At 64.7% G+C, this 55988-nt stretch carries 50 protein-coding genes, 1 tRNA gene and 1 pseudogene (1 of these 52 running past the window's edge); 25 read left to right on the plus strand and 27 right to left on the minus strand.

The genetic code is table 11. The features are described 5' to 3' along the window. A partial coding sequence (locus AC2FL1_RS01050) for a helix-turn-helix domain-containing protein (RefSeq protein WP_496875822.1) occupies nt 1-146 on the plus strand: 146 nt, incomplete at its 5' end. An 82-nt stretch (nt 147-228) separates the two neighbouring features. Here AC2FL1_RS01050 and AC2FL1_RS01055 read toward each other — a convergent pair. Further along, complete coding sequence (locus AC2FL1_RS01055; protein ID WP_496875712.1) at nt 229-1275, minus strand: aldo/keto reductase; 1047 nt, start codon at nt 1273-1275, stop codon at nt 229-231. A gap of 114 nt (nt 1276-1389) precedes the next feature. Here AC2FL1_RS01055 and AC2FL1_RS01060 point away from each other — a divergent pair, with 114 nt between their 5' ends. Then, the gene (locus AC2FL1_RS01060; protein WP_496875713.1) at nt 1390-1788 is read left to right on the plus strand and encodes a rhodanese-like domain-containing protein; all 399 of its coding nucleotides are present in this window, start codon (nt 1390-1392) and stop codon (nt 1786-1788) included. A 206-nt stretch (nt 1789-1994) separates the two neighbouring features. Next, on the plus strand, nt 1995-3287 hold the full coding sequence (locus tag AC2FL1_RS01065) for an O-acetylhomoserine aminocarboxypropyltransferase/cysteine synthase family protein (RefSeq protein WP_496830409.1): 1293 nt from the start codon (nt 1995-1997) through the stop codon (nt 3285-3287). A gap of 34 nt (nt 3288-3321) precedes the next feature. Here the strand turns inward: AC2FL1_RS01065 and AC2FL1_RS01070 are convergent, their stop codons facing one another. After that, on the minus strand, nt 3322-4539 hold the full coding sequence (locus AC2FL1_RS01070) for an MFS transporter (RefSeq protein WP_496875714.1): 1218 nt from the start codon (nt 4537-4539) through the stop codon (nt 3322-3324). 95 nt (nt 4540-4634) lie between these two features. After that, nucleotides 4635-5333: an SIMPL domain-containing protein gene (locus AC2FL1_RS01075; RefSeq protein ID WP_496875715.1), complete on the minus strand. Its 699-nt coding sequence runs from the start codon at nt 5331-5333 to the stop codon at nt 4635-4637. A gap of 167 nt (nt 5334-5500) precedes the next feature. On the opposite strand from AC2FL1_RS01075, the gene AC2FL1_RS01080 reads away from it, so the two are divergent. Next, complete coding sequence (locus AC2FL1_RS01080; RefSeq protein WP_496875716.1) at nt 5501-7786, plus strand: hypothetical protein; 2286 nt, start codon at nt 5501-5503, stop codon at nt 7784-7786. Nucleotides 7787-7905: 119 nt separating this feature from the next. Here the strand turns inward: AC2FL1_RS01080 and hppD are convergent, their stop codons facing one another. Continuing rightward, complete coding sequence (gene hppD, locus AC2FL1_RS01085; RefSeq protein ID WP_496875717.1) at nt 7906-9006, minus strand: 4-hydroxyphenylpyruvate dioxygenase; 1101 nt, start codon at nt 9004-9006, stop codon at nt 7906-7908. Nucleotides 9007-9150: 144 nt separating this feature from the next. On the opposite strand from hppD, the gene AC2FL1_RS01090 reads away from it, so the two are divergent. Next, entirely contained in the window at nt 9151-9606 is a 456-nt protein-coding gene (locus AC2FL1_RS01090; protein ID WP_164129369.1) for an Lrp/AsnC family transcriptional regulator, read from the plus strand. 19 nt (nt 9607-9625) lie between these two features. Further along, a complete protein-coding gene (locus AC2FL1_RS01095; RefSeq protein ID WP_496875718.1) occupies nt 9626-11506 on the plus strand; it encodes a monovalent cation:proton antiporter-2 (CPA2) family protein in 1881 nt (626 codons plus the stop codon). 40 nt (nt 11507-11546) lie between these two features. On the opposite strand, the gene cobT is transcribed toward AC2FL1_RS01095, so the two are convergent. Then, entirely contained in the window at nt 11547-12557 is a 1011-nt protein-coding gene (gene cobT, locus AC2FL1_RS01100; RefSeq protein ID WP_496875719.1) for a nicotinate-nucleotide--dimethylbenzimidazole phosphoribosyltransferase, read from the minus strand. Nucleotides 12558-12635: 78 nt separating this feature from the next. Here cobT and cobS point away from each other — a divergent pair, with 78 nt between their 5' ends. Further along, nucleotides 12636-13400 carry an adenosylcobinamide-GDP ribazoletransferase gene (gene cobS, locus AC2FL1_RS01105; RefSeq protein ID WP_496875720.1) on the plus strand — a complete coding sequence of 255 codons (765 nt, stop codon included), beginning with the start codon at nt 12636-12638 and terminating at the stop codon, nt 13398-13400. A 36-nt stretch (nt 13401-13436) separates the two neighbouring features. Here cobS and AC2FL1_RS01110 read toward each other — a convergent pair whose 3' ends face one another. The 6 genes and pseudogenes from AC2FL1_RS01110 to AC2FL1_RS01135 form a co-directional block, all read right to left on the minus strand. Then, nucleotides 13437-14210, minus strand: a complete 774-nt coding sequence (locus tag AC2FL1_RS01110) for an ion channel (RefSeq protein WP_496875721.1) — start codon at nt 14208-14210, stop codon at nt 13437-13439. A gap of 116 nt (nt 14211-14326) precedes the next feature. Continuing rightward, nucleotides 14327-14836, minus strand: a complete 510-nt coding sequence (locus AC2FL1_RS01115) for a CarD family transcriptional regulator (protein WP_496875722.1) — start codon at nt 14834-14836, stop codon at nt 14327-14329. A 292-nt stretch (nt 14837-15128) separates the two neighbouring features. After that, entirely contained in the window at nt 15129-15467 is a 339-nt protein-coding gene (fdxA, locus tag AC2FL1_RS01120) for a ferredoxin FdxA (RefSeq protein ID WP_496830391.1), read from the minus strand. 171 nt (nt 15468-15638) lie between these two features. Continuing rightward, nucleotides 15639-15905 (minus strand): annotated as a pseudogene (locus tag AC2FL1_RS01125) (RNA-binding S4 domain-containing protein); the annotation flags it as partial. Between the two features lie 6 nt (nt 15906-15911). Then, complete coding sequence (locus tag AC2FL1_RS01130; protein ID WP_496875723.1) at nt 15912-18773, minus strand: helicase-related protein; 2862 nt, start codon at nt 18771-18773, stop codon at nt 15912-15914. Nucleotides 18774-18806: 33 nt separating this feature from the next. After that, nucleotides 18807-19376: a tetratricopeptide repeat protein gene (locus AC2FL1_RS01135; RefSeq protein ID WP_496875724.1), complete on the minus strand. Its 570-nt coding sequence runs from the start codon at nt 19374-19376 to the stop codon at nt 18807-18809. Nucleotides 19377-19455: 79 nt separating this feature from the next. On the opposite strand from AC2FL1_RS01135, the gene AC2FL1_RS01140 reads away from it, so the two are divergent. From AC2FL1_RS01140 to AC2FL1_RS01150, 3 genes are all read left to right on the plus strand, one after another. Beyond that, nucleotides 19456-19746, plus strand: coding sequence for an SCP2 sterol-binding domain-containing protein (locus AC2FL1_RS01140; protein ID WP_496875725.1), 291 nt, complete (start codon nt 19456-19458; stop codon nt 19744-19746). Beyond that, on the plus strand, nt 19746-20708 hold the full coding sequence (locus AC2FL1_RS01145; protein WP_496875726.1) for an alpha/beta hydrolase: 963 nt from the start codon (nt 19746-19748) through the stop codon (nt 20706-20708). The genes AC2FL1_RS01140 and AC2FL1_RS01145 overlap by 1 nt, the downstream gene beginning before the upstream one ends. A 135-nt stretch (nt 20709-20843) precedes the next feature. Continuing rightward, the gene (locus AC2FL1_RS01150) at nt 20844-22667 is read left to right on the plus strand and encodes a M3 family oligoendopeptidase (RefSeq protein ID WP_496875727.1); all 1824 of its coding nucleotides are present in this window, start codon (nt 20844-20846) and stop codon (nt 22665-22667) included. 36 nt (nt 22668-22703) lie between these two features. On the opposite strand, the gene AC2FL1_RS01155 is transcribed toward AC2FL1_RS01150, so the two are convergent. Beyond that, nucleotides 22704-23621 (minus strand): LytTR family DNA-binding domain-containing protein, encoded by a 918-nt coding sequence (locus AC2FL1_RS01155; RefSeq protein ID WP_496828101.1) that lies wholly within the window; start codon nt 23619-23621, stop codon nt 22704-22706. Nucleotides 23622-24057: 436 nt separating this feature from the next. Here AC2FL1_RS01155 and AC2FL1_RS01160 point away from each other — a divergent pair, with 436 nt between their 5' ends. From AC2FL1_RS01160 to AC2FL1_RS01170, 3 genes are read left to right on the plus strand one after another with little or no spacing between them, the layout of a single operon-like run. Beyond that, nucleotides 24058-26886, plus strand: a complete 2829-nt coding sequence (locus tag AC2FL1_RS01160) for a Hint domain-containing protein (RefSeq protein ID WP_496875728.1) — start codon at nt 24058-24060, stop codon at nt 26884-26886. Continuing rightward, a complete protein-coding gene (locus AC2FL1_RS01165) occupies nt 26880-27446 on the plus strand; it encodes a hypothetical protein (protein WP_496875729.1) in 567 nt (188 codons plus the stop codon). Before AC2FL1_RS01160 ends, AC2FL1_RS01165 begins: the two co-directional genes overlap by 7 nt. Continuing rightward, nucleotides 27440-27823 carry a hypothetical protein gene (locus tag AC2FL1_RS01170; RefSeq protein WP_496828095.1) on the plus strand — a complete coding sequence of 128 codons (384 nt, stop codon included), beginning with the start codon at nt 27440-27442 and terminating at the stop codon, nt 27821-27823. The genes AC2FL1_RS01165 and AC2FL1_RS01170 overlap by 7 nt, the downstream gene beginning before the upstream one ends. Nucleotides 27824-27864: 41 nt before the next feature. Here AC2FL1_RS01170 and AC2FL1_RS01175 read toward each other — a convergent pair whose 3' ends face one another. Further along, a complete protein-coding gene (locus AC2FL1_RS01175; protein WP_234144896.1) occupies nt 27865-28254 on the minus strand; it encodes a VOC family protein in 390 nt (129 codons plus the stop codon). A gap of 189 nt (nt 28255-28443) precedes the next feature. Further along, nucleotides 28444-28713, minus strand: coding sequence for a DksA/TraR family C4-type zinc finger protein (locus AC2FL1_RS01180; RefSeq protein WP_496828093.1), 270 nt, complete (start codon nt 28711-28713; stop codon nt 28444-28446). A 139-nt stretch (nt 28714-28852) separates the two neighbouring features. Between AC2FL1_RS01180 and AC2FL1_RS01185 the strand changes: the two genes are divergently transcribed. After that, entirely contained in the window at nt 28853-30031 is a 1179-nt protein-coding gene (locus tag AC2FL1_RS01185) for a dipeptidase (RefSeq protein ID WP_496875730.1), read from the plus strand. 132 nt (nt 30032-30163) lie between these two features. On the opposite strand, the gene rpoH is transcribed toward AC2FL1_RS01185, so the two are convergent. Both rpoH and AC2FL1_RS01195 read right to left on the minus strand, forming a co-directional pair. Beyond that, nucleotides 30164-31060 carry an RNA polymerase sigma factor RpoH gene (rpoH, locus tag AC2FL1_RS01190; RefSeq protein WP_234137885.1) on the minus strand — a complete coding sequence of 299 codons (897 nt, stop codon included), beginning with the start codon at nt 31058-31060 and terminating at the stop codon, nt 30164-30166. 150 nt (nt 31061-31210) lie between these two features. After that, nucleotides 31211-32239, minus strand: coding sequence for an RluA family pseudouridine synthase (locus AC2FL1_RS01195; RefSeq protein ID WP_496875731.1), 1029 nt, complete (start codon nt 32237-32239; stop codon nt 31211-31213). Here AC2FL1_RS01195 and AC2FL1_RS01200 point away from each other — a divergent pair. Next, entirely contained in the window at nt 32238-32540 is a 303-nt protein-coding gene (locus AC2FL1_RS01200; protein ID WP_234137883.1) for a DUF6476 family protein, read from the plus strand. The genes AC2FL1_RS01195 and AC2FL1_RS01200 overlap by 2 nt on opposite strands. Nucleotides 32541-32712: 172 nt before the next feature. Here the strand turns inward: AC2FL1_RS01200 and AC2FL1_RS01205 are convergent, their stop codons facing one another. Next, complete coding sequence (locus AC2FL1_RS01205; RefSeq protein WP_496875732.1) at nt 32713-33474, minus strand: copper chaperone; 762 nt, start codon at nt 33472-33474, stop codon at nt 32713-32715. A gap of 5 nt (nt 33475-33479) precedes the next feature. Further along, nucleotides 33480-34943: a tyrosinase family protein gene (locus AC2FL1_RS01210; protein WP_496828083.1), complete on the minus strand. Its 1464-nt coding sequence runs from the start codon at nt 34941-34943 to the stop codon at nt 33480-33482. Between the two features lie 196 nt (nt 34944-35139). Here AC2FL1_RS01210 and AC2FL1_RS01215 point away from each other — a divergent pair, with 196 nt between their 5' ends. The 3 genes from AC2FL1_RS01215 (at nt 35140) to metG (ending at nt 39476) form a co-directional block, all read left to right on the plus strand. Beyond that, complete coding sequence (locus AC2FL1_RS01215) at nt 35140-36354, plus strand: MFS transporter (RefSeq protein WP_496875733.1); 1215 nt, start codon at nt 35140-35142, stop codon at nt 36352-36354. Between the two features lie 95 nt (nt 36355-36449). Then, nucleotides 36450-37682 carry an MFS transporter gene (locus AC2FL1_RS01220; RefSeq protein ID WP_496875734.1) on the plus strand — a complete coding sequence of 411 codons (1233 nt, stop codon included), beginning with the start codon at nt 36450-36452 and terminating at the stop codon, nt 37680-37682. Nucleotides 37683-37757: 75 nt separating this feature from the next. Next, nucleotides 37758-39476 (plus strand): methionine--tRNA ligase, encoded by a 1719-nt coding sequence (gene metG, locus AC2FL1_RS01225; RefSeq protein ID WP_496875735.1) that lies wholly within the window; start codon nt 37758-37760, stop codon nt 39474-39476. Between the two features lie 111 nt (nt 39477-39587). Here the strand turns inward: metG and AC2FL1_RS01230 are convergent, their stop codons facing one another. The 4 genes from AC2FL1_RS01230 to AC2FL1_RS01245 form a co-directional block, all read right to left on the minus strand. After that, the gene (locus AC2FL1_RS01230) at nt 39588-39821 is read right to left on the minus strand and encodes a hypothetical protein (RefSeq protein ID WP_496875736.1); all 234 of its coding nucleotides are present in this window, start codon (nt 39819-39821) and stop codon (nt 39588-39590) included. 134 nt (nt 39822-39955) lie between these two features. Beyond that, the gene (locus tag AC2FL1_RS01235; protein WP_496828074.1) at nt 39956-41278 is read right to left on the minus strand and encodes an aspartate aminotransferase family protein; all 1323 of its coding nucleotides are present in this window, start codon (nt 41276-41278) and stop codon (nt 39956-39958) included. Continuing rightward, complete coding sequence (locus AC2FL1_RS01240; protein ID WP_496875737.1) at nt 41275-42033, minus strand: beta-keto acid cleavage family enzyme; 759 nt, start codon at nt 42031-42033, stop codon at nt 41275-41277. The genes AC2FL1_RS01235 and AC2FL1_RS01240 overlap by 4 nt, the downstream gene beginning before the upstream one ends. A gap of 79 nt (nt 42034-42112) precedes the next feature. Continuing rightward, nucleotides 42113-43075, minus strand: coding sequence for a GlxA family transcriptional regulator (locus AC2FL1_RS01245; protein ID WP_496875738.1), 963 nt, complete (start codon nt 43073-43075; stop codon nt 42113-42115). Nucleotides 43076-43277: 202 nt separating this feature from the next. Here AC2FL1_RS01245 and AC2FL1_RS01250 point away from each other — a divergent pair, with 202 nt between their 5' ends. From AC2FL1_RS01250 to AC2FL1_RS01260, 3 genes are read left to right on the plus strand one after another with little or no spacing between them, the layout of a single operon-like run. Continuing rightward, a complete protein-coding gene (locus AC2FL1_RS01250) occupies nt 43278-44429 on the plus strand; it encodes an efflux RND transporter periplasmic adaptor subunit (protein WP_496875739.1) in 1152 nt (383 codons plus the stop codon). A 3-nt stretch (nt 44430-44432) separates the two neighbouring features. Next, nucleotides 44433-47561, plus strand: a complete 3129-nt coding sequence (locus AC2FL1_RS01255) for an efflux RND transporter permease subunit (RefSeq protein ID WP_496875740.1) — start codon at nt 44433-44435, stop codon at nt 47559-47561. A 30-nt stretch (nt 47562-47591) separates the two neighbouring features. Further along, entirely contained in the window at nt 47592-48806 is a 1215-nt protein-coding gene (locus AC2FL1_RS01260) for an MFS transporter (protein ID WP_496875741.1), read from the plus strand. 70 nt (nt 48807-48876) lie between these two features. On the opposite strand, the gene AC2FL1_RS01265 is transcribed toward AC2FL1_RS01260, so the two are convergent. Then, on the minus strand, nt 48877-49371 hold the full coding sequence (locus tag AC2FL1_RS01265; RefSeq protein WP_496828062.1) for an RrF2 family transcriptional regulator: 495 nt from the start codon (nt 49369-49371) through the stop codon (nt 48877-48879). Between the two features lie 104 nt (nt 49372-49475). On the opposite strand from AC2FL1_RS01265, the gene AC2FL1_RS01270 reads away from it, so the two are divergent. Then, nucleotides 49476-49904 (plus strand): carboxymuconolactone decarboxylase family protein, encoded by a 429-nt coding sequence (locus tag AC2FL1_RS01270; protein WP_496875742.1) that lies wholly within the window; start codon nt 49476-49478, stop codon nt 49902-49904. A gap of 69 nt (nt 49905-49973) precedes the next feature. On the opposite strand, the gene AC2FL1_RS01275 is transcribed toward AC2FL1_RS01270, so the two are convergent. Further along, a tRNA-Leu gene (locus tag AC2FL1_RS01275) sits at nt 49974-50060 on the minus strand. Between the two features lie 141 nt (nt 50061-50201). Here AC2FL1_RS01275 and AC2FL1_RS01280 point away from each other — a divergent pair. Both AC2FL1_RS01280 and lipB read left to right on the plus strand, forming a co-directional pair. Further along, nucleotides 50202-50861 carry a DsbA family oxidoreductase gene (locus AC2FL1_RS01280; protein ID WP_496875743.1) on the plus strand — a complete coding sequence of 220 codons (660 nt, stop codon included), beginning with the start codon at nt 50202-50204 and terminating at the stop codon, nt 50859-50861. Between the two features lie 57 nt (nt 50862-50918). Then, the gene (lipB, locus tag AC2FL1_RS01285) at nt 50919-51569 is read left to right on the plus strand and encodes a lipoyl(octanoyl) transferase LipB (RefSeq protein WP_496875744.1); all 651 of its coding nucleotides are present in this window, start codon (nt 50919-50921) and stop codon (nt 51567-51569) included. A gap of 6 nt (nt 51570-51575) precedes the next feature. Here lipB and AC2FL1_RS01290 read toward each other — a convergent pair whose 3' ends face one another. The 3 genes from AC2FL1_RS01290 to AC2FL1_RS01300 all read right to left on the minus strand — a co-directional run bounded on the left by AC2FL1_RS01290 (nt 51576) and on the right by AC2FL1_RS01300 (nt 55044). Then, nucleotides 51576-53204, minus strand: coding sequence for a bifunctional helix-turn-helix transcriptional regulator/alpha/beta hydrolase (locus AC2FL1_RS01290; RefSeq protein WP_496875745.1), 1629 nt, complete (start codon nt 53202-53204; stop codon nt 51576-51578). Between the two features lie 387 nt (nt 53205-53591). After that, nucleotides 53592-54542 (minus strand): cation diffusion facilitator family transporter, encoded by a 951-nt coding sequence (locus AC2FL1_RS01295; RefSeq protein ID WP_496875746.1) that lies wholly within the window; start codon nt 54540-54542, stop codon nt 53592-53594. A 79-nt stretch (nt 54543-54621) separates the two neighbouring features. After that, nucleotides 54622-55044 carry an HIT family protein gene (locus AC2FL1_RS01300; protein WP_496828050.1) on the minus strand — a complete coding sequence of 141 codons (423 nt, stop codon included), beginning with the start codon at nt 55042-55044 and terminating at the stop codon, nt 54622-54624. Between the two features lie 210 nt (nt 55045-55254). Here AC2FL1_RS01300 and AC2FL1_RS01305 point away from each other — a divergent pair, with 210 nt between their 5' ends. Then, nucleotides 55255-55988, plus strand: partial view of an Acg family FMN-binding oxidoreductase gene (locus AC2FL1_RS01305; protein WP_496875747.1) — the 5' portion only. It continues 415 nt past the right edge of the window; the window shows 734 of its 1149 coding nt (coding positions 1-734); it begins with the start codon at nt 55255-55257; its stop codon lies off the right edge, out of view.

Below are 55988 nucleotides of genomic sequence, written 5' to 3' on the forward strand. Positions count from 1 at the left end.
TGACCGACACCGAGATGCCGCTGATGGAAGTGGCACAGGCCACCGGCTTTACCTCGCAATCGAGCTTTGCACGTGCCTTTCGCACCCAGAACGGCCAATCGGCCCGCGACCTGCGGCAGGCCCGAACCCAACCCGCCGAACCCTGATCTTCATTTCGCCACAAATACTCCGGGGGAGCCTACAAAATTCGTCGAATTTTGTAGGCCGGGGGCAGAGCCCCCGCCCCGCTCAATACGGCATCGGATGCGCCTTGTGGGCGCGCGCGATCTCGTCCAGAACCTCGTCCGACAGGGTCAGATCGGCGCCGGCCAGCACATGATCGAGCTGCGCCAGAGTGGTGGCCCCAAAGATCGCAGACATCATGAAGGGTCGGGTCTGGCACCAGGCCAGCGCCATATGCACCGGGTCCAACCCGTGCCGGCGGGCAATGTCCAGATAGGCGTCGACCGCATCGAACACCCGCTCGGATTTGCGCCCGCCCATCTCGGGCACCAGCGACATGCGCGATCCCTCGGGCACCGCGCCGCTCTGATACTTGCCGGTCAGGAACCCCGCAGCCAGTGGCGAGAAGGCCATCAGCCCCACATCCTCGTTCACGCTCAGCTCGGCCATATCCGTGTCGTAAAGGCGGCAAAGCAGCGAGTATTCGTTCTGCACCGACGCCACCCGCGGCCCTTGCCCCGCTTCGGCCAGCCGCAGCCATTGCGCGGTCCCCCAGGCGCTTTCGTTCGACAGACCAAAGGCGCGGATGGTGCCGCGATCGACCTCGCGCTGCAGCGCCTCAAGGCAATCGGCCATGTTTTCCAGAACCGCGCCCGCATCCTGTCCCGATGGGTCATAGCGCCAGTTCTGTCGAAACATGTAGCTGCCGCGATTGGGCCAATGGAACTGGTAGAGGTCGATATGATCGGTCGCCAGCCGTTTCAAAGAGCCCTCGACCGCCCTCGCGATGGTCTGACCCGAGATCGGGGCGCCATCGCGAAAATGCGCCATCCCGGCGCCGGAATGTTTGGTCGCCAGCACGTAGTCTCCGCGCCGGGCCGGGTTCGCCCGGTTCCAGCTGCCGATGATCTCTTCGCTGCGGCCCACGGTCTCCTTGCGGACCGGGTTCACCGGATACATCTCGGCGGTGTCGACAAAGGTGATGCCAGCGGCCAGGGCGCGGTCGATCTGGGCATGGCTGTCGGCCTCGCTTGTCTGGCTGCCAATGGTCATGGTGCCCAGGCAAAGCGCACTCACCTCGATGCCGGTGCGGCCCAGCGGTCTCGTTTTCATGTCTCGGCTCCCTCTTGTCCGGGCCAGACCCTAGCGGAGGGACACGTGGCGGCAACCCCTCTTGAGCTTTGCCGCCAATTGCGTCAGCCTGAACGGCAACCGGAGGGGCAGACAATGGCGCAGAAGATCACAAAGGGAATCAAGACCTTGCTGGCAGAGGCAAATGCGCAGGTCGCAACCCTGCCGGTGGCCGAGGCCAAGGCGCTCTATGACGATCCCGATCATGTGTTTGTCGATCTGCGAGATATCCGCGAGTTGCAGCGCAGCGGCATGATCCCGGGCGCTTTCTCCTGCCCGCGTGGCATGCTGGAATTCTGGATCGACCCCGAAAGCCCCTACCACAAACCTGTTTTCAACCAGGACAAGACTTACGTGTTCTACTGCGCGAGCGCCTGGCGTTCGGCGCTGGCGGCCCAGGCCGCCCAGGAGATGGGCCTTGCGCCGGTCATGCATCTCGAAGGTGGTTTCACCGAATGGGTGAAACAGGATGGGCCCGTCGCCGACAAGACCTGAGCCCCGGCGGCAGCGATCCAAAGTGTCATTTGACACTTTGTCCAAGCGCCTGATCCAGGCGCTGACACAGGATTTTCCAAAATCCTGTGGACAAGGATTTCAGGAAATCCTTGGTCCCGCGCCTGACGCATGCGGGCTGTTGTTGTCTGGCGATCATCTATCGCCTAGAGATCGGTGCAAGTGAGTTTCAAAGGGAGAGATCACCCATGTCCGATACGCCCAACTACGGGTTCGACACGCTGCAGATCCACGCCGGCGCGCGGCCCGACCCGGCCACCGGTGCGCGGCAGACGCCGATCTATCAGACCACGGCCTATGTGTTCCGCGATGCCGATCACGCCGCAGCCCTCTTCAATCTGCAAGAGGTGGGTTACATCTATTCCCGCCTGACCAATCCGACCGTGGCCGTGTTGCAGGAGCGTATCGCCACGCTCGAGGGTGGTGTCGGCGCAGTCTGCTGCTCCTCGGGCCACGCGGCACAGATCATGGCCCTTTTCCCGCTGATGCAGCCGGGCTGCAACGTGGTGGCCTCGACCCGGCTTTATGGCGGCACCGTCACCCAGTTCAGCCAGACCATCAAACGGTTCGGCTGGTCGGCCAAGTTCGTCGATTTCGACGATCTCGACGCGCTGCGCGAGGCCATCGATGACAATACCCGCGCGGTATTCGGCGAATCCATCGCCAATCCGGGCGGCTATGTGACCGATATCCGCGCGGTGGCCGATGTGGCCGATGCCGCCGGCGTGCCGCTGATCATCGACAATACCAGCGCCACCCCCTATCTGTGCCGCCCGTTCGAACATGGTGCCTCGCTGGTGGTGCATTCCACCACCAAATACCTGACCGGCAACGGCACGGTCACCGGCGGCTGCGTTGTCGATTCCGGCCGTTTCGACTGGTCGGCCAGTGACAAGTTCCCCTCGCTCAGCGCGCCGGAACCGGCCTATCACGGGCTCAAGTTCCACGAGACATTTGGCCCGCTCGCCTATACGTTCCATGGCATTGCCATCGGGCTGCGTGACCTCGGGATGACCATGAACCCGCAGGCCGCCCATTACACGCTGATGGGGATCGAGACACTGAGCCTGCGCATGCAGCGCCATGTCGAGAACGCAAAAACGGTCGCCGCCTGGCTCGAGGCCGATCCACGCGTCGATTATGTCACCTATGCCGGACTGCCCTCGTCTCCGTATGCCGAACGGGCAGAGCGTTGTTATCCCAAAGGCGCTGGCGGGCTGTTCACCTTTGCGGTCAAGGGCGGCTACGAGGCCTGCGTCAAGCTGGTCAACGCGCTCGAGATCTTCAGCCATGTGGCCAACCTGGGGGATGCGCGCTCGCTGATCATCCACTCGGCCTCGACCACCCACCGCCAGCTGACACCCGAGCAGCAGGAAGCGGCGGGCGCCGGGCCCAATGTGGTGCGCGTCTCGATTGGGATCGAGGATGCCGACGACCTGATCGCCGATCTGGATCAGGCGCTGACCAAGGCCACCGCCTGATCGGAACCGGGGCGGCCCTCAGGGGCCGCCCTTTTCACTCCAGCCGCAGCCGCGCCAACGCGTAGATCAGCAGCGCCAGACAGCACAGGCCCGCCAGCAGGAACGGCGCGCGCAACGCCATCTCGCGGCTCATCTGCTGTTCGGCCAGCACCACCAGGGCGCCGCCCGCCAGCGCCCCCAGCGGCATCGAGCCCCAGCCGAAGAAACGATAGATACTGTTCACCCGGCCCAGCATAGCGGGCGGAATACGGCGTTGGCGCCAGGACACGGTGATCACGTTCCACAGCATCGCCGCCGCCATGATCGCCGTCAGCGCCAGACCCATCACCCAGCCGCTGTTCGACAGGCCGATGCTGGCATAGCCCGCGCCCCAGACCGCGATCGACAGGAACAGGCAGGCTTGCGTGCCGATCAACCGCATCGCGCGCGGCGCCAGCAGGCTGCCGCAGATCGCGCCCACCGCCCCCGCCGACAGCACCATGCCATACTGCGCGGCACCAAGACCCAGCACCTCCTGCGCGAACAGGACCTGCACCGTGATCGTGGCCATGGCGATGAAATTGGCCAGCCCCAGCACCACCGCCAGCCGCAGCAACAGCGCGTCGCCGCGCATGAAGGCGATCCCCTCGGCCAGTGCCTGGGCGAACCGCGCGCGGCTGGGTACCTGCGGCGGCAGCGAGATCAGCCAGACCAGACCGGCGGCCAGCACCAGCACCGCCACATCCAGGCCAAAGGGCACCGCGATACCGGCCGAGATCAGCACGCCGGCCAGCGGCGGGCCGATGAACTGGCCGGTCAACTGTTCGGTGCTCCAGAGCTGGCCATTGGCGGCCTCCAGATCGTCGGGGTCGACCAGCGCGGGCAGGATGGTCTGGGCGGCATTGTCGCGCAGCACCTCGGCCGCGCCCAGCAGAAAGGCCAGCCCCGCAAGCGCCCAGATCGCCCCCGGCGCCGGATCGCCCAGCGCCAGCAGAAGGATGGCCAGTACGATCCCCGCCCGCATCAGATCGGCCCGCGCGATCAGCTTGCGCCGGTCGCTGCGGTCGATGATCACGCCCGCAGGCAGGGCGAAGAGCAGCCAGGGCAGTCGCGCCGCCGCAGCCACGGCGGCAATCGCCACCGCGTCGCGGGTCATCAGCGCCGCCAGCCATGGCACCGCCAGCACCAGCACCCCGTCGCCCAGATTGGTCAGGGCCCCTGCTGTAAAGAGCAGTCGAAAGTTGCGATTTCGGATTACCAGCGGCGCGGCCATCACAGTCTCCGGGTCAGGTTCGGGACAGAGTGGCGCGACCCTGCGCCATGGTCAATGCAGGGTCGATGCGGGCGGCAGGCCGCCCGCAAAGCGGATCATTGCCGGATCTCGAACACCATGGTGACACTTCCGCTCAACCCGATCTCGCCACCGGCAACAGGCACATCCATGGACTCGGCCATGGCCGCCATACGCATCATCGGGCGCGGCTGCGGATCGTAGGACTGTTCCGAGATCGACACCACCCGGCCCAGTTCCACCCCGGCCGCCTCGGCCAGTTGCCGGGCGCGGTCCTGCGCATCCGCCACCGCCTTGGCGCGCGCCTGATCTCGCAGCGGTTTGGACTCCTTGACCCCGAACTCCAGCCCGTTGAACGTGTTGGCCCCGTCGCTGACCACCGCGTCCAGGATACCGCCCAGCGCCGCCAGGTCACGCACCCGCACCGTAACCCGGTTCGAGGCCTGAAAGCCGGTGATCTTCGGCGGCTCGCTGCTGGAGGCGCGGTTCGACCAGACCGGCGACAGCGACAGGTCGCTGGTCTGCATGTCGCGCGCCTCGATACCCATCTCGCCCAACCGGTCAAAGACCTGCTGCACGGCTTCAGACGTGGCCAGCAGCGCCGCGCGCGCCTCTTTGGCCTCGCGGGTGACGCCCAGGGTGATCACCGCCATGTCGGGAACCGTTTCGACAGTGCCGCTCCCCGTCACGGTGATATGACCGGGTTGCTCATCCGCGCGGGCCAGCCCGACCGCCGCGAAAAGCAAGGCCGCCACCAGAAAAATCAATGTCCTCATTTATGTTCTCCTGCTATCCTCGCCATCAAAGATGGGGTGGCGGCATGTCGCGCGGCAAGGGGAAAACCGGAGTAATTCTTTCCCTCGGCAAATCTCTGCTTTAATGTCGCGCCGTGGCGCTCGCCAGTGAGTGCCCCAAGCCATTCAGGAACGGTTAGACTGGTCACATGAAACCCGCCTTTGCGCTGTCGCTTTCCTTCGAGGGGATCACCCTGTTGCATCGCGCCGCCGGTGGCTGGCGAAAAGTGGGCGCGGTCGCGCTGGACACACCCGATCTGGCGGCGGCGCTGCGCGGCTTGCGCAAGGATGCGTTGCGGCTGGAAACGGATCTGCAGTGCAAGCTGATCCTGCCCAACGAGCAGATCCGCTATCTGTCCGTCGAGACCGGCCCGTTCAAGGGCGAAACCCGCCACGCCCTGATCGAACAGGAGGTCGCCGCCGCCACCCCCTATGAGCTGGAAGAATTGGCCTATGACACCTCGCCCGACGGCGAAGTGACCCATGTGGCCGCCGTTGCCCGCGAGACGCTCGACGAGGCCGAGGCCTTTGCCACCGAACACGGGTTCAACCCGGTCAGCTTTGTCGCGGTTCCGGACGACAATTCCTTCTTAGGCGAACCTTTCTTCGGACCCGCCAGTACCACCCGCGACCTGGTTGGTGACGAAGCGGTAGAGCCTGACGGGATCGCGGTCGTGGTGATCGGCCCGGCGGTGTTTCCCGATACCGAGCCTCCTGCCCCGACCACCGTCGAAGCACCCGCCGCTCCGGCGATCAGCTTTTCCAGCCGACGCGCCAAACCGGACGCCGAACCGGCCGAGACCGAAACCGCAACCGCACCGCCCGTCGTCGCCACGCCAACGCACACCCCTGATCAAGAGGCTCCACCGCCCTCCGAGGCCGATGTTCCACCCGAGTCACCGGCCGAAAGCGCGCCGATGCCATCCGGTGCCGAAATCGCCGTCGAGAGCGGTTTCAACTCGCGCCGTGCCTCCCCGCTGGATGCACCACGCCCGGTGACCGAAGAGATGCCGGTCACCGCCTTCGCAGCCGCGGAACGCCCCGATCAGGTGCCCCGAACCGAGGCCGAGCGGCTGACCATCTTCGGCGCTCGCAGCGGCGGTATCGGTGGCAAGCCGCGCTATCTTGGCGTGATCCTGACGGTGGGCCTGCTGCTGTTTCTCGCGGCCGTCGCAGCCTTTGCATCGCTGTTTACCGAAGGTGGCCTGACCGGGCTGTTCCGCGATCCCGATCCGCTGGCCACCCCGCCCGCGGCCGTGATCGAAGCGCCAAACGCCGGGGCGGCATCCGACGCCACGCCGGAACAGACCGTCCCGCAGGCACCGGCCTCGATTGATGAGGATCCCGAAGAACTGGTCGCACCGCAGGACGCCCCCGAACTGCCGGGCCTGAGCGGCACCGACAGTGCGGTGCTCGAAGCGCTGCGCGTCGAGCCGCAACAGGTCGAGGACCTGGATTTCGAACCTGAACCCAGCGGGACCGAAGCCATAGAGCTTGCATTGTCCGAGGCCCCGGAACCACCCGAGGTTCCTGGTCTGATCGGTCTCAACGACCTGTTCGTCGCCTCGATCGACCGCACCGACCTGTTTCAGGATGCGGTTGCCTTGCCGCCTGTCGCAGGGTTCGACACCGATGCCGCCCCCGATGGCAGCGCCCCCTCGGCCACCCCCGGCCAAAGCTTCGATCTGGACCCGCGCGGTCTGGTAGAGGCGACGCCCGATGGCACGGTCAACCCCGATGGGGTCCTGGTCTATGCGGGCCGGCCGTCCAAGGTGCCACCGGCCCCTCCGGTCCGGTTCGAAGCTCCGCCCGAGGTAGACGTGGCCCAGCAGCGTCTGGCCAGCGTGCGCCCCAAACTCCGCCCCGAGGACCTGGTGGAACAGTCCGAACGGTCGCAATTCGGGGGCCGTTCGCTGAGCGAACTGGCCGGCCTGCGGCCCAAGGCACGTCCCGCATCGCTGCAAGAGCAACTGGCCGCCCTACAGGACGAAGCCACCGAGGATGAGGCCCAGGCGGTCAGCCCGCTGGCGGTGGCCACGGCGCGCAAACCTCGCCTGCGTCCCGAGAAACTGGCCACAGCCGCCGCCGCATCCAGCGGCAATCTCGGCTCGACCGCCGGGTTGAACCGGAGCGCCGACGCCGATGACAGCGGCAGTTTCGCCGCCGCCACCGTGAAACCCAAGGCGCCCTCCCCTACTTCGGTCGCACGGCAGGCTACGCTCGACAACGCGATCAACCTGCGCGACCTGAACCTGATCGGCGTCTACGGCACGCCCGCCAATCGCCGCGCGCTGGTCCGCCTGCCCTCGGGCCGCTACAAGAAGGTCAAGGTCGGCGACAGTATCGACGGTGGCCGCATCACCGCCATTGGCGACAGCGAGTTGCGCTATCAGAAAGGCGCGCGCAACCTGACTCTGCGCATTCCCAGCGGCTAAGACAAAGAAGGGCGAAGCCTTCCGGCCCCGCACTTCATTTCGCTCCAAGTACTCCGGGGGAGAGGACAAAATTCGTCGAATTTTGTCATCGGGGGGCAGTGCCCCCCTTCCCCCTTCCCTTATTCGGCGGCTTTGATCTCGCCGCTTTCGATCTGCTCGCGCTCGATGCTTTCGAACAGCGCCTTGAAGTTGCCCTCGCCGAAACCGTCATCGCCCTTGCGCTGGATGAATTCGAAGAAGATCGGCCCGATAACGGTCTTCGAGAAGATTTGCAGCAGGATCTTGGTTTCGCCGCCATCCACCACGCCTTCGCCGTCGATCAGGATGCCGTGTTTCATCATCCGGTCCTTGGGCTCGTCATGGCCCGCGACCCGGTCATAGGACATGTCGTAATAGGCCTCGTTCGGGCCGGGCATGAATTTCAGCCCCTTGGCCGCGATGGCATCCACCGAGTCATAGATGTCGTCGGTGCCCACGGCGATATGCTGGATGCCTTCGCCGTTATATTTCTTCAGATAGCTCACGATCTGGCCGGTCTCGCCACGGTCCTCGTTGATCGGGATGCGGATGCGGCCACAGGGCGAGGTCAGCGCCCGGCTGTAAAGCCCGGTGAACTTGCCCTGGATGTCAAAGAAGCGGATTTCGCGGAAATTGAACAGGTCACCATAGAACTTGAACCACTTGTCCATGTTGCCCTTGAAGACATTGTGGGTCAGGTGATCGAGATAGAAGAACCCGTCGCCACGCGGCTTGGACTGCTTCAGCCATTCGAACTCGGTATTATAGGGCGAGGTGTCGTAATACTGGTCGATGAAATAGAGCAGCGAGCCGCCGATTCCCTTGATCGCGGGGACGTTCATGGTCTTGTCGTCGCCCTCATAGGGTTCAGCGCCCATCTTGACCGCATGATCGAAGGCCGCTTTCGCATCCACCACGCGCCAGCCCATCGAGGGGGCGCAGGGGCCGTGTAGTTCGATGAATTTCTCGGCAAAGCTGCCCTTTTCGGCGTTCAGGATATAGGTCACATCCCCCTGCTGCCACAGCTCGATGCCGGGCTTGTTCTTGTGGCGGGCGACCATGTCGAACCCCATCTGCGCGAACAGGTCGCGCAGAACCTGCGGCTCGGGATGGGCGAATTCAACGAATTCGAAGCCGTCGGTACCGGCGGGGTTTTCGGGGGTGATCTCGGATTTCGGGGCGTTATGCGGGAAAGGACCCATGGTGCGTCTCCTGATGCGTCGAAACATTTGCTGAGTCGAGAATACGCCTTCGGTCGCGCTGATTTTGCGCATTGTTTTTGACCTACACCGGTTTACGTGCGCGTTTTACGCACTAGAATGAAAGAAAATGAGGAAAGCGCGCATATGTTGGATTCCATGGATCTGCGCCTTCTTGATGCCCTGCAAAAGGACGCACATCTGACCGCCCAGCAACTGGGCGAAATGCTGCACCTGTCCAGCAGTCAGGCAGGCCGTCGGCGGCAGCGGCTGGAGGCCGAAGGCTATATCACCGGCTATGCCGCCAAGCTCGATCCGCTGAAACTGGGCCTGCATGTCCAGGGCTTCATCCAGGTGCATCTGGGCACCCATGGGCCGGAACAATCGGCCAAATTCGCCCGGATGGTGAATTCCCGCCCAGAGATCACAAGCGCATGGACGATGACTGGCGAAGCGGATTATCTGCTGCATGTCTACTGCGCCGATTTGCCCGCGCTCAACCGGTTGCTGCACGAGGTGATTCTGCCGCATCCGGCGGTGGCCCGGGTGCAGAGCCAGATCGTGATGGACCAGTTGAAGCGCGACGCACCGCTGCCGACCTGAGGCGGCACAAGGGAGAGAGATGGAAAGCTTTCTGTATCAGGCGACGATCTACCTGGCCGCGGCGGTGATCGCGGTGCCGCTGGCGGCCCGGCTTGGGCTGGGCTCGGTTCTGGGCTATCTGGCGGCGGGGCTGATCATCGGGCCCGTGCTGGGCCTGGTCGGAGCCGAAACCGCCGATTTGCAACATGTGGCCGAATTCGGCGTTGTCATGATGCTGTTCCTGATCGGGCTGGAGCTGGAGCCGCGCGCGCTCTGGGACATGAGAGACAAGCTGCTGGGGCTCGGCGGGCTTCAGGTGGGGGTCTCGACGCTGGCGATCATGGTGGTCGCGATGGTGGCGGGCCACCCCTGGAGCGTGGCGCTGGCGGTGGGCCTGACGCTTTCGCTCAGCTCAACCGCGATCGTGTTGCAGACCCTTTCGGAAAAGGGGCTGATGCAGACCAATGGCGGGCGGGCCACCTTTTCGGTCCTGTTGACGCAGGATATCGCGGTGATCCCGATCCTGGCCTTTCTGCCGCTCTTGGCCAGCGCGCCGGTGGCGCATTTCGCAGGCGACGGGTCGATCAACCGCGCGCACAAGTCGGGCGCGGGGCACGAGGCCAGCCTGTCGCTGGTCGAGGGGTTGCCCGGCTGGGCGGTGACACTGGTCACCATCGGCGCTGTCGCCTTCGTGGTGCTGGCGGGCATCTACCTGACCCGGCCCCTGTTCCGCTTCATCCATGCCAGCCGACTGCGCGAGATGTATACTGCGCTGGCGCTGATGATCGTGGTGGGTATTTCGTTCCTGATGACGCTGGTGGGCCTGTCGCCCGCGCTTGGCGCCTTTCTGGCCGGCGTGGTGCTGGCCAACTCGGAATTCCGGCACGAGATGGAAAGCGATCTGGAACCGTTCAAGGGCCTGTTGCTGGGCCTGTTCTTCATCACTGTGGGTGCAGGGATCGATGTGGGCTTCTTCCTGGCCGATCCGCTGGATCTGATCGGTCTGGCGCTGCTGGTGATCCTGTTCAAGGGCGTGATCCTTTATATCGTCGGGCGCGCGTTCAAGCTCAAGGGCCGCGACCGCTGGCTGTTCACACTGGGTCTGGCGCAGGCGGGCGAATTCGGTTTTGTGCTTCTGGCATTCTCAACCCAGCAGAACGTGATCCCGGCGCATCTGTCTCAGAAACTGCTGATGATCATCGCGCTGACCATGATGATCACGCCGCTTCTGTTCATCCTCTACGAGCTGTTGTCACGCCGGATGCGTGACCATGTTGCAGATATGGTACCCGACACGATCGACGAGCAGGGGCCGGTGATCATCGCGGGCATCGGCCGGTTCGGCCAGATCGTCAACCGGCTGGTCACCGCCAGCGGGTTCAAGACCATCGTGCTGGATCACGATATGGAGACGATCCAGCTGATGCGGCGCTTTGGCGTCAAGGGGTTCCTGGGCGATCCGACCCGACCCGAACTGCTCAAGGCCGCCGGGCTGGCCAAGGCGCAGGTGCTGGTGGCCGCGCTGGATGATGACGCCCAGGTCACCAAGCTGGTAGCCTATGCCCGGCGCCAGCGCCCCGATCTGCACATCATCGCCCGTGCACGCGACCGCAACCATGTCTATGAGCTATATCGCGCCGGCGCCGATGACATCGTGCGCGAGATGTTCGACAGCTCGGTCCGCGCCGGGCGCTATGTGCTGGAGAACGTCGGCCTCAGCGAATACGAGGCGGCGCAGGCGGCGCAGACCTTCTACCACCACGACCGCCAGGCGGTACGCGATCTGGCCGAGGTCTGGGACCCGAACATCCCCACCGCCGACAACAAGGCCTATGTCGAACGCTCGCAGGCGCTGCAAAAGGATCTTGAGACCGCGCTGATGGAGCTGAGCGAGGAACTGGCCTCGCGACGCTCGGCCTGATCCCCGCGAGGACGGCCCGCAAGGGCCGGAGGAGCGGCGCTCAGCTGTCCGAAACGCCGGCCTCCGCAAAGGTGGCCATGCCGGAATGGCAGGCAACGGCGCTTTTCAGGATATTGATCGCCAGCGCCCCGCCTGATCCCTCGCCCAGTCGCAGCCCCAGCGACAACAAAGGCGCCTTGCCAAGCTTGGCCAGCAGCACCGCATGGGCGCCCTCGGCGCTCTGGTGACCGGCAACGGTGTGATCCAGCGCATTTGCCGCAACCGCCGCCAGCGTCGCCGCTGCCGCGGAGCAGATGAACCCGTCCAGGATCACCGGAATGCGCAGCTGCCGCGCGGCGGCGATGGCACCCGCCATGGCCGCGATCTCGCGCCCGCCCAGGCAACGCAATACCTCCAGCCCGTCGCGGCTGGTGTGCAGGGCAACGCCCTCGGCCACGACGCGCGTCTTGTTGGCAAGCCCCGCGTCATCGACCCCGGTACCGCGCCCGGTCCAGTCGCCCGCCGCGCCCCCGAACAGCGCGTGCGCGATCGCCGCCGCCGGGGTGGTGTTGCCGATGCCCATCTCCCCCACCACCAGCAGATCGGCCCCTGGATCGACCGCCGCCCAGCCGGTTTGCAGCGCGCTCAGCAATTCGTCAGCGTCCATCGCCGGACCTTGGGTGAAATCCTGCGTCGGACGGTCCAGTTCCAGCGCGTGCACATCCATTCGCGCCCCGGCGGCCCGCGCCAGCTGATTGATGGCGGCGCCGCCATGTTCGAAATTCATCACCATCTGCACCGTGACCTCGGCAGGAAAGGCCGAGACACCCTGTGCCGTCACCCCGTGGTTGCCGGCAAAGACAATGACCTGCGGCGCCTCGATCCGGGGCCTGGCATCGCCGCGCCAGCCTGCATACCAGATCGCCAGATCCTCGAGCCGCCCCAGCGCTCCGGGCGGCTTGGTCAACTGGCCGTTGCGCTCTTCGGCGCCAGCGCGAGCGGCGGTATCGGGACCGGGCGCCGAGGTCAGCAGGTCGCGGAACTGGGCGAGATCGGTAAGCGCTGGCAGCATGGAAAGCCTCTTTGCATCCTGGGTCCGCCCGTGTTTAACCAATGCACCCGACACGACAAGACCTTGAAAGGCGGAGAGATGCGCAAAAACGACATTGCTGCCATTTCACCCCGGGATCCTTTGCTGGCGCTGGTCTTGCTGACCCGCCTGCCATTGCCCGCCCTGCCCGAACCCGCCTTTGCCCGGCAGGCCGCGGCCGTCTGGGCCTTTCCTCTGGCGGGGCTGGCGGTGGGCGCGCTGGCCTGGGCCACGGGCGCGCTGGCGCTTGCCGCCGGGCTGGCGCCGGTCGCGGTGGCCGGGCTGATGCTCGTGGTGCTGGTGATGACCACCGGGGCCATGCACGAGGACGGGCTGGCCGATACCGCCGACGGGCTGTGGGGGGGCTTCACGCCAGAGCGGCGGCTGGAGATCATGAAGGACAGCCATATCGGCACCTATGGCGTGCTGGCGCTGATCCTGAGCCAGGCGTTGCGGCTGGCGGCGCTGTCCGTGCTGGTCGCGGGCGGTGCGTTTGGCGCAGCCGTGGCGGCGGCGGTCTGGTCGCGGGCGCTGATGCCGGTGCTGATGGCCGCCCTGCCCAATGCGCGCGGCGCGGGCCTCAGCCAGTTGGTGGGGCGCCCGACGCCGCAAGCGGTTTCACTTGGCCTTGGGCTGGCGGCAGTGCTGGCGCTGCTGCTGGCCGGCTGGGCGGTGCTGATCCCGGCGATGCTGGCTGCGCTGGCGGTGCTGGGTCTAGCCGCGCTTGCCCGGGCCAAGATCGGCGGCCAGACCGGCGATATCCTGGGCGCCGCGCAGCAACTGGCCGAGATCACCTGCCTGCTGGCGCTGTCGGCCGCGCTTTAGGTCGGCAGACGCGGCTGGACCGAGAATGCCGGGGGCCTAGCCCGCCCCGCCCGTCTCGATATTCAGTAACCCGCCGCAATGCTTGCAATGCACCGCGTCCGGGTCGTGCCGGAACAGGCCGCAATCGGGACAGCGATAACGTACCTTCTGCGGGGAAAAGATCGCCTGCGCCAGACGCACGAACAGCGCTACACCCACCACCATGACAAAGACCGAGAACAGCTTGCCCGCCGGGGTCGGCAGGGTGATGTCGCCGAAGCCGGTTGTGGTCAGCGTCGCCATGGTGAAATAGAGCGCGTCGATATAGGGCGTCTCGCGGCTGCCCGGCGGGATAAAGAACACCAGCACCGCCATCGTGGTCAGAAAGATGAAGACCAAGAGGTTGACCGCCGCCACGATAGCATCCTCATGCGTGCGGAAAAAGCGGCTGTCGCGCCTGAGATCGTGCAGCAGGTGATAGGAATGGATCAGCCGCAGGCCACGCAAGATGCGCAGAAAGGCCAGGCTTTGCGTGAGGAAGGGATCAAGCAGCAACGACAGGATCACGATGATATCGGCGATGGTATAGATGCGGGTCAGAAACTCGCGCCGCTGCTTGGCAATCCACAATCGCGCGCTGAAGTCGCACAGGATGACGAGGCCGATCACCACGCTCAGCGCGGTCAACAGCCGACCATGCGGCAGATGCGCGGTCGCGATGAAAAAGAGGATGGTCGACAGATCGAACAGGATCAGACCATAGCGGAACCGAACCGAGCTCGGTTCCCGTCCGACATAGAGCTTGCGGACCGCTGCCTTGACCGTATGCATCTGGTCTCTCCGTCCTGACCGATCTGTTGTCAGCCTAGTACCGAACGCCCACGAGTGCCGCGCAAAAAGAACGGGCCGCCCCCAAGGGGACGGCCCGCAAAATGTCGCATCCGCCCTCAGGCCGCGCGCGAGGTCAGAACTTCGTCGACTTGCTTGGCGGCGGCCATCTCATCGGCGCCCGACACGGCGGCAACCTCGCGGGTCAGCCGCTCCAGCGCCGCCTCGTAGAGCTGACGCTCGGAATAGGACTGCTCGCGCTGGTCGTCGGTGCGATGCAGGTCGCGGACCACCTCGGCGATCGAGATCAGGTCGCCCGAATTGATCTTTTGCTCGTATTCCTGCGCACGGCGCGACCACATCGCGCGCTTGACCTTGGCCTTGCCCTTGAGCGTCTTCATCGCCTGGCTGATCACGTCCGGCGAGCTGAGCGAGCGCAGCCCGGATTCGGTGATCTTGTTGGTGGGCACCCGCAGGGTCATCTTGTCCTTTTCAAAGGAAATCACGAACAGCTCGAGCTTGAACCCGGCGACTTCCTGCTCTTCGATCGAGATGATCTGGCCGACGCCATGCGCCGGGTAGACCACATAATCGTTCGGGCGGAACTCGAGCTTTTTCGACTTGGTCATTCAGGTCTTTCCTTGGTTGCTGACCGGAATCGCCGCGACAAAAAAATCGACACTCGGGAGCACCGGCCCCCGCGAGTCGCTAAGTTTCATCACAAACACTATTGCCCAAAAGCGAGCCAGCTTTTGGCGCTCATCCCGATCATTGGCATCATATACAAAAAGAATGTACCATAAAATTAGCCCCCCGGAAAGGGAGAGAGATCACAAAGGCGCATTCACCCTTTGCGATCAAGGCTCTGGCGCGATCCGGCGTGCCGCGAACACGGGTTCGCAAGCGAATCGGCGCGATGTGTCAGCCGCCTTCGCCCGGCGCCTCGGAGAAGTACTTCTCCATCTTGCCGGACTCGCCGTCACGCTCTTCGGCGTCCGGCAGCGGGTCTTTCTTGGTCACGATGACCGGCCACAGCTCGGAATACTTGCGGTTGAACTCCACCCATTGCTCCATCCCCGGTTCGGTATCGGGGCGGATCGCGTCGGCAGGGCACTCGGGTTCGCACACGCCGCAGTCGATGCATTCGTCGGGATGGATGACCAGCGTGTTCTCGCCCTCGTAGAAACAGTCCACCGGACATACCTCGACACAGTCGGTGTATTTACAGGCGATGCAGTTTTCGGTGACGACATAGGTCATGAGCTGAATTCCACTGGTTCGTTGCCCGACTAGCTAAATCAGAGTGGCGTGTTCTTCAAGGGAGGATCGCCCCCGGCGGTGTCCGGAAAGGCCGGGCATCCCGCCGCAGGCGGGTAAGGCGCGACAGCGTTCTGGTCAGGCTTCGGCGGGACGAGCATCGTTCCGGTCCGCGTCCAGATCCGTATACAGCGTTTGCGCCTCGGGCGCCGGGCCACGCCTTGTCCCCAGCGCCTCGACCCGGATCACTCGGACCTGGCGTCCCTGGCCAAAGGTCAGCACATCCCCCGGCCCCACCGCATGCGCGGGTTTCGAGACACGATTGCCATTGACACGGATACGCCCCGATCTGGCCGCCTCGGCCGCCAGCCCGCGCGTCTTGAAGAAACGCGCGTGCCAGAGCCATTTGTCGATGCGGAGCCGGGTGGGCGCCTCTGCCATGACAGCTTAGTTGCCCTCTTTGAGCCCCATCAGCGCGGCGGCAAAGGGGTTGTCGGGGTCGATCGCCTTTTCCTTCTTCGGCGGGCGCGAGGAATAGGTCTTGGCCCCTTGCGGGCCGGGTTTGCCGCCCTTACCGCCCTGGGGCTTGCCATCGCGGCGGCGTCCACCCTCTTGTGGTTTACCACCGCGCGGGCGGTCCTTGGCGCGGCCTTCTCCCTGCCCCGGCTGGCCACGGCCCTCGCGGCGCGGGCCACGGCCCTGCTGTTGGCGGGCAACACGGGCCCAGGTGAAGGTGAAGAAGACCTCAAGCTCAGGTTCGACCTCTGCCGCGTCCGAGGCGGCCTCTGTCGATTCTGCCGGTTCTGCGGTTTCCGCTGTCTCTGCGGGGGCCTCGGCCACGGCTTCGGCGGTGTCCGCCGGCGCCGGTTCGACGCTGTCCGTGGCCGCAGTCTCGTCCTCTGCCACGGCAGCGGCCTCGACAGGCTCCGGCTTCACCTTGGCACGTTCGCCGCGCTCGGCCTTGTAGCCCAGCCCCTGCATCAGGTCGGCGAACTGTTCCAACGTCATGCCGGTGATCGACAGCATATCCGCCGTCGCCTCGAACCCGGCGCGACTATCCTTGGCGCGCAGCATGTCGGCCAGACGCTCCAGCATGTCGATGCGGATCGCCCGCTCGCCCGAGATGCGATAGCCGCACATGGTATCGACACCCGGTTCGGCATCCTTGACCGAGGGTACCGTCACCAGCCCCGGCGGAGGCGCCTCGGGGAATTCCGACAGGCCCCGGGCCAGAGACCACAGCACCAGCCGCAGACGGGTTGGCGCCGGTTTCAAGAGCAGCGGCATGAAGATGGTGAACTGGCCAAAGCGGATGCCATGCTTGCGCAGGGCGCCGCGCGCCTCCTGATCCAGGTCCTTGACCTCTTGCGCAACGTCGGCGCGCGGCAGGATGCCGAAATTCTCGACCATGCGGAAGGCAAAGCCGCGTGCCAGCCCGCTTAGCGCCTCGTCGCGCGACAGCGCCAACAACGGCTCGAACAGAGCCGCGACCTTGCGGTCGATGAAATGCTGCAGGCGGCGCTGCACCTTCTGTTCGACATCAGGGCCGGCGGCCTCGTCGACAAACACCTCGACCTGCGGTTTCAGCGGATCGGCGCCGGCGGTGAGCTTGCCCACCGCATATTCGCCCCACATCAGACCGCCCTGTTCGGTAAAGTCGATCTCGGTATCGGGTGCGTTATAGAACCGGTCGGCGCGCAGATGGAACTGCGGCGCCAGCGCCTGCAACGACGCCGACTTCAGCGCCTTTGCCTCGGCCCCCTGCGCGGACTTGTCCGGCATGAAGCGGAATCCCTCGAGACGGCCGACGAATTCACCTTCGACCGTCACTTCACCCTTGTCGTTCACTTCGGCCAAAAGGGCCTCCTTCTGCTTGAGCCGGCGCAGCAGCACGCTGGTGCGCCGGTCCACAAATCTCTGTGTCAGCCGCTCGTGCAGCGCATCCGACACCCTGTCTTCTACAGCGCGGGTTTCGTCGCGCCAATGGCTTTCGTCACGGACCCAGCCGTTCCGTTGCGCGACATATGTCCACGTGCGGATATAGGCCAGCCGTTTGGACAGAGTATCTATGTCGCCCTGGGTGCGGTCGATGCGACGGATTTGCCGAGCCATGAAATCATCGGGAATGGCCCCACGCTCGTGCAGATGACCAAAGATCACCTGCAAAAGACCGGCATGCTCGGCATGGCTGATACCGCGGAAATCCGGAATACGGCAGACATCCCAGAGCAGCCGGACCGAAGCGCCATCGCTGGCGCGGGCAATGACCTCGGCCTCGCCCGCCAGCGATTTCAGCGTCCGCAGGTCATCGGCCTCGCGCGCCTTGAGCAGATGTTCGCCGCTGGGCGCCTCTTCCAGCGCGGAAATCAGCGCATCGACCGAGTTGAAGCGCAACGCGCTGTTGCGCCAGTTCAGTTTCTTGAGCGGGGTGAAGCGGTGCTCCATGACCGCCTGCGCCATGCCCTCGTCAAGCGGCCGCGCCTCGCCGGTCACGCCAAAGGTACCGCTGGCCATGCCACGCCCGGCCCGGCCCGCGATCTGGCCCAACTCGTTGGGCGCCAGCGGGCGCATGCGGCGGCCATCGAACTTGCTGAGCGCGGAAAAAGCCACGTGGTCGATATCCAGGTTCAACCCCATGCCGATGGCATCGGTGGCGACAAGGTAATCGACCTCGCCATTCTGATAGAGATCCACCTGCGCGTTGCGGGTGCGCGGGGACAGCGCCCCCATCACCACCGCAGCACCCCCTTTTTGCCGGCGGATCAGCTCGGCGATGGCATAGACGTTTTCGACCGAGAAGCCGACGATGGCGCTGCGCGGCGGCATCCGGGTGATCTTTTTCGAGCCGGTATAGACCAGCTGGCTCATCCGCTCGCGGCGGACGAACTGCGCCTCGGGCACCAGCGCCGCGATGGGTCCGCGCATGGTGTCGGAGCCCAGGAACAGCGTTTCGTGCAGCCCGCGCGCCCTGAGCAAGCGGTCAGTAAAGACATGGCCGCGTTCGGGATCGGCGCAGAGCTGGATTTCATCCACGGCAACGCAATCGGCGCCCAGCCCCTCGGGCATCGCCTCGACCGTGCAGACCCAGTACTGGGTACGCGGCGGCACGATTCGCTCTTCGCCGGTGACCAGCGCCACCACCGAGGGGCCGCGCAGCGCCACGATCTTGTCATAGACCTCGCGCGCAAGCAGGCGCAGCGGCAGGCCGATCACCCCCGTGCGATGCCCCAGCATCCGTTCGATCGCGTAATGCGTCTTGCCTGTGTTGGTCGGGCCGAGAACGGCCACGATCCGCGAGGATCCGCTCACCTGTCTGCCCCCTGCCCGGCCCGGTCCGGCGCGTCAGAGCGCCTGACCCTCGATCCGGGATTTCAGTCGAGTCACGGCACTGGTTACTTCCTCATGATGCGGATGTATAGCCAGCGCCCGGGTATAGACGGCATAGGCCGTTTCAGGCCGCTCAAGCGCCTCGAAGATCAACCCAAGCCCAAAGATCGCATCATACTGGTTCGGGTTGAGCGCCAATGCGCGTTCCAGATCGGCCACCGCCGGACCATAAAGGTCGGCGGCGAAATAGGCCGAAGCGCGGGCATGCCACCCCTCGGCGAAATCGGGCGCATGATCGGTCAAAGCCGTCAGATGTTCGATGGCGGCGGGGATATCCTGCGCCTCGAGCGCGTCGCGTCCGCGCTTGAGCAGGAAATCGGCCGAGGCAGAGCCCGATTGTGCCCAAAGCACCTGCAATTCGCGGTCGATCTGACGAGCGCGCACGGGATCGGCCCCGACCAGTTCCTCCAGCAGGACGGCTTCGTCAATCGGCTCGACCTCCTGCGCCGACACTCCCCCGGAAATGGCGGATATCAGCCAGAGTGCCGCAACGATATCTTTGAGCTTTACAGGCAATGCGATCATAACAGTTCATACTTTAGCGCGCTAAACGGCGTTGTCCACGAGGGCTGCGTCACGCCCCAAACAAAGACCGAGGAACACAATGAGCGACACTCTTGAACAGGCCGCCGCCGAGCTGAACGAAAAGCTGTCTGGCGCCGGTTTCGATGCCACCGCCAAATTCGCCATCGCCGATATGGGCGCGATCGTGCTGGATGGGTCGGGCGCCCGGGTCAGCGACGAAGAGGCAGATGTGACCCTGTCGGCGGATGCCGATACCTTTCAGCAAATCCTTTCGGGCGAGCTTAATCCCACCGGCGCATTCATGTCCGGCAAGCTGACCGTCGACGGCGACATGGGCGTGGCGATGAAGCTGGCCTCGGTGCTGGCCTGATGACCACGACGCCGGCCCCCTTGTTCGAAGACGTGGCCGGCGGCCCCGCCGGTGGCGCGGCCCATTGGATACAGACCTCGGACGGTCTGCGCATCCGCGCCGGTCACTGGCGCCCCGAGGGCACTGCGCGTGGCACCGTGCTGATGTTTCCCGGGCGCACCGAATATATCGAGAAATACGGCGATGCGGCGCGGGCCTTTGTGGCGCGCGGCTTTGCCATGCTGACCGTGGACTGGCGCGGTCAGGGTCTGGCCGACAGGCTGCTGGAGGACCGCCGCCTGGGGCATGTGGTGAATTTCACCGACTTCCAGCGCGACGTGGCGGCGGCGGTGGAACTGGCCACCACACTCGAACTGCCGAAGCCCTGGTTCATGGTCGGCCATTCCATGGGCGGCGCCATCGGGCTGCGCGCGGTGATGGAGGGGCTGCCGGTTGCAGCCTGCGCCTTTACCGGGCCGATGTGGGGCATTTTCTTTACCCCGATGATGAAGCCGCTGAGCTGGATAACCGCCAATCTGGCCCCGGCCATCGGCATGGGGCACAAGCATCCCGCCACCACCACGTTGGAGCCCTATGTGCAGGCGCAGGAATTCCAGGGCAATTCGCTGACCCGTGACCCGGCGATGTACGAGATGATGCGCAGGCAGCTGGCCGCGCATCCGGAACTTGCGCTTGGCGCTCCCACGAATATCTGGCTGCGCGAGGCGCTGGCGGAGTGCCGCGCGCTGGATAACCGCCCCTCGCCCGACCTGCCCTGCCTGACCTTCCTGGGCACCCACGAGCAGATCGTCGACCGCAAGGCGGTGCGCGACCGCATGGCGCGCTGGCCGCGTGGCGAACTGGTCGAGATCCCGGACGGCGAACACGAGGTGCTGATGGAGGCGCCAGAAGTGCGCGACCCGGTCTATGACCGGATGGCCGCCCTGTTTTCGGCACCGGACCAGTTGCAACGCAGCGCCTGACCGCGCGCTGGCACGCCAGAGAAAATTCGTCGAATTTTCTCGCCGCCTGCCGCAAGTGCCCGCTCACAGCCTTGCCGGTTGCGGTGGGCGGCTGCGCTCCTTAAGTGTGGGGCAACCAGAAATGACGAGGCCCCCATGTTCCACCTGCCCTTTCCCCTTCGCGACGCCAATGCCGGTTCCGGTTCCAAGGATCTCGGCAATCTGCCCGAATGGGACCTGAGCGATCTTTATTCCGGAGAAGATGCGCCGGAACTGAAGCGCGACCTCGACTGGCTGGAAACCGAATGCGCCGCCTTTGCCGCCGATTACGAGGGCAAGCTGGCCGATCTGGATGCGGCCGCCCTGCTGACCTGCGTGCAGCGCAACGAAAAGATCAGCGCTATCGCCGGGCGCATCATGTCCTTTGCGGGCTTGCGTTATTACCAGCTGACCATCGACGCGGGCCGGGCCAAGTTCATGTCCGACTGCCAGGAGAAGATCACCAATTTCACCACGCCGCTGGTCTTCTTCACGCTGGAACTGAACCGGATCGAGGATGACGCGCTGGCCGCGCGCTTTGCAGAAAACGCCGACCTGGCCCGCTATGCGCCCGTATTCCGCCGCATCCGCGCAATGAAACCCTATCAGCTGAGCGATGAGCTGGAGAAATTCCTGCATGATCTGGGTGTGGTGGGCGACGCCTGGGAGCGGCTGTTCGACGAGACCATCGCCGGGCTCACCTTTGACATCGACGGTGAAGAGCTCAACATCGAAGGCACGCTGAACCTGCTGACCGAGCAGGACCGCAGCAAGCGCGAGGCCGCCGCCCACGAGCTGGCCCGCGTCTTTGGCGAGAATATCAAGACCTTCGCCCGCGTCCACAACACCGCCGCCAAGGAGAAGGAAGTCATCGACCGCTGGCGCAAGATGCCCAGCGCCCAGACCGGTCGCCACCTGTCCAACGACGTCGAACCCGAGGTGGTCGAGGCCCTGCGCGAAGCGGTGGTTGCCGCCTATCCCAAGCTGAGCCACCGCTATTACGAGCTCAAACGCAAATGGCTGGGGCTGGATCGGATGCAGGTCTGGGACCGCAACGCGCCGCTGCCGATGGAAGATACCCGCACCATCCCCTGGGCCCAAGCCGAGCGCATGGTGATGGAGGCCTATGAGGCCTTTGACCCGCGCATGAGCGAGATCGCGGCGCCCTTCTTCTCCAAGGGCTGGATCGATGCAGCCGTGAAACCCGGCAAGGCGCCCGGCGCCTTTGCCCATCCCACCGTGACCGAGGTGCACCCCTATGTGATGCTCAACTATCTGGGCAAGCCGCGCGACGTGATGACGCTGGCCCATGAGCTGGGCCATGGCGTGCATCAGGTGCTGGCCGCCGGTCAGGGCGAAATGCTCTCCTCGACCCCGCTGACGCTGGCCGAGACCGCAAGCGTGTTCGGCGAGATGCTGACCTTCCGCAAGATGCTGGAAAAGGCCGAGACCCAGGAACAGCGCAAGGTATTGCTGGCGGGCAAGGTCGAGGACATGATCAACACGGTGGTGCGCCAGATCGCGTTCTATGACTTCGAATGCAAGCTGCACGCCGCCCGCCGCCAGGGGGAGTTGACGCCCGAGGATATCGGCGATCTGTGGATGAGCGTGCAGGGCGAAAGCCTTGGGCCTGCGTTTGACTTCATGGAGGGCTATGAGAGCTTCTGGGCCTATATCCCGCATTTCGTGCACTCGCCCTTCTATGTCTATGCCTATGCATTCGGCGACGGGCTGGTGAACGCGCTCTACTCGGTCTACGCCGAGGGCGCCGAGGGGTTCGAAGAGAAGTATTTCGACATGCTGAAGGCGGGCGGCTCCAAACACCACAAAGAGCTTCTGGCGCCATTTGGCCTCGATGCCAGCGACCCCAAGTTCTGGGACAAGGGCCTGAGCATGATCTCGGACATGATCGACGAACTGGAGGCGATGGAGGACAACTGATCCATCAGGGGCCGGTTTCCAGCCCCGCGCCGCGGCTCAATGCTGCACCTCGTCCTGGCGCGGCGCGCGCAGCCGCCGCTGCTTGCCATATGCCTCGCGAAAGGCGCGGGCGCGGCGTCTGGCACCGGGAATGGCGGTCTGGTCTTTGAGGATCAGTCGCAAGCCGCCATCCCGCTTGGGCCTCACCTGCTGGATATGGTCGAAGGCCACCCAGTAGGATTTGTGCACCTGCATCCCCGCCGCCGGATCAAGCGCCCTGACCAGCGCGCCAAAGCTCTCGCGCACATGGGTCTTGCGGCCGTCATGGTGAACAAAGACATAGTGTTCGTCGGCCTCGACCAGCTTGATCGCATTCGCCGGAACTGTCTCTCCATCCAGGATCACATGTGGTCCCTGCGCGCGCGGTGCCGCGTCGTCCGCAGGAGGTGGGGCGCCATCGCCCCTCTCTGCATCGGCGGGCAGTTGCCGCGTCAGCCGGGCGCGGGCTTTCGGCAGAACCAGCGCGGCGAACAGGAACTCGAAACCCAGATGGATCGCGTAGGCCAGCAGCACGGCGCGGGACACCGAGGCTGCATCCCACATGCCGGGATCGAATGATCCGCTCGCGGACCAAAGCAATGTGAAATCGCTGAGCAGATTGGTGGTCAGGCCGATCAGCGACACCGGCAGCGCGATTGCATGCCTCATCACCCGCGCCAGCCAGACCAGCGTCAGGCTCAGATAGAGCAGCGCCACCCACAGAGCGGCCGCCAGACCCAGGCTCAGCATCAGGGTCTGGGGAAACGTCGTCGGCAGGTTCAGGAGCGAGATATTCAGGACGCGGACAATGGTGGCCGAGAACAGCACGATGAACACGCCGACCGGACAAGTCATAAGCGTCACCGCATCCCGGTGCGCCAGCGAGATGCTGTCACCGTTCAGGAAATGAAGGGTCAGCGGTTTCTGCGGACTCATGGTCGACCTGAGCGAAACCCGGTCACGACAGGCACATGCCCCGACCGGTTCCATTGTTGTGTCTGTTGCGTTGCGTGCTCGTTACCTCACTGATCCGCTTAGATAATCATCTGCCGATGACATACCAGTCACGTTCGTTTGAGACGATTCCATCCACCAGCCACCCACCGTCAGAACCGTTCCACCGTTCCCGATAATGAACGGTGACAGCACCACGTTTCATGACACGAAACGCCATCGTTTCCACCACTCGTGACAACAGCGCTGCCGTCGCCACGGCCGCTGCCTAGTGTTCCCGCAGGCGCACTGGGTGGGGGCTCAGACCGCGTCAGCGACGTCAGTGCCGATGGTTCCGAATGCGGTGCCACCCCACGCGGGTGGTGGTTGTGTCCCGATCGGCACTGGCTCGCTGGGGGGCAAACAGGGATCACTGAACATGCAAGACTCCATCTGGCTTTACCTCGGTGCAGCCATGCCCGACCGGGGGATAGAAACCGTGCCGACCCGTCTGGGCGGTACGCTGTTCGAACCTGCCGGATATGTGCCGGTGTCGGCGAACGCCGCACCCCAGGCCGGGGAGGCGACGATGGCATTGACCTATCGCGCGCCCGATGGCGGCCCGGTGACAGCGGACATCACGGGCGTGCTGTCATCCGCCGTTCAGGTAACCTTTGCCGATGGCCGGTTCCAGACCGTCACAGGAGGCACCCTGATACCGCTGTCGAACGGCGACCTTTTCTATGCGGTTGCGGCGGATGACAGCGACGCTATCGCGCCATTCCAGACGCTTGACGGAGCAATGCGGCCCATCGCGACCCTGCGACTGACCGGCAGGCAGGTATACTCCGAGACCGACCTGAACGCCCTGAGCTTTCCGCAGGACTTTTCCGCGATCGATCCAAAGGGAGTACTTTCGGACGGAACCGTATCGGGCACCGGCGCGGCGGACCTGATCGATGGCAGGTATCTCGGCGACAGCGATGGCGATCTGGTCGACAATCTCGATGCCAGCGGCCTGAATGGTGAACTGCCCGAAAGCGATGATGACCGGATCGACGCGCAGGGCGGCAACGACACGGTCGAGGCCGGGCGTGGCCACGACACGGTGCTGGGCGGCGATGGAGACGACTCGCTCGACGGCGGCGCCGGCGCCGACAGCCTGTCGGGCGGGCTGGGCGCGGATTCGTTGGACGGCGGCATCGGCGCCGACCCTTTGTCACCAGTCTATCAACAGGTCACCTCGGCCAACCAAGTCTTGGACGGCGTGAACAGCCGAGCGGATTTCGGGGTGACGACAAACTCTGACACAGGGAATGTGACCTTCATCTCGTCCGGTGCCATCAGCAACGGCTTTTTTCTCGGCAACACTTTCAATATCTCCGGGATCGGATCCCGGGAAACTCACTCCCATGTCGCCTCATCGCAGGCTGCCGGCGCGCGGATCGTGCTGAATCGGCTGGAAAGCCCGGAAGGACTGACAATTTCGGTCGACGGCACTGTGCTCGACCTGAATGCGGCCGTCGCATCCGGAGATGTCGAATTCGATGGCGCGGGCGTCTATGTCATCAGCGCGTCCGGCATGATCGTCAGCACGAGCAACTCCATCGCGGTCACCGGCAATACCGAGTTGACCTTGACCTTCAAGGTACCGCTCAGCCGCATCGACCTCGTGCTGGTCAAGACGAACTTCTCGGACGACGGCGTCGTCTATGCGCTGTCCTTCGACACCAACCCGATTGTCGCGCCGCGCCTTTCCACCGCAAACGACACGCTCGATGGCGGCCTGGGCAATGACCTTCTCGTTGGTAATGATGGCGACGACTCGCTGATCGGCGGCGGCGAAGACGACACGCTCGATGGCGGCTCGGGCGCTGACACCCTGGACGGTGGCGATGGCAACGACCTTCTGCTTGGCCAGGCTGACGACGACTTGCTGATCGGCGGTCGGGGAAATGACACGCTCGATGGCGGTTCCGGCGCGGACACCCTGGACGGCGGCGCAGACAACGACTCCGTCCTTGGCGGTATCGGCAATGACCTTCTGTTTGGCCAGGCCGGCGACGACACGCTGAGCGGCGGCGATGGCAACGATTCGATCTTGGGCGGCATCGGCAATGATTCCCTGCGCGGCGGTGCCGGGGACAACACCCTGTCCGGAGGGGACGGCAACGACACGCTGCTTGGCGATTCTGGCAGGGATTCGCTCGTGGGCGGTGCCGGGGACGACACGCTGGCCGGCGGCGGTGGGGCAGATACCCTGGTTGGCGGCACCGGCAATGACAGCATCTTCGATGGCGGCGGGGACGATCTTGTGTTCGGCTCCGAGGGCAACGATCTCTTCTTCATTGGGCGGGGTCACAACACGATCGGGGATTTCGGCTTTGGCAGCGGCCCCATCGGTGATGGCGACCAGACCAACAACGATTTCGTCAATCTGAGCGGGTTCTACAATCAGGCCAACTATGACGCCGCCGTTTCGAGCGGCCAGATCGACTCGAGTGTGATCCGTAACCCGCTGGAATGGCTGCGCGCGGATCACGCCGATGACGGTGTGCTCAACGACACCGCCGCGGGATGGGCCGCAAATGACAGCCTGACGCTGAACAATGGCGGCGCACCGGTCGATCCCGGCACGCTGACATTCGATACCACCAACGTGACCTGTTTCTGCCGGGGCACGCTGATCGCCACCGCCGCGGGCGAGATCCCGGTCGAGAAGTTGCGCCCGGACGACCGGGTGATCACCCGCGACCGGGGCTATCAGCGCATCCGCTGGATCGGCAGCACCGCACGCGATGCGCATCCCGGCATCGCCCCGATCCGCATTCGCGCGGGCGTGCTGAAGAACACGCGCGACCTGCGGGTCTCGCCCAATCACCGGGTTCTGATGATGGGACCGATGGTCGAGTTCTTTCTCGGCCAGTCCGAGGTTCTGGTTCCCGCCAAGTTCCTGGTCGGCGGCAAGGGCATCACCCAGGACCCACCGGGCGAGGTGCAATATTTTCATATGCTGTTCGATCAGCACGAACTGATCCTGTCCGAAGGCGCCTGGAGCGAGAGTTTTCATCCCGGCCAGGTAGGCTGGTCGACCCTTTGCGACGCAACCCGGGCAGAGATCCTCACCCTGTTTCCCGATCTGGACCGGGCAACCGGAGCGTCGGGGATGTCGACCGCCCGCTATGTGGCCGACCGGCGCGAGGCGCTTGTCCTTCTCCAGACACTCGAGGGGCACGGACTGTCGAACAAGGAGATCGTACCATGCTGAGACAACAAGACAGGATTCATGCACCGGACCCGCGTCGTCATATTGACGGCACGAACAATCCACAGGCAGGTCAGCATGGCGACCTGCTTCCGTCGGGGGCAGCCCCGCTTCTTGCGGTTGGCAGCGGAGTGGCCGGGGCCTGCGTCGGAGTGGTTGCGCTCGTGCTGGGCGAGGGGATCGGTGTGGCGCTCATACTCTACCTTGCAGTTTCGCTGATACTGTTCATCTGCGGGCTGGCTCTGGCCCTAGTCGCGGGCTGGAAACAGCCCCCTCCAGAGCCGCGTGTTCCGGTCGAATGCGACGCGACGGATGCGGCGCGAGCGGCGTATGTGCGCAACCGGCGCCGCCGTATCCTGATCGGGATTGCGCTGCTTGCCGTCCTCGTCGCATTCACGCTGACCGAAAGTGTGGCCATCCGGCAATGTATCGTACTCCTGAGCGCCGGGCTTTTTCTGCGCCGAACTTTGGTCGGTCGCACGCGCAAGCCATCCAGAGTGGCCGCTGCCCCCGATTGCGAATCCCACACGACGATGCCCGAGGCGGGCAAGACCGCATGGTGATGGATATCCATCGCGAGCGCGCAGCCATTCTAGGGACCAGCCGCGACGAGGACGAGGCCCGCGTGTCCGCCCGCGTCAAACTTCGGTTCAGCCTCGCCGGACAACAATCACCCGAGACAAGCGCGATCGTGGTCAGCGTCGCGGTCACCGCCGGACACAACCAGCCCTGGCGTCGAACCCGTCGCGAGATCCTGGCCAGCGCCTGGCATTGGCTTGAGCGCTATTTCGATGGTGCCAGCCTGGAGAGTGGAGACGGGAACCTGTTTTCCGACATCTTCGAGGAAAAGCCGTGGCAGAAGGGGTCCGGCCTGACACCGACGCAGGAACGCAGCCTGCGACGCGACCTGCGCCGGATCACGCGGGAACACGCGTACTGACGGGTGATGCGGCACGACAGCAGGTGCCGTGCCGCACGGGGTCAGCCTGAGAACCCACCGTGCACGATCTCCAGCTTGTTGCCCCATGGGTCGCGCAGATAGGCGGCAAAGACCCCAGGCATCGGATAAGCCTCGCGCGGACCGGGCGCACCTTCGTCGGTCGCGCCTGCCGCCAGCCCGGCGGCATGACCGGCCGACACCGCGTCGCGGCTGGGGGCGGCAAACGCGACATGCGCACCATTTCCCGCGCTGGCCGCTCCGCCGTCAAAGGGCGACAGCAACAGGAACGCGACGCGCTCTCTGCCGTAGGCGGCGAACCCCTCGCCCGAGGCAAGACAGCTGATGCCGAGGCTCGACAACAGTTCGGTGTAGAAGGTCTGCGCTGCCGCCACGTCGGGCACGCCAAGGCTCAGGTGGTCGATTGTGGTCATGATTGTCCTCACAAGGTTGTCCAGGGTAATCGGTCGGACGGCGCGGCCAATGTTTGACCGGGTCCGCCGAGCGGCGGCTTATGACAAGCCGGCTCCGCCACCTTCGATTGCCTCAGACCGTTCTGTGTTGGAATGCCAGCCCGTCCGGAGTTTCTGCCGGATCGTCCGCCGTTGCCGGGTGTACCCGGATCACTTCAGCTGACTGTCTTTCGACCCACGCCGGTTGATGCCCCCGCGCAGCTTGACGGCGCCGTCGCGCTCCTGCTGACAGTCCAGGCACAGCTTCACCCCCGGTATCGCCTGTCGGCGCGGTTCGGGGATCTCCTCTTCGCATTCGGCACAATGGGTCAGGCTCTCGCCCACCGGTGCGCGGCGCGCCTGCATCCGCGCCAGCTCGTCCGAAATCGACGCCTCGATCTGTTCGCTCACCGCGCCGTCGCGGGCCCAGCCTCCGGCCATGATCGCTCCTCCCTTGGGACCATCATCCTAGCGCGGCCACGCGACGATGCAACTCTGCCCGACCAGACGCAGGGTCATTCTTTGCCCTGACATATTCGACGCTTAGGCTGGCGCCAGATCGCATCAGGGAGAGTTGATCATGCGGAAGGTTCTGAAATGGGCGGTGCGACTGCTGGTGCTGGCGGCGGTTGCCGGGGCGGTCGTGTTCTTCGGCTTTCTGCCTGCATATGTCGAGGACACGTCCAACAACGTGATCGACCATGCCCCTTATCCGGTGAGCGAGGAGGCCGCTGCTCTGCACAAGGAGATGATCGTGGGCGACTGGCATGCCGATCCGCTGCTCTGGAGCCGCGATCTGAGCCAGCGCGGCACCCGCGGCCAGGTCGATGTTCCTCGCCTGATCGAGGGCAACGTGGCGCTACAAGTGTTTACCGCCGTTACCAAATCGCCGGCCGGGCAGAACTATGACAGCAACTCGGCCGAGGCGTTCGACAACATCACCCTGCTGGCAGTGGGCCAGCTCTGGCCGCTGCGCACCTGGACCAGCCTGCGCGAACGGGCGATCTGGCAGGCGGAAAAACTGCACAAGGTCGAGGCCGCCGCCGATGGCCGCCTCAAGATCATCAAGACCGCCGCCGATCTTGAGGACGTGCTCGCCGCCAAGGCGCGCGGCGAGGCAATCGTGGGTGGCATCCTGGGGATCGAGGGCGCGCATCCGCTCGAAGGTGATCTTGCCAATCTCGACCCGATCTTTGACGCCGGGCACCGGGTCTATGGGCTGCAACATTTCTTCGACAACGAGCTGGGCGGTTCGCTGCATGGCGAGGCCGATACCGGCCTGACCGAGTTCGGCCGCGCGGTCGTCGCCGAGCTGGCCCGCCGTCCGGTGATCATTGACCTGGCCCATTCCAGCCAGCAGGTGGCGCGCGACGTGCTGGAGATGACAGACATGCCGCTGGTGGTCAGCCATGGCGGGCTGCACGGCCATTGCCCGGTCAAACGCAACTATCCCGACGACCTGATGCGCGAGATCGCCGCCACCGGCGGGGTGATCGGCATGGGCTACTGGGCCGAGGTCGCCTGTGACGACATCACCCCCACCGGCATCGCCAAGATGATCGTCAAGGCGATCGAGACGGTGGGCGCCGATCATGTCTCGCTGGGGTCCGATTATGACGGGTCGGTGGAAACCGCCTTCGACACCTCGGAACTGGCGGCGCTCACATCGGCGCTGCTGGATGCTGGCGTGAGCGAGGATCAGGTCCGCAAGGTGATGGGCGACAACATGGTCCGCGTCCTGCGCGCCCGGCTGCGGTAAGCCCTGACGGGCGAGCGGGTCTGGTTGCCTCGCCGCATGACGACATCGCGCCCTCTTTAGAGAACGCACAACAAGAAGGGCCCCGCCGGGCCACTCTCTTCATTCCGCCATAAATACTCACCTGCGGGCCGGTCAGGCCGGGATCAGCATGCCCTTTTCGCGGGCCAATTCACGCATGCGCTTTTGCAGCTTTTCAAAGGCGCGCACCTCGATCTGGCGGATGCGTTCGCGGCTGACATTGTACTGCGCGCTCAGATCCTCCAGCGTCACGGTCTGGTCCATCAGCCGCCTCTGGGTCAGTACGTCCTTTTCACGCTCGTTCAGCACATCCAGCGCCGAGGCCAGCAATTCGCGCCGCGCCTCCAACTCGTCGCGCGCCTCGTAATCTGCGGCCTGGTCGGCGTCTTCGTCCTCCAGCCAGTCCTGCCATTGCATCGTGCCTTCGCCTTCGGATCCGACAGTGGCATTCAGCGAGGCATCGCCGCCGGACATACGCCGGTTCATGCTGATCACGTCATCCTCGCTCACGCCCAGGTCATGGGCGATGCGGGCGACGTTCTCGGGGCGCAGATCGCCCTCTTCCAGCGCGCCGATACGGGCCTTGGCCTTGCGCAGGTTGAAGAACAGCTTTTTCTGGGCGCTGGTGGTGCCCAGTTTCACCAACGACCACGAGCGCAGGATATACTCCTGGATCGCGGCGCGGATCCACCACATGGCATAGGTCGCCAGGCGGAAGCCCTTTTCCGGGTCGAACCGTTTCACCGCCTGCATCAGGCCTACGTTCGCCTCGGAAATCACCTCGGCCTGGGGCAGGCCATAGCCGCGATAGCCCATGGCGATCTTGGCGGCCAGACGCAGGTGACTGGTAACCATCTTGTGGGCCGACTCGGCATCCTGTTCCTCGACCCAGCGCTTGGCCAGCATGTATTCTTCTTCCGGCTCCAGCAGCGGGAACTTGCGGATTTCCTGCATGTAACGGTTCAGGCCGCCTTCGGGCGTGGGGGCCGGCAGGGTGGTGTAATTCGCCATGATCAATGTCCCTCCCAAATGTTTAAGGACTTAACATAGGATATGGGTCGCCTTTTTTGCCCATTCAAGGGTCAAGGGCTACGATACCGAAATTAAGCTTCGATTAAGAAAATGTGAGACCTCGCCCATCACCTTGCCGTGCGAAGTGTTTCAGGCTCGGCGCAGCACCTCGATCAGCGTTTCTAGATCCTCCGGCAAAGGCGCGGAAAAGCTCAATTTTTCACCGCTTATCGGATGCTCGAACCCCAGCAAAGCGGCATGCAGCGCCTGGCGCGGAAAGGCGCCGATGGCCTCGACCGCTTCGGGTGACAACGCGCGTGGGGACAGTTTGCGCCGCCCGCCATAGACCGGATCGCCCAGCAGCCCGTGGCCCGCATGGGCCATATGGACCCGAATCTGATGGGTCCGTCCGGTTTCCAGCCAGCAGTCGATCAGCGACACGGCACCGGGCTGGCCAAAGCTCTCGACCACCCGCGCCCGCGTCACAGCGTGCCGCCCCCCATGGAACACGACCGCCTGCCTCTGGCGGTCGGTCGGGTGGCGGGTCAGCTGCGTGGTCAGGCGCAGGATGTTGCCCGGTTCGAAACTGGCGCCCTTGACGCCGCGCAGGCGCGGATCGCTGCCGTCGGGAACCCCGTAGCACAGAGCGGTGTAATGCCGTTCGGCACTGTGGGCGGCAAATTGCGCGGCCAGACCGTGATGGGCGGCATCGCTCTTGGCCACTACCAGAAGGCCGCTCGTGTCCTTGTCGATCCGGTGCACGATACCGGGCCGTTTGACCCCACCCACCCCCGACAGATTGTCGCCGCAATGGGCCAGCAGCGCATTGACCAGCGTGCCCGAAGGCGTGCCCGGCGCCGGGTGCACCACCATGCCGGCGGGCTTGTCGATCACGATCAGGTCGTCATCCTCGTAGACCACCACCAGCGGGATCGCCTCGGGCGCGATATGGCTTTCCTCGGCTTCGGTCAGGGTGATCGCCACCTGCGCGCCCTCGGCGACGCGCGCCTTGGGGTCGGTGACCACCTGCCCGTCGATACTGACCGCGCCCTCGGCAATCAGCCGCGCCAACCGGGTGCGCGACAGCGCCGCCTCCTCTGGCACATCCCGCGAAAGCGCCTTATCAAGGCGGGGCGGCGGTGCCGCCGAGATGACAAATTCCAGCCTGGCCTTATCCATGACCGCCCCTTCCGATCCCGAGATACCGCAGGAAACCCCGCAACTGAAACTGCTGCGGCGCATGGTCATGGCATTGACCGCGGTGATGATTGGCGGGGTTCTAGTGACATTCGCACTGATTGTCATCCGTCTGAGCGACCGCACCCCCACCTTGCCCGATCAGGTCGAGCTTCCCGACGGCGCCCGCGCCGTGGCGGTCACCATCGGCAGCAACTGGTTCGCCGTGGTGACCGAGGACGAGCGTATACTGATCTTTGACAAGACCACCGGCAAGCTGCGCCAGACGGTCACGACGAACTGACGTCAGGTCACCTGAAATACCTATACTTTTGTATAAAAGCCTATACCCCTGCACGCCGACACGTGCCGCGGCCTATGCTAGTGTAAAGCTCAGGTGACAACCACCACTCACTCACGGACGGGTTCGAGGCGTAGGGGGTATCTCTTCGAACCCGCCCGACACAAAGGCCAGGTCAAAACCGGCGCAGACCGGTGAGAAGGCGCGATTGAGACGGCGCAAGCCCGTACAACGCGACAATGCCGGGCGGCACCCTCCACAGGGCGGGTGCCGCTGGCATGGCCCGCTCGACCAGCAGAAAGACCGCCACCAGCACCATTGCCGCGCCATGTCCGCCCTGCACCGCAAGGGGCACCAGCATCCATGGCCAGCACGCGCCCAGGCAGGCGCCGCCATGAGCCAGCCCGTAATCCAGCGCGGCGCGGGCCGCACGGACTCGCCCCGCGGGCAGCCAACGCATCCGGTGACAGCGGTTGCGTGCCGCCTGCGCTGTGGGTGAAGCGCTCCAGATCAGCGCCGCGCCCAGCAAGAGTGGCAAGGCCGCCGGGCCGCTGGCCAGCAGCAGCGCCAGCGGCACCAGCACCAGCCCCGCCAAGCTCCAGACCGCCAGATAGGCCAACGCAAAAGGCGCAACCACAGCCCAGCGCCCGGCATGTGCGGTGGTCTGCCACAGATGCGCCAGCGGCGCCGAGACCAGCGGCGGCATCATCGCCAGCACCATCAGAACCCAGCCCCCGGCCAACAGCCCCGGCGCGGGCAGCAGCAACGCCCGCGCCGCGGGATCGGCGAGTTGGGCCAGCGACAGCCGACCACACAGCTCGACCAGCCCATGCCCGGCGGGCAGCAAGAGCGACATGCCCAGCGCCGTTGCGGCCAGAGCCAGCAGCCAGGGCATCGGCCCCAACCGCAGATGCGCCGCGACAGCACGCAATGGCACGGGAATCATCCCATTTCCTGCCTATAAAGGCTGACCCGCTCGACGGTGATCTCTGTTTCGGGTGCTCCGGGCTGACTCAACTCGACCGTTAGACGTTCGAGCGCGCCGGGGGCCGCCATCTGTATCTCGCGCGCCAGGTCAGTGATGTCGATCGCCAGCGACAGGCCGTTGCCCGCATGCACGCCCTCGGTGGAACTGGCCTTGCCCAGCCCGAACAGCGCCACGGTATCGGCCAGCCGCAGCCCGCCCCCCTCGCCCGGCAATCGCAGATGCACTTGCAGCACACCGGCCGCCGCCGCTCCGCGCACGCCTTCGAGGTTCAGGTAGAGCCGCGGTTCCGGGCCCAGGCCCGGCGGCGCGGCAAACTCGGTCGCGGCGCTGGCGGGGATCGCGATCTCGGTTGTGGCGGGTGTTGCCGCGACACGAAGCGGCGCAGTGTTCGAGCCAAGCAGCGCCGAGCTGCCCGCCCCTCCGGACGTGATCATCACTCCCTCCGTCACCGGGCCACCGGCCACCACTTGGGCAATACCGGTGCCATCATGCAGGCTATCATAATCGGGGGCCAGCGAACCACCGGGCAGGGTCTGGCCGGGCAGGAACACATCGCCGCCGCCAGCCGGGTTCGGCATCAGGAACTGGCGCGGAAACGGCCCATTCGACCAGGCGCCACTCGCCTCTTGCACATTGGCCGGGTCGCTCATCCATGCCGCCCAGAACCGGTCGATATTGCAGTGATGCATCCAGAAGATCGGGTCGAGCGCGGCATAGTCCGGGTCGCTCATCCAGCCCGCCACCGGCTGCACCCCGCCCACCATCACGTGGACACGGTTATGCGGATCGCCTTCGACCGCGCCGGTCAGGCTGCCCTGCTGGGCAAAACCGCTGATCGCGCCGCCATAACCCTCGGTCCCCGGCGCGGCGGTAAAAGGCAAGCTGCGGGTCTGCGCCGCCAGGCTGATATCGCCCGGAAACCAGGGCTGCGGCCCCAGCACCTGCATGCCGTTTCGGCGCACCTGCGACAGCGGGTTGGCGCTGCCATCGGGCAGGGTCGGGTCGAGGAACTCAGGTGGGATCGCCCGGCCGTTCGGATTGCTGTCCGAGAGATAGTTCCAATAGGGCAGCGCCCAGTCCTGCGGACCCCCGGGCTGAGCCGAAATCCAAGCGTCGAGAATGGCCTCGAAAGCAGCAAGATAGCCCCTGTGCCAGGGTAGAAAGAACCAGCCGGCATGCTGGCACTGGTTGAAGACGAGGTCCTGCTCGCCCTGCGGCGGCAGGGCGCCAGCCGAGGGCACGATGCCCTGTTGCACCCAGCCGGGAATGTCTATGCCGTGAATGGCGGCCAGATACCACCAACTGGTGCGATCGGCGGGCGCGCGGGCCTGCAGCGCGCGCACCGCGCGGGCGTACCAGAGCATTTCGTCGGACCAGGGTCCGTTCAGTTTGGCGATATCCTTGCGAGTTCCGGCCATATCTGTGCCTCCGTCTGCTGAAAAGTGCGTGTTCAAACTGCGGCTCCCCGGCGAGATTGGGCCAGGGATGATTTCAATGGTGAAATGCTACCACAGGTTGCCGAGATTCTCACCTGTTGCTTTTCGCCCGGTTGCGACCGCACCGATCCCGAATTTGTCACTGGTCTTGGCGCGCAACCGCCCCTAGCGTGCCGGTATGACTCACCCGGTTCACGACAGCGCCTATTCCTGGTTCCGCCTGCTGATCACCCTGGCCATCGCCACGGTGGCCAATGTGGGCATGTGGGCGGTGATCGTGGTGATGCCCGCTGTCGAGACGGAATTCGGCGCCGGGCGTGCCGAGGCGTCGATGCCCTATACGCTGACGATGATCGGCTTTGCGCTGGGCAATCTCTGGCTGGGCCGGCTGGTGGACCGGTTGGGGGTGACCTGGGCACTGATCGGGGCGGCGCTCTTGAGCGCGTTCAGCTATCTGCTGGCCACGCTGGCGCCCACGATCCTCTGGCTCTCGGCGGCGCATCTGTTGCTGGGGCTGGGCACGGCAGTCGGCTTCGGGCCGCTTATCGCCGATATCTCGCATTGGTTCCTGCGCCGGCGCGGCATTGCCGTGGCGCTGGTGGCCAGCGGCAACTACCTGTCGGGTGCAGTCTGGCCGACGCTTCTGGCAGACATGCTGGCCGAACGGGGTTGGCAGGCGGTCTATCTGACTCTGGCGCTGGTCACCCTGGCCGCTGTGATTCCGCTGTCGCTGGTCCTGCGCCGCCGCCTGCCCGAAGAGGCGCATGGCACCGCCGCCGCCACCGCCCAGTTGAACGCGCGCAGTGCCGGGCTGAGCCCGCGCGCGCTGCAATACCTGCTGGGCATCGCCGGCATCGGCTGTTGCGTGGCGATGTCGATGCCGCAGGTCCATATCGTCGCCTATTGCGTCGGCCTGGGATATGGCCCGGCGGTGGGGGCCGAGATGCTGTCGCTGATGCTCTTGGGTGGTGTGGTCAGCCGGGTGATCTCGGGCCTGGTCGCCGACCGGCTGGGCGGGGTGATGACGCTGCTGGCGGGCTCGGTCCTGCAATGCGCGGCATTGTTCCTGTTCCTGCCCTATGACGGGCTGGTGCCGCTCTACGTGGTCAGCACCCTGTTCGGACTGGCCCAGGGGGGCATCGTACCCAGCTATGCGCTGGTGGTGCGCGAATATCTGCCCCCGCGCGAGGCTGGCGCACGCGTGGGTTTCGTGATGATGATGACCATCCTCGGCATGGCCCTGGGCGGCTGGATGTCGGGCTGGATCTACGACGTCACCAGCAGTTACACGCTGGCTTTCGTCAACGGCATCATCTGGAACGGGCTGAACATCGCGATCATCCTGTGGCTCATGCTCCGCTCGCGGCCCCGCGGTCAGGCGGTTCCGGCCTGAAACCGGTACAGAAGGGGCATTAGCACTCGTATCCGACGGCGAATCGTCGGTAAATCGACGGACCAAGGTCCCCTGCCCGGATATCACCCGATCCCATGCGTACAGTCATTTCCTTTGCCGCCCTGTTTCTCTCGGTCATCCTGTTGCAGCTGTCGACCGGTGGCGTTGGGCCGCTGGATGCGATTTCGGGCATCACGCTGGGGTTTTCCAAGGCCCAGATCGGTATGCTGGGTTCGGCGCATTTCTTTGGCTTCTTCATCGGCTGCTGGTGGGCGCCGCGCCTGATGGGGTCGGTCGGGCATTCGCGCGCCTTTGCCGCCTGCACCGCATTGGGAGCGATGGGCCTGATCGGCCATACCCTGACCGAGAACCCCTATGCCTGGGCGATGATGCGGATCGCGTCAGGTATCTGTGTCGCGGGCTGCTATACGGTGATCGAGGCCTGGCTGAACGCCAAACTGACCAACGAGATCCGGGGCCGCGCCATGGGCACCTACCGGATTGCCGATTCCGGCGCCTCGCTCTGTGCGCAGCTGATCATCGCGGTGCTGCCACCGGCCCATTACGTCTCGTACAACCTGCTGGCGTTGCTGTGCTGTGCCGCGCTGTTGCCGCTGACCCTGTCCAAGGCCAGCCAGCCCGAGACCCCGGGCGCCCCGCGCCTGCGCCCCGGTCTGGCCTGGCTCTGCTCGCCGCTGGCTGTGGCTGGTGTGATCGTGTCGGCGGTCAGCTCGGCCTCGTTCCGCATGGTGGGGCCGCTCTATGGGCAAGAAGTGGGTCTGGCGGTGAACCAGATCGCGTTTTTCCTGGCCGCCTTCGTGCTGGGCGGGGTTGCGGCGCAGTATCCAGTCGGCTGGCTGGCCGACAAATACGACCGCCGCTGGGTGCTGATCTGGATCTCTGTCGCGGCAATGGGATCCTGTGGCGTGATCGCGGCGGCGGGCGGCACCGGCACATTGGGCGTTATGCTGGCGGCGGGACTGTTCGGCTTTACCTCTTTCCCGATCTTCTCGATCTCGGCGGCGCATGCCAACGACTTCGCCACCTCCGAGCAACGGGTCGAGCTGTCGGCGGCGTTGATGTTCTGGTACGCGCTGGGGGCCATCGCCGCGCCCTATCTGGCCTCGACCCTGATCGAAGGCTTTGGCCCGCCCGCCCTGTTCGCCCTGATCGCCCTCGCGCATCTGTTCCTGATCGGCTTTGGCCTGACCCGGATGCGGGCCCGTCCGACGCCCGAAGCGCGCACCAATTACGTGTTTGCGCCGCGCACCTCGTTCACGATCGGTCGGCTTCAGAAACGTTCGCGTGAGGAGCGCGAGGAGCGGTAAGGGCGAAAAGAGGGATTTCTCAGCCTGCGCGGCTGGGTTAAAGGAACCGCAGACGATTTTCGCGGAAGTGGGACAATGGCACGTATTCTGATCACCTCGGCGATCCCTTATATCAACGGGATCAAGCACCTCGGCAATCTGGTGGGCTCGCAGCTGCCCGCCGATCTCTATGCGCGCTATCAGCGTGGCCGGGGCAACGAGGTGATGTTCCTCTGCGCCACCGACGAGCACGGCACGCCCGCCGAACTGGCCGCCGCCAAGGCGGGCAAGCCGGTGGCCGAATATTGCGCCGAGATGCACCAGGTGCAGGCCGATATCGCCCGCCGCTTTGGCCTGAGCTTCGACCATTTCGGGCGCTCGTCCAGCCCGCAGAACCACAAGCTGACCCAGCATTTCGCGGGCAAACTGGCCGAGAATGACCTGATCCGCGAAGTGAGCGAGCGGCAGGTCTATTCCAATGCCGATGGCCGCTTCCTGCCCGACCGCTATATCGAGGGCACCTGCCCCAATTGCGGTTACGACAAGGCGCGCGGCGACCAGTGCGAGAACTGCACCAAGCAGCTTGACCCGACCGACCTGATCGAGCCGCGCTCGGCCATTTCCGGCTCGACTGATCTGGAAGTGCGCGAGACCAAGCACCTCTACCTGCGCCAGTCGGCGCTCAAGGACCAGCTCGACGCCTGGATTGACTCGAAAACCGACTGGCCAGTGCTGACCACCTCGATCGCCAAGAAATGGCTGCATGACGGCGACGGCTTGCAGGATCGCGGCATCACCCGCGATCTGGACTGGGGCATCCCGGTCAAGAAGGGCGAGCAGGACTGGCCGGGGATGGAGGGCAAGGTCTTCTATGTCTGGTTCGACGCGCCCATCGAATACATCGCCTGCGCCGGCGAATGGGCCGAGGCGCATGGCAAGAGCGACGCGGAATGGGAACGCTGGTGGCGCACCGACAAGGGCGCGGATGACGTGCGCTATGTGCAGTTCATGGGCAAGGACAACGTACCCTTCCATACGCTGAGCTTTCCGGCCACGCTGATCGGCTCGGGCGAGCCATGGAAGATGGTCGATCACCTGAAATCCTTCAACTACCTGAACTACGATGGCGGCCAGTTCTCGACCTCGCAGGGCCGCGGCGTGTTCATGGATCAGGCGCTGGAAATCCTGCCGGCGGATTATTGGCGCTGGTGGCTTTTGTCCCATGCGCCGGAAAACAGCGACAGCGAATTCACCTGGGAGAATTTCCAGGCCAGTGTGAACAAGGATTTGGCGGATGTGCTGGGCAATTTTGTCAGCCGCATCACCAAGTTCTGCCGCTCGAAATTCGGCGAGGAGGTGCCCGAGGGTGGCGCATACGGCCCGCAGGAAGAGGCGCTGATCGCGGAACTGACGACGCGGGTGCGCGCCTATGAGGGGCATATGGAGGCGATGGAGGTCCGCAAATCGGCGCAGGAGCTGCGGGCGATCTGGGCCGCAGGTAACGAATACCTCCAAAGTGCGGCGCCCTGGACCCTGTTCAAGACCGATCCGGTGCAGGCGGCCGCACAAGTGCGGTTGGGTCTCAACCTGATCCGGCTCTATGCGGTGCTCAGCGCGCCCTTCATCCCCGCCGCCTCGGCGCGGATGCTTGAGGCGATGCAGACCGACGACGACAGCTGGCCCGAGGATATCGCAACCGCGCTGAACGCGCTGGCGCCAAGTCACGCCTTCACGGTACCCGAGGTCCTCTTCGCCAAGATCAGCGACGAGGATCGCGAGAGCTGGCAACAGCGTTTCGCGGGCGTGCGGAGCTGACCACCGGACAAGGTTTCATGGAAACCTTGTTTTCACGATTTGTCCCAAATCGTGTTCCAGCGCCTTTTCAAGGCGCTGGATGCAGGAATTTCCTTAAATTCCTGCGCCCGCTCAATCGATGATAGGTTGCGAGATCACATAGGTTTTGGGCGGCTGGGCGATCGGGTAGACCTCGGACCCACCACTCTGATCCCGAACCGCATGGCCGATGTCCGAACAAGTTGAATAGTCGCCCGACGCGCAAGCCGGTTTCCGATCCGCCAACTCTGCCGGTAGCGGTCGGATCGGGTTGTTACAGGCGGTCAGAAACCCAAGGACAACAAGGCTGGCAACGACTTTGATCATCACGAATTCCCCACAGCTTTTGTCCAGTCTTGCGCAATTTGCGACAAAAGCCAAAGATTACTTGCCACTGGCTGTCATTCCTCACAGCGATTGTCGCCGAACCGGCGACAATGTTTTGTTACCTCTGGCATTGGCTACGGCAACACCTGTTCGATCGCCGCCGCCAACCGCTCGGCAATCAATTCGGCATCCGTCGCTTCCATGACGAACGGCGGCGCCAGCAGAACGTGGTCACCATGGCGCCCGTCGCGGGTACCCGGCATCGGATAGCAGATGAGGCCATGGGCAACGGCGGTCTTTTTAATCTTGCCGGCCAGACCCAGGGCCGGATCGAATGGAGTCTTTTCTCCCCGATCCGACACCAGTTCCACACCCCAGAACAGGCCCCGTCCACGAATATCCCCAACATGCGGATGCTGGTCGAACCGGGCGCGCAACGCCGCCTCCATCACCCCGCCCAGCGCCTGCACCCGCGCGGGCAGGTCGTGTTCCAGCATCTCCCGCACCACCGCCAGCCCGGCGGCGGTGGCGACCGGGTGGCCGATATAGGTATGTCCGTGCTGGAAGAAGCCCGAACCGCCTGCGATGGCCTCGTAGATCGCCCCCGAACACAACATCGCGCCCACCGGCTGATAGCCAGCGCCCAGCCCCTTGGCGATGGTGACGATGTCGGGCCGCACTCCCTCGCCCATGCAGGCAAAGAGATGGCCGGTGCGCCCCATGCCGCACATCACCTCGTCCAGGATCAGAAGCACACCGTACTTGTCGCAGATCTCTCGGATGCGGGCGAAATAACCCTCGACCGCCGGCACCGCCCCCAGAGTGGCCCCCACCACCGGCTCGGCGATGAACGCCATCACCGTTTCGGGGCCAAGCCGCAGGATCTCGGCCTCAAGTTCGTCCGCCGCGCGGCGGCCATAGTCGACGAGGCTCTCGCCCGCGGCCCGTTCGGCATATTCATAACAGGGCGCGATATGGCTGACGCCAATCAGCAGTGGGTCGAATTGCGCCCGCCGCCAGGCATTGCCGCCTGCCGCCAGCGCCCCCAGCGTGTTGCCGTGATAGCTCTGCCGCCGGGCGATCAGGTGACGCCGTTCGGGCTGGCCCACTTCCAGATAGTACTGCCGCGCCAGCTTGATCGCGGCCTCGACCGCCTCGGACCCGCCCGAGACGAAATAGACCCGCTCGATCCCCTCGGGCGCGTTGGCGATCAAGAGATCGGCCAGATCCTCGGCCGGGTCCGAGGTGAAGAACCCGGTATGGGCAAAGGCCAGCCGGTCCACCTGATCCTTGATCGCCTGTTTCACGCGGTCGTTGGAATGGCCAAGGCAGGACACCGCCGCCCCACCCGAGGCATCGAAATAGCGCTTGCCGGTGCTGTCTATGAGGTAACAGCCCTCTCCGCCCACGGCAGTGGGCAGTTGCGCGTGGCAGTGACGGGGGAAGACATGGCTCATGCCGCTTTCCTTTCCAGATGATGCCGCAGGGATGCCACCGCGGCGGCATTGTCGGGCCAGGGGGTGCCATCGGGCGACAGCAAGTTGTTCTCGAAACCAACGCGCAGGATCTCGGCGCCCGCGCGCGCGCCCGCCAGAAGGCAGGCCTGTTCCTTCGGACCAAAGGCACACAAGCCCAACCGCAGGCCGACAAGCGCCGGGGCAAGCGTGGCCAGTTCCTCGGGGTGACCCGCGCGCGGTGGCGCATAGGCGCCCAGCACACAGATCACCTCGTCTTGCTCGGGGCGGATGATCCCTGCCGCGAGCCCTTGCGCCAACAGCTCCAGATCGGCGCGATCATAGGCGATATGCTGCAAGCGGATTCCGTGATCGGCGGCCATCGCATAGAGGCGCGGCGCCAGGTCGGCGTCGCGGGCGATCTCGCGCAGCGAGACGCTGGCCCAGGCCGGACGCAGCGCATCAAGGCAGGCATATTGCTCGGTCGGGCTGTAGATACCCGCCGCCTCGGTCGTGATCTGTACACGCAAATCGGGCAGCATGCGCGCCAGTTCGTCCAACGCCTCTCGGTACCGGCCCGCATCCAGCGAATGGGTCCCGTCGGCGTCGCGCACATGCAGGTGCAGCGCATCGGCACCGGCAGCGTGGCAGGCGCGCGCCTCGGTCAGCATCTCGTCCAGCGTGATCGGCAGGCGAGCATGATCGGCCTTGCCGCGCCGGGCGCCATTGGGCGCAACCATGATCAGGGGGGCGGTCATCGGATCTCCTTCACATATGTGTGCCAGAATAGACCGGTTTCCACAGCTCATGCTGACCTGATTCGACATACTAAGTGACCTAATCCGACATGGCGTTCTGCCGGTCCTCGGAGGGCAACAGGCCAAACAGCCGCCGGTAGCTGCGAGCAAACCCCGCCGGGCTATAGCCGTGATCCAGCGCGATCTCGGTCAGGCTGCGGCGACTGTCGCGCACCTCGGCGCGGGCATCCTGAAACCGTAATTCCAGATAGAGCGCGCTGGGGGTCTTGCCGAATTCGCGGGCAAAGACGCGCTCCAGCTGACGCGCGGACACGCCCTGCGCGCGGGCGATGGCGGCGATCGGCAGGGGCGGCAGCAGGTTGGCACGCATCATGCGCAGCGAGGCAAAGGCGACCCGGTTGCGGGTCTCGAACCGCATGTCCAATGCCCGACGCTGATGGGTGCCGCCACCGCGCACCGCGTCGATCACCAACCGGGCGGCGATCTCGTCGGCAATCTCGCCACCCAGGTCGCGGCGCAGAACGCTCAGCATCATGTCGCTCGCCGCCCCGCCACCCGCGCAGGTCATCACGTCACCATCGCTTACGAAAAGCGAGGCGCCGACCTGAATCCGGGGGTGGCTGTCGCGCAGATAGGCGACATCCTCCCAATGCGCGGCCACCCGGCGCCCGTCGAGCAGCCCCGCCTGCGCCAGTCGCACCACGCCCGAGGAGATACCCCAAACCGGATGCCCCCGCCGCGCCCAGCCGCGCAGCCGCCCAGCCAGCGCCGGTTCCGCGCTGTGTCCCGCCCGGACCCCGGCAACGACCACGATTACCGCGCGCGGTGGAACCGCGTCGACCTCCAGATCAGGTATCAGCCGAAACCCGTTCGAGGCCGCCACCGGCCCTCCAGACAGGCTGACGGCATTGTAGCGATAGCCGGTGCCGGGCCGCACCCGGTCGAGCAGGCGCAACACCTCGACCGCCGACGAGAACGCCTGCATCGTGAACCCCTCGTCGAGGACAAAAACGAAATGGCGCCCTGCCGTGTACTGACCCATGCGCACCGCCGTTCCCCTGTTGCCCTGTCAGCATAGAAACGCGTGCCTCCGGGGCAAGCGCAACACCGTGACACTTACCGGAAGTTGAGGGATTGCTTGAGAAAAATGGACGAAGCCTGCATTGTCGACGGTATATCATTCCGACTCGGCCCTGGCCGTTCCGATTACGAGAGCGCACCGTACCAGACGAAAGAGGTTTTCCATGCAGACCCGCTCCCCCTCACTCCTGATGCGTATGCGCTGGGTGCCCGCCACCCTCACCGGCCTTGCGGTCGGACTGGCCGCCCTGCCGATGGACGCGCAAGAGGCGCCCAAGGTGTCAGTTGCCGCTGCCTACACCCAGGAGATTACCGAAGAGGCGGTGTTCATCGGTCGCGGCGAGGCGATCGACAAGGTCGATATCGTGGCCCGTGTCAGCGGGTTCCTGGACGAGCAACTGGTCGAAGATGGCAGCACCGTGGCCGAGGGCGATCTGCTGTTCCGCATCGAGCCCGACCTCTATCAGGCGGTGCTCGAGGCGCGGCGCGCCGATCTGGACAAGGCCGCGGCCAATCTGGAACTGGCGGGTGTGGAACTGGCCCGCAAGGAAGAGTTGCTGCGTCGTGAGGCCACTCCGGCCTCGGAAGTGGACATTGCCCGCGCCAACGAACTGGTGGCCGAAGCGGCGGTGAAATCGGCACAGGCGGCGATCCGTCAGGCCGAGCTTGATCTGAGCTATACCCAGATCGAAGCACCGTTTGCCGGCCGGCTGGGTCGGGTCGCGACGTCGGTCGGCGATGTGGTGGGTCCGGCCAACCCGCCACTCGTCACGCTGGTGCGCGAGACACCGATCCATGTCACCTTTGCGCTCAACGAAAAGCGGATGATCGACGTGCTGCAACAGCTTGGTGAAACAGCCGAGACGCTGGCCGAGAGCAAGCGCAGCCCCGACGTTCACGTCACCCTGCCCAACGGCGCACCGCTGGACGAGGTCGGGCGGCTGGTCTTTGTCGATAACCGGGTTGATCCGTTGACCGGCTCGGTCGTGATGCGGGCCGAGTTCGCCAATACAGGACGGCTGATCGTGGACGGGGCCTTTGTGCATGTGCGCATCTCGGCACTGGAGCCGACGCTTCGGGTGCTGGTCCCGCAGGCGGCACTGCAACGCGATCAACGCGGCGATTTCGTACTGGTGGTCAATGACAAGCAGATGGTCGAACAGCGTTACGTGACGCTTGGCGACACGGAAGGCACTGCGGCCATCGTGCTCGATGGCCTGCGCGAGGGCGAAAGCGTGATCGTGGAGGGCCTTCAACGGGTGCGCCCCGGCGTTGCCGTCGACGCGGTCGTCGCCGCAGAACAGCCGGGAGAGTAACCCATGTTCTCGGCCCTCTTCATCAGCCGGCCAAAGCTGGCCTTTGTCATTTCGCTGGTCCTGACCATTCTGGGCGGGATCGGCTACCTGGTCCTGCCGGTGGCGCAGTTCCCCGACATCACCCCGCCGGTGGTCAGCGTTTCGGCCAATTATACCGGCGCCAATGCCGAGACGGTGGAAAACGCCGTGGCTGCCCCGATCGAGGCGCAGGTGAACGGCGTCGACGACATGCTCTACATGACGTCTACCTCGGCCGATAACGGTGCCTATTCGCTGAGTGTTACCTTCGAGGTGGGCACCGATCCCGACATCGCCTCGGTCAACGTGCAGAACCGGGTGGCACAAGCGCTGTCCTCGTTGCCGACCGAGGTGACCAATTCCGGCGTGGTGACACAGAAATCCTCGACCAACATGCTGATGGTGGTCACGCTCACCTCGCCCAACAACACCTATGACAGCGTGTTTCTGTCCAATTATGCCTCGATCAACCTCAAGGACGCGCTGGCGCGGGTACAGGGGGTGGGCAAGGCCGATGTGCTGACCGACCTGCAATATGCCATGCGGATGTGGATGGACCCCGACAAGATGGCGGCCCTGTCGATCACGCCGGGCGACCTGATCGCGGCGGTGCGCGAGCAGAACCTTGAGGTTTCCGCCGGCCAGATCGGTGCACCGCCCGCGCCAGAGGGACAGACATTCCAGTACACGATCAAGTCCAAGGGGCGGCTGAGCACGGTTGACGAGTTCGAGAATATCGTGATCCGCACCGGCGAGGCCGGCGCCGTGGTCCGGGTGCGCGATATCGCCCGGGTCGAGCTGGGGGCGCAGTTTTACAGCGCCTCGGGCTTTTACCAGGGCAAGCCCGCCACCGTGCTCGGCATCTACCAGGCACCGGGCGCCAATGCGCTGGCGGTGTCCGAGCGGGTAACCGCCGAGCTGGAAAGGCTCTCGCGCGGCTTTCCCGAGGATGTGGACTATGAGATCCCCTTCAACACCACCGATTTTGTGGAACAGTCGCTGAGTGACGTGGTTTCTACCCTGATGCTGACCTTTGTTCTGGTGGTCTCGGTGGTCTTTGTCTTTCTGGGCAACTGGCGGGCCACGCTGATCCCGGCGGTGGCGATCCCGGTTTCGCTGATCGGCACTTTCGCCTTTCTGCTGGCCTTTGGCATGTCGCTGAACACCATCTCGCTGTTTGCGCTGGTGCTGGCGATCGGCATCGTGGTGGACGACGCCATCGTCGTGGTGGAAAACGTCGAACGCATCATTGCCGAAGAGGGGCTGAGCCCGCCCGAGGCCACCCGCAAGGCGATGGGCCAGATCACCGGACCGGTGATCGCGACCACGCTGGTGCTGCTGGCGGTGTTCGTGCCGGTCACCTTCATGCCCGGCATCACCGGGCGGCTCTACTCGCAATTCGCCGTCACCATCTCGGTCGCGGTCGCGATCTCCTCAATCAACGCGCTGACCCTGTCGCCGGCACTATGTGGGCTGGTGCTGCGGGCCCGCTCGGGCCCGCCCAAGGGGGCCCTTGCCCTGTTCGAGCGCGGCATTGGCGGGGTGCGCGACGGTTATGTGGCGCTGGTGCGCAAGCTGCTGTTCCTGCCTGTGATCTCGCTGGCCATCGTGGCCGCGATCGGCGCCGGGGCAGGCGGCATCTTCTCGAACACCTCCAAAGGGTTCCTGCCGCTGGAGGATAACGGATACCTGTTCGTCGACGTGCAATTGCCCGACGCGGCCACGCTGGGCCGGACCGAGACGGTCACCGCGCGGCTGAATGACAATTTGCAACAGCTTGAAGGCGTGGCCAACACGGTTCTGGTGAACGGGTTCTCGATGCTCAACGGGCTGACGCCCAACGGCGCGATGATCATCGTCAACCTGACCAACTGGGAGGAACGGCAAGAGCCGGAGCTGAGCGCCGATGCCATCCTGAAAAAGATCCTCAACATCGCCTGGGGTGAAAGCGCGGCCTCGATCGTGGCCTTCAACCCGCCCCCGATCCAGGGTCTGGGCATGTCGGCGGGTGTCGAGATGGAGGTGCAGCAGACCGGTGGCGGCTCGGCCCAGGATCTGGCCGCGGCGGTCGGCTCGCTGGTCTATGCCGCCAACCAGCGGCCCGAGATCGCGCAGAGCTATACCACCTTCCGGGCAAACGTGCCGCAGCTGTTCGTTGATCTGGACCGGGAAAAGGCCAAGACGCTGCAAGTGTCGGTGGCCGAGGTGTTCCAGACCATGCAGGCGCATCTCGGCTCGTATTACATCAACGACTTCAACCTGTTTGGCCGCGTCTACCGGGTGATGATCCAGGCCGAGGGCAGCTATCGCGACAAGGTCGAGGATATCGGCAACCTCTATGTGCGCTCGCAACAGGGCCAGATGGTGCCGCTTGGCACGCTGATCGATGTCGAGAACGTGCTGGGGCCGGTGCTGCTGAAGCGGCACAACCTGTTCCGCTCGGCCACGGTAACGGCGGTGCCCGCACCGGGCCTGTCCACCGGTGACGCAATTTCGGTGATGACCGAAGAGACCGCGAGTGCGCTACCACCCGGCTATGCCTTCGAATGGACCGGCAGCGCCCAGCAACAGCTGAGCTCGGGCGGGCTGGTCGCGGTAATCCTGGGGCTGGCGGTGCTGTTCGCCTATCTGTTCCTGGTGGGTCAATATGAAAGCTGGTCGATGCCGGTTTCGATCCTGCTTTCGGTAATCGTGGCGCTGTTCGGGGCGGTGGCGGCGGTGGCCGTGGTCGGCTCGGACATTAACCTCTACACACAGATCGGCATGATCATGCTGGTGGGCATGGCGTCCAAGAACGGTATCCTGATCGTCGAATTCGCGATGGAGCAGCGCGCCAAGGGGCTGAGCATCCGCGAGGCCGCAGCCGAGGCCGCGCATCAACGCTTTCGCGCGGTGATGATGACGGCGCTGTCCTTCCTGCTGGGCGTGGTGCCGCTATTGACGGCCAATGGCGCCGGTGCCGCCAGCCAGAAGGCGATCGGCGTGGCGGTGTTCGGCGGCATGCTGGCGGCCACGGTGATCGGCGTAGTGCTGGTTCCGGTGCTCTATGCGGTGATGCAGGGCGCGCGCGAGCGGATCAAGGGCAGCCCCGACGCCCCGACCCCTGCGGAATGACCACCACGGGCTGAGAGAGGGGCGCAGTTCATGTTCGACGTGCTGCGCCACCGCGCCTATCGGCAGCTCTTTGCGGCGCAGGTGGTGGCGCTGACCGGGACCGGTCTGGCCACGGTGGCGCTGGGGCTCTTGGCCTATGATCTGGCCGGACCGCGCGCGGGTATGGTGCTGGGCATCGCGCTCACCATCAAGATGCTGGCCTATGTCTTTCTGTCGCCGCTCGCCGCCGCGTTGACCGAAGCCATGGACCGGCGCCGGGTGCTGGTGACGCTGGATCTGGTGCGGGCGGCGGCGGCGGCCTGCCTGCCGATGGTCACCGAGATCTGGCAGGTTTACCTGCTGATCTTTGTGCTCCAGGCGGCCTCGGCCGGGTTCACCCCGGCCTTTCAGGCCACCATCCCCGCCCTGCTGCCCGAAGAGGAAGACTATACCAAGGCGCTGTCGCTGAGCCGTCTGACCTATGATCTGGAAAGCCTGGTCAGCCCTGCACTGGCGGCGCTGTTGCTGGGGATGGTGAGTTTCAACGCGCTGTTTCTGGGCACTGCACTGGGCTTTGTCGGCTCGGCACTGCTGGTGGTTTCGGTCGCCCTGCCACGACCCGGCGCCAGCCGCACCGGGGGGCTGGCCTCGCGCAGCCTGCGGGGTCTGCGTCTCTACCTCGCCACCCCTCGGCTGCGCGGGCTGCTGGCGCTGAACCTTGCCGTGGCGATGCCCGGCGCCATGGTGCTGGTCAACACGGTGGTTCTGGTCAAAAGCGAGTTGGACGGATCGGACCGGATGGTGGCGCTGGCGCTGGGGGCCTTTGGCGGCGGCTCTATGCTGGCGGCGCTGGCCCTGCCTCGGCTGCTGGACCGTTTCAACGACCGGCCCGTCATGCTTGCCGGAGGCGTTGCCATGGCGGTGACCGGGCTGAGTCTGGCGCTCTGGGTAGCACTTTTTGATTTGGGCTCTGGCCCGCTGCTGCTGGCCTGGTTCGTCAACGGTATTGGCTTTGCCAGCGCGCTGACACCCTCGGGTCGGTTGTTGCGCCGCTCGGCAGGGCCCGAGGATCTGCCCGCACTTTTTGCGGCGCAGTTCTCGCTGTCCCATGCTTGCTGGCTGCTGGCCTATCCACTGGCAGGCTGGCTGGCAACGGTCACGACACCTCAGATTGCCCTGACTGTTCTTGCACTGATCGGCGCCGCGGGATGTCTGTCTGCGGCCCGTCTCTGGTCCCCCGCCGTTCCGCCCCAACCGCAGGCATGACAGTCAGATTTGCGGGGTCCAGGAGAATGCGCGCCCGGATCACGCCCGAAATCCGATTGGCCCGCCGCCCTCAGCGCTGTTTTTCCTCGATAAACCCACCGACCGCGCGCATGTTCTCGGGCCCGATCTCGGCGCGGGCATCCGCCATCAGATCCGCCAGCGACTGGCCCCGCAACGAGGCGCGCCACGCCTGTTCAGCGACCAACATCCGCCGCTTTATGAAACAATCCTTGCGATAGGCGCAGGGGTCATTGCTGGTCACCTCGCCCTTGCGCCGAATCTCGCGGCAGACAAAAGACGGACCAGGACCATCCACCGCCTCGACCACATCGAGCAGCGAGACCTGCTCCGGCGCGCGTGCAAGGCGAAAGCCGCCACGCGGTCCCGGCACCGCCTCGGCCACACCGGCGGCTGTCAGCGCGCGCATATGTTTGAGCAGATAGCTTTCCGACAGGCCGTGCAGGGTGGCGAGATCACGCCCGGACAGAACCTTGCCCTCTGGAAGCTCTGCCAGAACCGCAGCACAGTGCAGCGCCGCTTCGACCCCATCCCCCAATCGCCGCATGCCTTCCCTCTCTTTGGTTCCGCCTATCCCGCTTGCGCCGGTCATTCATGGATATAAACTATCGATGATTCGACTGCAACACCCGCATGAAAGGACACTTAACAATGCGCTTCAACTTCACCAGACAAACACCTCAGGTCTTTGACGCGATGCTGGCGCTCAACGACGCTATCTCTCAGGCCAATTCCGACAGCCGCCTGGTCCATCTGACCAAGATCCGGGTGTCGCAAATCAACGGCTGCGCCTATTGCGTCAACATGCATGTGAAAGAGGCACAGCAGGACGGGCTGCCCGATATGCTGCTGCATCTGATCGCGGTTTGGCCTGAAACAAGCGTCTTCACCGCCCGAGATCGGGCCGCGCTGGCCTGGGCCGAGACACTGACCCGGCTCGAAGGCTCCGAGGTTTCGGATGCGGATTATGACGACGTGCGCGCAGAGCTGTCTGAACAGGAAGTGGCCGCGCTGACTGCTTCGATCGGGATGATCAATCTGTGGAACCGCATGGGCGTCGGCGCCCACTTGCCGGTCTGAGGCGCGACAGGCGGCGTTCGCACGGGATGCGGGCGCCGCCATAAGAGACACAGATACCGGATTTGAGAATGGTGCGGTCGAGAAGACTCGAACTTCCACGGGTGTTACCCCACAGCGACCTCAACGCTGCGCGTCTACCAATTCCGCCACGACCGCACTGCCAGTGACTTGGTAGAGCGGCGTATAGACGAGGGTTGTCGGGATGTGAAGAGACAAAAACACATGACTTTGATTTCTTGAACGACGCCCTATCTGCTAGCGGATGGCACGACACGCCCCAGTCTCAGGAGTCCGCAGTTGACCGGTCAATCCCCTCGCCCCGAACTTCAGATCGACATCGTCTCGGACGTGGTCTGCCCATGGTGCATCGTCGGGTTTCGCAAGCTGGATCAAGCGCTTGCGGCGACCGGCGTGCTGGCTCGGCTGCGGTGGCATCCGTTCGAGCTGAACCCGCAGATGGGACCCGAGGGCCAGAACCTGCGCGAACATATCATGGAGAAATACGGCTCGACGCCAGAGCAGAGCGCCGAGGCGCGCGCCCGGTTGACGGCAATCGGGGCCGAGCTGGGGTTCACTTTCAATTTCACCGATGACAGCCGCATCGTGAACACCTTTGCGGCGCATCAACTGCTGGACTGGGCCGAGGGTCAGGGCCGCCAGCATCCGCTGAAACAGGCGCTGTTCGCGTCCTATTTCACCGATGGGCGCGATGTGTCGGACCAGGCGGTTCTGCTCGACGCGGTAGAGGCGGCTGGGCTGGACAGGGAGGCCGCGCAAACGGCGCTGACCTCGGGCGCGCATCAGGCGCCGGTGCGCGAAAAGCAACGGTTCTGGGCTCAACACGGCATTTCCGGCGTCCCCTCGATGCTGTTCGGCGGCAAATACCTGCTGACCGGCGCCCAGGGTCCCGAAACCTATGCGCAGGTGATCCAGCGGTGCCTGGCCGAGGCGGCCTGACGGCGCCCCTCCCCCTGCCCCCTTCCCCTGTCCGGGTCCGCGCGATATGACAGCGCCATGGAATGGAAGATCACCGACGGGCTGACCGATTACGACGAGGCCGTGGCCTTTATGGAGGCGCGCGCCGCCGCGATTGCGGCGGGCGAGGCCGAAGAATGCGTCTGGCTGTTGGAGCACCCACCGCTCTACACCGCCGGCACCTCGGCCCGGCGCGAAGACCTGACCGATCCGGACCGGTTCCCTGTCTATGACAGCAAGCGGGGTGGACAATATACCTATCACGGACCCGGACAAAGGGTGGTCTATGTCATGCTCGACGTGGGTAAGCGCGGCCATGACGTGCGCCGCTTTGTCCAGCAACTCGAGGAATGGGTGATCGCCGCATTGGCCGAGTTCAACATTCGCGGCGAAATCCGCGAGGGCCGGGTCGGCGTCTGGGTCAAGCGCGAGGACAAGCCGCTAACGCTCAGTGGCCAGCCCGCCGAGGACAAGATCGCCGCCATCGGCATCCGCCTGCGAAAATGGGTCAGCTTTCACGGCATCTCGATCAACGTGGAGCCTGATCTGAGCCATTTCTCGGGCATCGTGCCCTGTGGCATCACCGAATATGGCGTGACTTCGCTGGTCGATCTGGGCTTGCCGGTGACCATGGGCGATGTGGATGTGGCCCTGCGTCAAAGCTTCGAACAGGTGTTCGGCACCGGGTAACCGCGCTCAGCCCGAGGAAATCAGCGTATCAAGCGCGTCCAGAACAGCATCGGGGCGCTCATAAATCAGGAACTGCCCCACCTCTTCGAACCGGTGGAAACTGGCGCCCGGAATGCTCGCGGCGAAACGGGCCGTCTCGTCCACCGGCACCACAGGATCAAGCGCCCCGTGCAGATGCACCACCGGACAGGTGCCGCCATTGCTCAGGCGCTGCCAAGGGGACACCATGGTCAGCGCGTCGGCCTCGAACCCGGCCGTGCCGGATTGGGCCGCGAACCGGTATCCCGCATGCATCAGCGCCGCAAGGTCGAGCCGGTCGACCACCTGACGCTCGTGGCTGCCGGGGGGATAGAGCGCGTCCATGAAACGCCCCACCTCTTCACTGTCGATCAGGGCAATCCCGGCCCGCACGAAAAACGGCAACAGGGCGGGCGTCCACCTTGCGGTCATCGCCATCATCCGCTGCCGGCGCGCCATGCCGCTGAGCTGTGCACGCCGCAACAGCGGGCCGCTGGCGGCAACCGCGACCATGCCCGCCAGGCGCGGATCGCCGCCCGCGCGCAGAACATATCCCGTCACAGCCCCGGCCATATGCCCCAGGATCGCAACCCGTCCCAGCGCGAAGCGGTCCATCAACTCCAGCGCATGGGAGGACATCACGCGCAGCCCGGTCTCGACTCCCTTGACCGGATCGGACAAGCCATAGCCCGGCCGCACCGGAGCCAGAACCCGCAATCCGCGCCGGGCAAAGTCGTGCTTGAGATACTCCAGCGGTGCCATCCCGTCGAGCATGCCATGCAGGTAGAGGACCGGCCGCCCGCCCGGATCGCCGCATTGATAGAGTTGCATCCTGTAGCCGCTGCCCATGTCGAGCACATCGTCGTTCAGATCGACTGCGCCGGGATGCCCACCCAGCCGTGACTGGTTACCGCGATCAATCAGGAAGGCGACCAGCCGGATCAGATCCACCTGTCCCGGCGCGCCCGTCTTGGCCAGAACCGATTTCGCCTGGTTGCGGACCGTATGTTCCGATCGACCGGATATCTGTGCAATCTCGCGAAGGCTGCGCCCTTCCATCAGGTTGCGCACGATCTCGATCTCGGCAGGTGAAAGTCCGAACGAACCCACCAGCACCCGTTCGGCGGCCGGCGTCCATTGGTAATCGAGCCCCTCGATCATCACCTGGCCGTTCCCCTCGGGGCTGCTGATCACCCGCGCGATCAGGTGGCGCGGACGCAGATCGGTGGTCAGCACAACCTGCGGGATCCTGATGTCGCCCGACCGCGCGGCCCCGACCATACGATCCAGCATCTGTTCGCCACTCGAGGCAAGATGCGCGGCGAGCTGCGTCAGATCCGAAGCCCCGCCCAGCAACTCGCGCGCCTGAGCGCTGGCCGCGCGTATCTTGCGATCGGGGCCGGCCAGAATCACATGTCCCGGCGCCCCCTCGACCCGACGCTCCATCTCGGATTGCGGCGCCTTTCGGCCCAGTTGCTCCAGAATGACATGCGCGCGCTGGAAATGCTGTTGCAGCTCGGAATCTACCGCGACCCCTGCCGTCGCAGCTGTGAAACTATCGGCGGCCAGCTCGGCATCGCGGGTCATCATGCCGATATGCGATTCCCAGATCTCCATGACGTCTTCGTAGAGATCGGGCCGCAACACCGTCTCGTAAATCGCCGTAATGACCTGCTCGCGGCTTGGCGGCGTGTGGTATATGGACTCGTCCCGGATCGCGCTTCTCCCTTGGCCTACTATACAGCTAGTTCAACCTTGACAGCTGACAATCACCCGAACGGGTCAGGGAGAAAAAACGAAATTCTTCTGCAACCGCGAAAAATGACCCAAATGGGTCATGTGACGAAAAAATCTTCGTGGCAGACAGGTCTTACCGTTCAGTGAGTGAGTGGTGTTTTGATCAAGTCCGGCGCGGTCGCCTGTCCCCATGACGGTATCTGCGCTCATTCTTCCGGTTCTGCCGTCCCGCCCCAAGCGGGACGGCAATTTCTTTTGCAGGCTGCGTCAGGCGCTGCCGATCCGCTGCGGGCACGAACAGGCATGAGCGGCGCATTCCATCTCGAGCGTGACATGGGCGATGTCGTGCCGTTCCTCCAGCAAGGCCTTGACCCGCGTCTTGATTGCATCGGCCTGATCCCAGGCGCCGGGTGCAATCACCAGATGCGCGCTGAGCGCGGCGGTATTCTCTTGCAGGCTCCACAGATGCAGGTGATGCAACGATTGCACGCCCTCAACAGCTTCGATTTCCTGCGCCACGCCCTCGGGGTCGTAGCCCGGCGGCGTGCCCAGCATCAGCACCGCGATCGCGGCGCCGATCTCGACCCTGACATGCCACAGGATATAGGCCGCAATCATCAGCGTCACCAGCGGATCGACCCAGGTCCAGCCAAACCAGATCACCGCGCTGCCTGCCACGATCACCGCAACCGAGCCCAGCGCATCGGCCAGATTGTGCAAAAAGGCGGCCCGGATATTCATCGAGGTCTTGGCCATCGACCAGGTCAGCGCCGCCGTCACCAGATCGATGACGAGCGCCAGCGCGGCGATCCAGACCACCAGCCAGCCGTCGATGGGCTGCGGATCGAGAAAGCGCATGATCCCCTCGTAAACAAGGTAGAGCGCCAGCACGATCAGGGTGGTATAGTTGATCAGTGCCGCGATCACCTCGGCACGACCATAGCCATAGCTCATCCGCGCATCTGCGGGGCGCCGGGCGATGCGCCGGGCGCCAAAGGCGATGATCAGCGCCACCGCGTCCGAGAAGTTGTGCAGCGCATCGGCGATCAGCGCCAGCGAGCCCGACAAGAGCCCACCCACCACCTGGGCAAGGGTGAGCACCATGTTGACCGCGATGGCCCAAGCAATGCGCGCATCGCCTGCTGATGGGTCGATGTGATGGTGGTGGTGCCCGCGGGTATGAGTATGGGCCGATGCGGCCTCATGGTCATGTGGCATGAGAAAGCGTTCCTGATTCCGGTTCGCTTTCTCACCTAATTGCTACAGGGGCTGTAGGTTCAAGAGGCGATCTGACTTCTTACCCCAGGGCGGCGCGAATCTTTTCAGCCTGTTCGGCAATCACCGCCATGTCACCCATCTGCCCCGGCGGGCGCAGGCGCTCGCCTTCGTGGCGTGGCAGGACATGGAAATGTAGGTGGAACACCTCTTGCCCGCCCGCCGCTTCGTTGAACTGCTGGATGGTCACGCCCTCGGCACCGAAGGCGGCCATCACCGCATGGCTCAGCTTTTGCACCGTCGCCATCACGGCGGCCAGCTGCGCGGGGCTGGCATCCAGCAGGTTGCGGCAGGGCGTCTTGGGGATCACCAGAAGATGCCCGTCGGCCCGCGGCATGATATCCATGAAGGCAAGCGTGTCGCCATCCTCATAGACCCGGGTCGAGGGGATCTCGCCCCTGAGGATCTTGGCAAAGATATTGTCGGGATCATAGGCCATGGTCATCCGTCCTGTTCTGTACGTCGCCCGAGTAGTGGGCGAGGCATCCGATCGGGTCAAGCCGCCGCCATGGGTTCTTGCCGCCCCAACGGACCCCGGGTCGTGCGGCATCTCAGGGGAACCGAAAGGAAGGCAGAGGGCATGAGCGGGTCCGCTCTTGATTAGGTTCGATATCGAACCATATATAGCTCCACATCGAACCTAAGGAGCTTTCCCATGAAACGTAGAGGTTTTCTGAAACTTGCAGGTGGCGGCGTCATACTCGCGGCAGGCGGAGCGGCGTTGTTCGCGGCAACCCGCAGCCCGGGCAAGGCGCTCGCACCTTGGGCGATTGCAGGTGGAGCCGCCTATGCCGACCCGCGGATGAACGCGTTGTCTTATGCTATTCTCGCCCCAAACCCGCATAACCGGCAGCCCTGGCTGGTCTCGCTGGAGGGCGAGCATACCGCCGTTCTGCGCTTTGATACCGAACGACAGCTGCCCCATACGGACCCGTTCGACCGGCAATTGACGATCGGCCTGGGCTGCTTCCTCGAACTGATGGTGATGGCGGCACAGGCAAACGGGTATGCCGTCACGCTCGACCTGTTCCCCGATGGCAGTTCCGAAACCGGCCTTGACGACCGGATCGTGGCCCGGGCCCGGTTCAGGGAGGATTCGTCGCTGGCACCTGACCCGCTCTGGCCTTATGTGCTGGCGCGGCGCTCGAACAAGGAACCCTTCGACACCGAGCGCGCGGTGTCCGCGACCGACCTCGACGCGCTCCTTGCCAGCACGAAACATGGCACCCGCCTCGGCGGGTCGGTCGCCCCGGACGAGATCGGCTTTTGGCGCGAGTTGTCGGCGCAGGCCCTGCGGATCGAAATCGAAACCCCGCGGACCTACAAGGAAAGCGTCGAGTTGTTCCGCATCGGCAAGGCGGAAATCAACGAGAACCCGGACGGGATCGA

It is taken from the genome of Ruegeria sp. YKSF070 (assembly GCF_059612725.1).

Bases quoted from the DNA above. Each gene is read 5' to 3' on its own strand.
- AC2FL1_RS01090 (WP_164129369.1), top strand. From the start codon at position 9,151: ATGTTGGATTCCATGGATCTGCGCCTTCTTGATGCCCTGCAAAAGGAC.
- AC2FL1_RS01295 (WP_496875746.1), bottom strand. From the start codon at position 54,542: ATGCCACATGACCATGAGGCCGCATCGGCCCATACTCATACCCGCGGG.
- AC2FL1_RS01240 (WP_496875737.1), bottom strand. From the start codon at position 42,033: ATGACCGCCCCCCTGATCATGGTTGCGCCCAATGGCGCCCGGCGCGGC.
- AC2FL1_RS01230 (WP_496875736.1), bottom strand. From the start codon at position 39,821: ATGATCAAAGTCGTTGCCAGCCTTGTTGTCCTTGGGTTTCTGACCGCC.
- AC2FL1_RS01070 (WP_496875714.1), bottom strand. From the start codon at position 4,539: ATGGCCGCGCCGCTGGTAATCCGAAATCGCAACTTTCGACTGCTCTTT.
- AC2FL1_RS01145 (WP_496875726.1), top strand. From the start codon at position 19,746: ATGACCACGACGCCGGCCCCCTTGTTCGAAGACGTGGCCGGCGGCCCC.
- AC2FL1_RS01140 (WP_496875725.1), top strand. From the start codon at position 19,456: ATGAGCGACACTCTTGAACAGGCCGCCGCCGAGCTGAACGAAAAGCTG.
- AC2FL1_RS01215 (WP_496875733.1), top strand. From the start codon at position 35,140: ATGACTCACCCGGTTCACGACAGCGCCTATTCCTGGTTCCGCCTGCTG.
- AC2FL1_RS01210 (WP_496828083.1), bottom strand. From the start codon at position 34,943: ATGGCCGGAACTCGCAAGGATATCGCCAAACTGAACGGACCCTGGTCC.
- AC2FL1_RS01080 (WP_496875716.1), top strand. From the start codon at position 5,501: ATGAAACCCGCCTTTGCGCTGTCGCTTTCCTTCGAGGGGATCACCCTG.
- AC2FL1_RS01175 (WP_234144896.1), bottom strand. From the start codon at position 28,254: ATGACCACAATCGACCACCTGAGCCTTGGCGTGCCCGACGTGGCGGCA.
- AC2FL1_RS01160 (WP_496875728.1), top strand. From the start codon at position 24,058: ATGCAAGACTCCATCTGGCTTTACCTCGGTGCAGCCATGCCCGACCGG.
- AC2FL1_RS01165 (WP_496875729.1), top strand. From the start codon at position 26,880: ATGCTGAGACAACAAGACAGGATTCATGCACCGGACCCGCGTCGTCAT.
- AC2FL1_RS01155 (WP_496828101.1), bottom strand. From the start codon at position 23,621: ATGAGTCCGCAGAAACCGCTGACCCTTCATTTCCTGAACGGTGACAGC.
- AC2FL1_RS01180 (WP_496828093.1), bottom strand. From the start codon at position 28,713: ATGGCCGGAGGCTGGGCCCGCGACGGCGCGGTGAGCGAACAGATCGAG.
- AC2FL1_RS01095 (WP_496875718.1), top strand. From the start codon at position 9,626: ATGGAAAGCTTTCTGTATCAGGCGACGATCTACCTGGCCGCGGCGGTG.
- AC2FL1_RS01135 (WP_496875724.1), bottom strand. From the start codon at position 19,376: ATGATCGCATTGCCTGTAAAGCTCAAAGATATCGTTGCGGCACTCTGG.
- rpoH (WP_234137885.1), bottom strand. From the start codon at position 31,060: ATGGCGAATTACACCACCCTGCCGGCCCCCACGCCCGAAGGCGGCCTG.
- AC2FL1_RS01250 (WP_496875739.1), top strand. From the start codon at position 43,278: ATGCAGACCCGCTCCCCCTCACTCCTGATGCGTATGCGCTGGGTGCCC.
- AC2FL1_RS01260 (WP_496875741.1), top strand. From the start codon at position 47,592: ATGTTCGACGTGCTGCGCCACCGCGCCTATCGGCAGCTCTTTGCGGCG.
- metG (WP_496875735.1), top strand. From the start codon at position 37,758: ATGGCACGTATTCTGATCACCTCGGCGATCCCTTATATCAACGGGATC.
- AC2FL1_RS01110 (WP_496875721.1), bottom strand. From the start codon at position 14,210: ATGCATACGGTCAAGGCAGCGGTCCGCAAGCTCTATGTCGGACGGGAA.
- fdxA (WP_496830391.1), bottom strand. From the start codon at position 15,467: ATGACCTATGTCGTCACCGAAAACTGCATCGCCTGTAAATACACCGAC.
- AC2FL1_RS01115 (WP_496875722.1), bottom strand. From the start codon at position 14,836: ATGACCAAGTCGAAAAAGCTCGAGTTCCGCCCGAACGATTATGTGGTC.
- hppD (WP_496875717.1), bottom strand. From the start codon at position 9,006: ATGGGTCCTTTCCCGCATAACGCCCCGAAATCCGAGATCACCCCCGAA.
- lipB (WP_496875744.1), top strand. From the start codon at position 50,919: ATGGAATGGAAGATCACCGACGGGCTGACCGATTACGACGAGGCCGTG.
- AC2FL1_RS01055 (WP_496875712.1), bottom strand. From the start codon at position 1,275: ATGAAAACGAGACCGCTGGGCCGCACCGGCATCGAGGTGAGTGCGCTT.
- AC2FL1_RS01060 (WP_496875713.1), top strand. From the start codon at position 1,390: ATGGCGCAGAAGATCACAAAGGGAATCAAGACCTTGCTGGCAGAGGCA.
- cobT (WP_496875719.1), bottom strand. From the start codon at position 12,557: ATGCTGCCAGCGCTTACCGATCTCGCCCAGTTCCGCGACCTGCTGACC.
- AC2FL1_RS01265 (WP_496828062.1), bottom strand. From the start codon at position 49,371: ATGCGGCGATTGGGGGATGGGGTCGAAGCGGCGCTGCACTGTGCTGCG.
- AC2FL1_RS01255 (WP_496875740.1), top strand. From the start codon at position 44,433: ATGTTCTCGGCCCTCTTCATCAGCCGGCCAAAGCTGGCCTTTGTCATT.
- AC2FL1_RS01290 (WP_496875745.1), bottom strand. From the start codon at position 53,204: ATGGAGATCTGGGAATCGCATATCGGCATGATGACCCGCGATGCCGAG.
- AC2FL1_RS01220 (WP_496875734.1), top strand. From the start codon at position 36,450: ATGCGTACAGTCATTTCCTTTGCCGCCCTGTTTCTCTCGGTCATCCTG.
- AC2FL1_RS01300 (WP_496828050.1), bottom strand. From the start codon at position 55,044: ATGACCATGGCCTATGATCCCGACAATATCTTTGCCAAGATCCTCAGG.
- AC2FL1_RS01200 (WP_234137883.1), top strand. From the start codon at position 32,238: ATGACCGCCCCTTCCGATCCCGAGATACCGCAGGAAACCCCGCAACTG.
- cobS (WP_496875720.1), top strand. From the start codon at position 12,636: ATGCGCAAAAACGACATTGCTGCCATTTCACCCCGGGATCCTTTGCTG.
- AC2FL1_RS01185 (WP_496875730.1), top strand. From the start codon at position 28,853: ATGCGGAAGGTTCTGAAATGGGCGGTGCGACTGCTGGTGCTGGCGGCG.
- AC2FL1_RS01075 (WP_496875715.1), bottom strand. From the start codon at position 5,333: ATGAGGACATTGATTTTTCTGGTGGCGGCCTTGCTTTTCGCGGCGGTC.
- AC2FL1_RS01170 (WP_496828095.1), top strand. From the start codon at position 27,440: ATGGTGATGGATATCCATCGCGAGCGCGCAGCCATTCTAGGGACCAGC.
- AC2FL1_RS01065 (WP_496830409.1), top strand. From the start codon at position 1,995: ATGTCCGATACGCCCAACTACGGGTTCGACACGCTGCAGATCCACGCC.
- AC2FL1_RS01270 (WP_496875742.1), top strand. From the start codon at position 49,476: ATGCGCTTCAACTTCACCAGACAAACACCTCAGGTCTTTGACGCGATG.
- AC2FL1_RS01195 (WP_496875731.1), bottom strand. From the start codon at position 32,239: ATGGATAAGGCCAGGCTGGAATTTGTCATCTCGGCGGCACCGCCGCCC.
- AC2FL1_RS01150 (WP_496875727.1), top strand. From the start codon at position 20,844: ATGTTCCACCTGCCCTTTCCCCTTCGCGACGCCAATGCCGGTTCCGGT.
- AC2FL1_RS01235 (WP_496828074.1), bottom strand. From the start codon at position 41,278: ATGAGCCATGTCTTCCCCCGTCACTGCCACGCGCAACTGCCCACTGCC.
- AC2FL1_RS01245 (WP_496875738.1), bottom strand. From the start codon at position 43,075: ATGGGTCAGTACACGGCAGGGCGCCATTTCGTTTTTGTCCTCGACGAG.